This window comes from Pseudonocardia oceanicola (genome assembly GCF_047200735.1).
GTDB lineage: Bacteria > Actinomycetota > Actinomycetes > Mycobacteriales > Pseudonocardiaceae > Pseudonocardia.
Window position 1 is genome coordinate 114,069 of sequence record NZ_JBJZON010000002.1, and the last position, 56,689, is coordinate 170,757.

54 protein-coding genes and 2 pseudogenes (2 of these 56 only partly in view) are annotated in these 56,689 nt (G+C 74.8%); 42 read left to right on the forward strand and 14 right to left on the reverse strand.

Going from position 1 to position 56,689, the window contains the following annotated elements; genetic code table 11:
• From mshA to ACL02T_RS04720, 3 genes are all read left to right on the forward strand, one after another.
• On the forward strand, positions 1-580 hold the final stretch of the coding sequence (gene mshA, locus ACL02T_RS04710; RefSeq protein WP_412829423.1) for a D-inositol-3-phosphate glycosyltransferase. 740 nt of this gene lie to the left of the window's left edge; only the last 580 of its 1,320 coding nucleotides appear in the window; the start codon falls outside the window, past its left edge; it ends in the stop codon at positions 578-580.
• Complete coding sequence (locus ACL02T_RS04715; protein WP_412829749.1) at positions 580-1,095, forward strand: type III secretion system chaperone family protein; 516 nt, start codon at positions 580-582, stop codon at positions 1,093-1,095. Before mshA ends, ACL02T_RS04715 begins: the two co-directional genes overlap by 1 nt.
• A gap of 212 nt (positions 1,096-1,307) precedes the next feature.
• The gene (locus tag ACL02T_RS04720) at positions 1,308-2,069 is read left to right on the forward strand and encodes a GntR family transcriptional regulator (protein ID WP_412829424.1); all 762 of its coding nucleotides are present in this window, start codon (positions 1,308-1,310) and stop codon (positions 2,067-2,069) included.
• A 41-nt stretch (positions 2,070-2,110) separates the two neighbouring features.
• On the opposite strand, the gene ACL02T_RS04725 is transcribed toward ACL02T_RS04720, so the two are convergent.
• Positions 2,111-2,611 carry a VOC family protein gene (locus tag ACL02T_RS04725; RefSeq protein WP_412829425.1) on the reverse strand — a complete coding sequence of 167 codons (501 nt, stop codon included), beginning with the start codon at positions 2,609-2,611 and terminating at the stop codon, positions 2,111-2,113.
• Between the two features lie 83 nt (positions 2,612-2,694).
• Between ACL02T_RS04725 and ACL02T_RS04730 the strand changes: the two genes are divergently transcribed.
• The 4 genes from ACL02T_RS04730 to ACL02T_RS04745 all read left to right on the forward strand — a co-directional run bounded on the left by ACL02T_RS04730 (position 2,695) and on the right by ACL02T_RS04745 (position 5,999).
• On the forward strand, positions 2,695-3,198 hold the full coding sequence (locus ACL02T_RS04730; RefSeq protein ID WP_412829426.1) for a MarR family winged helix-turn-helix transcriptional regulator: 504 nt from the start codon (positions 2,695-2,697) through the stop codon (positions 3,196-3,198).
• A gap of 41 nt (positions 3,199-3,239) precedes the next feature.
• Complete coding sequence (locus tag ACL02T_RS04735; RefSeq protein WP_412829427.1) at positions 3,240-3,974, forward strand: phosphoglyceromutase; 735 nt, start codon at positions 3,240-3,242, stop codon at positions 3,972-3,974.
• A 131-nt stretch (positions 3,975-4,105) separates the two neighbouring features.
• A complete protein-coding gene (locus tag ACL02T_RS04740; RefSeq protein WP_412829428.1) occupies positions 4,106-5,311 on the forward strand; it encodes a sensor histidine kinase in 1,206 nt (401 codons plus the stop codon).
• A gap of 1 nt (position 5,312) precedes the next feature.
• On the forward strand, positions 5,313-5,999 hold the full coding sequence (locus ACL02T_RS04745) for a response regulator (RefSeq protein ID WP_412829429.1): 687 nt from the start codon (positions 5,313-5,315) through the stop codon (positions 5,997-5,999).
• A 92-nt stretch (positions 6,000-6,091) separates the two neighbouring features.
• Here ACL02T_RS04745 and ACL02T_RS04750 read toward each other — a convergent pair.
• Positions 6,092-6,229 (reverse strand): annotated as a pseudogene (locus tag ACL02T_RS04750) (class F sortase); the annotation flags it as partial.
• Between the two features lie 732 nt (positions 6,230-6,961).
• On the opposite strand from ACL02T_RS04750, the gene ACL02T_RS04755 reads away from it, so the two are divergent.
• The 11 genes from ACL02T_RS04755 to ACL02T_RS04805 all read left to right on the forward strand — a co-directional run bounded on the left by ACL02T_RS04755 (position 6,962) and on the right by ACL02T_RS04805 (position 17,754).
• Positions 6,962-8,512 (forward strand): FMN-binding glutamate synthase family protein, encoded by a 1,551-nt coding sequence (locus ACL02T_RS04755; protein WP_412829430.1) that lies wholly within the window; start codon positions 6,962-6,964, stop codon positions 8,510-8,512.
• A gap of 242 nt (positions 8,513-8,754) precedes the next feature.
• On the forward strand, positions 8,755-9,306 hold the full coding sequence (gene gvpO, locus ACL02T_RS04760; RefSeq protein WP_412829431.1) for a gas vesicle protein GvpO: 552 nt from the start codon (positions 8,755-8,757) through the stop codon (positions 9,304-9,306).
• An 81-nt stretch (positions 9,307-9,387) separates the two neighbouring features.
• A complete protein-coding gene (locus tag ACL02T_RS04765; RefSeq protein WP_412829432.1) occupies positions 9,388-10,398 on the forward strand; it encodes a Ppx/GppA family phosphatase in 1,011 nt (336 codons plus the stop codon).
• Positions 10,395-12,062: a Yip1 family protein gene (locus tag ACL02T_RS04770; protein ID WP_412829433.1), complete on the forward strand. Its 1,668-nt coding sequence runs from the start codon at positions 10,395-10,397 to the stop codon at positions 12,060-12,062. Before ACL02T_RS04765 ends, ACL02T_RS04770 begins: the two co-directional genes overlap by 4 nt.
• Positions 12,059-12,910, forward strand: coding sequence for a sugar phosphate isomerase/epimerase family protein (locus tag ACL02T_RS04775; RefSeq protein ID WP_412829434.1), 852 nt, complete (start codon positions 12,059-12,061; stop codon positions 12,908-12,910). The genes ACL02T_RS04770 and ACL02T_RS04775 overlap by 4 nt, the downstream gene beginning before the upstream one ends.
• A 50-nt stretch (positions 12,911-12,960) precedes the next feature.
• On the forward strand, positions 12,961-13,800 hold the full coding sequence (locus ACL02T_RS04780) for a thioesterase family protein (protein ID WP_412829435.1): 840 nt from the start codon (positions 12,961-12,963) through the stop codon (positions 13,798-13,800).
• A 59-nt stretch (positions 13,801-13,859) separates the two neighbouring features.
• Positions 13,860-14,672, forward strand: coding sequence for a pyrroline-5-carboxylate reductase (gene proC / locus ACL02T_RS04785; RefSeq protein WP_412829436.1), 813 nt, complete (start codon positions 13,860-13,862; stop codon positions 14,670-14,672).
• Between the two features lie 169 nt (positions 14,673-14,841).
• A complete protein-coding gene (locus ACL02T_RS04790; RefSeq protein ID WP_037052988.1) occupies positions 14,842-15,075 on the forward strand; it encodes a helix-turn-helix domain-containing protein in 234 nt (77 codons plus the stop codon).
• A 216-nt stretch (positions 15,076-15,291) separates the two neighbouring features.
• The gene (locus tag ACL02T_RS04795) at positions 15,292-15,393 is read left to right on the forward strand and encodes a 30S ribosomal protein bS22 (RefSeq protein ID WP_010241351.1); all 102 of its coding nucleotides are present in this window, start codon (positions 15,292-15,294) and stop codon (positions 15,391-15,393) included.
• Positions 15,394-15,489: 96 nt separating this feature from the next.
• Positions 15,490-16,575 carry an NAD-dependent epimerase/dehydratase family protein gene (locus ACL02T_RS04800; protein WP_412829437.1) on the forward strand — a complete coding sequence of 362 codons (1,086 nt, stop codon included), beginning with the start codon at positions 15,490-15,492 and terminating at the stop codon, positions 16,573-16,575.
• A 78-nt stretch (positions 16,576-16,653) separates the two neighbouring features.
• Positions 16,654-17,754 (forward strand): lysophospholipid acyltransferase family protein, encoded by a 1,101-nt coding sequence (locus ACL02T_RS04805; protein ID WP_412829438.1) that lies wholly within the window; start codon positions 16,654-16,656, stop codon positions 17,752-17,754.
• A 51-nt stretch (positions 17,755-17,805) separates the two neighbouring features.
• On the opposite strand, the gene ACL02T_RS04810 is transcribed toward ACL02T_RS04805, so the two are convergent.
• The 3 genes from ACL02T_RS04810 to ACL02T_RS04820 form a co-directional block, all read right to left on the reverse strand.
• Positions 17,806-18,678 carry an HAD family hydrolase gene (locus ACL02T_RS04810; RefSeq protein ID WP_412829750.1) on the reverse strand — a complete coding sequence of 291 codons (873 nt, stop codon included), beginning with the start codon at positions 18,676-18,678 and terminating at the stop codon, positions 17,806-17,808.
• A gap of 351 nt (positions 18,679-19,029) precedes the next feature.
• Entirely contained in the window at positions 19,030-20,418 is a 1,389-nt protein-coding gene (locus ACL02T_RS04815) for a DUF5667 domain-containing protein (RefSeq protein ID WP_412829439.1), read from the reverse strand.
• A gap of 196 nt (positions 20,419-20,614) precedes the next feature.
• Complete coding sequence (locus ACL02T_RS04820) at positions 20,615-21,319, reverse strand: sigma-70 family RNA polymerase sigma factor (RefSeq protein WP_412829440.1); 705 nt, start codon at positions 21,317-21,319, stop codon at positions 20,615-20,617.
• Between the two features lie 612 nt (positions 21,320-21,931).
• On the opposite strand from ACL02T_RS04820, the gene ACL02T_RS04825 reads away from it, so the two are divergent.
• From ACL02T_RS04825 to ACL02T_RS04860, 8 genes are all read left to right on the forward strand, one after another.
• The gene (locus ACL02T_RS04825) at positions 21,932-23,512 is read left to right on the forward strand and encodes an AMP-binding protein (protein WP_412829441.1); all 1,581 of its coding nucleotides are present in this window, start codon (positions 21,932-21,934) and stop codon (positions 23,510-23,512) included.
• Positions 23,509-23,742: a glutaredoxin family protein gene (locus tag ACL02T_RS04830; RefSeq protein ID WP_412829442.1), complete on the forward strand. Its 234-nt coding sequence runs from the start codon at positions 23,509-23,511 to the stop codon at positions 23,740-23,742. Before ACL02T_RS04825 ends, ACL02T_RS04830 begins: the two co-directional genes overlap by 4 nt.
• A gap of 253 nt (positions 23,743-23,995) precedes the next feature.
• Complete coding sequence (locus ACL02T_RS04835; protein ID WP_412829443.1) at positions 23,996-25,573, forward strand: molybdopterin-dependent oxidoreductase; 1,578 nt, start codon at positions 23,996-23,998, stop codon at positions 25,571-25,573.
• 92 nt (positions 25,574-25,665) lie between these two features.
• Positions 25,666-26,334, forward strand: coding sequence for a fasciclin domain-containing protein (locus ACL02T_RS04840; protein ID WP_412829444.1), 669 nt, complete (start codon positions 25,666-25,668; stop codon positions 26,332-26,334).
• A gap of 323 nt (positions 26,335-26,657) precedes the next feature.
• Positions 26,658-27,494: a redox-sensing transcriptional repressor Rex gene (locus ACL02T_RS04845; protein WP_412829445.1), complete on the forward strand. Its 837-nt coding sequence runs from the start codon at positions 26,658-26,660 to the stop codon at positions 27,492-27,494.
• Positions 27,491-28,900 carry a glutamyl-tRNA reductase gene (locus ACL02T_RS04850; RefSeq protein WP_412829446.1) on the forward strand — a complete coding sequence of 470 codons (1,410 nt, stop codon included), beginning with the start codon at positions 27,491-27,493 and terminating at the stop codon, positions 28,898-28,900. The genes ACL02T_RS04845 and ACL02T_RS04850 overlap by 4 nt, the downstream gene beginning before the upstream one ends.
• Entirely contained in the window at positions 28,897-29,904 is a 1,008-nt protein-coding gene (gene hemC, locus ACL02T_RS04855; protein WP_412829447.1) for a hydroxymethylbilane synthase, read from the forward strand. Before ACL02T_RS04850 ends, hemC begins: the two co-directional genes overlap by 4 nt.
• Positions 29,901-31,442, forward strand: coding sequence for a bifunctional uroporphyrinogen-III C-methyltransferase/uroporphyrinogen-III synthase (locus tag ACL02T_RS04860; RefSeq protein WP_412829448.1), 1,542 nt, complete (start codon positions 29,901-29,903; stop codon positions 31,440-31,442). Before hemC ends, ACL02T_RS04860 begins: the two co-directional genes overlap by 4 nt.
• 675 nt (positions 31,443-32,117) lie before the next feature.
• Here ACL02T_RS04860 and ACL02T_RS04865 read toward each other — a convergent pair.
• Complete coding sequence (locus ACL02T_RS04865; RefSeq protein ID WP_412829449.1) at positions 32,118-33,056, reverse strand: hypothetical protein; 939 nt, start codon at positions 33,054-33,056, stop codon at positions 32,118-32,120.
• A 396-nt stretch (positions 33,057-33,452) separates the two neighbouring features.
• Here ACL02T_RS04865 and hemB point away from each other — a divergent pair, with 396 nt between their 5' ends.
• From hemB to ACL02T_RS04915, 10 genes are all read left to right on the forward strand, one after another.
• The gene (gene hemB / locus ACL02T_RS04870; RefSeq protein ID WP_412829450.1) at positions 33,453-34,427 is read left to right on the forward strand and encodes a porphobilinogen synthase; all 975 of its coding nucleotides are present in this window, start codon (positions 33,453-33,455) and stop codon (positions 34,425-34,427) included.
• 4 nt (positions 34,428-34,431) lie between these two features.
• Positions 34,432-34,722, forward strand: coding sequence for a DUF4282 domain-containing protein (locus ACL02T_RS04875; RefSeq protein WP_412829451.1), 291 nt, complete (start codon positions 34,432-34,434; stop codon positions 34,720-34,722).
• A 17-nt stretch (positions 34,723-34,739) separates the two neighbouring features.
• A complete protein-coding gene (locus ACL02T_RS04880) occupies positions 34,740-35,387 on the forward strand; it encodes a hypothetical protein (protein ID WP_412829452.1) in 648 nt (215 codons plus the stop codon).
• Between the two features lie 65 nt (positions 35,388-35,452).
• Complete coding sequence (hemL, locus tag ACL02T_RS04885) at positions 35,453-36,775, forward strand: glutamate-1-semialdehyde 2,1-aminomutase (protein WP_412829453.1); 1,323 nt, start codon at positions 35,453-35,455, stop codon at positions 36,773-36,775.
• Positions 36,776-36,921: 146 nt separating this feature from the next.
• On the forward strand, positions 36,922-37,527 hold the full coding sequence (locus ACL02T_RS04890) for a histidine phosphatase family protein (RefSeq protein WP_412829751.1): 606 nt from the start codon (positions 36,922-36,924) through the stop codon (positions 37,525-37,527).
• Positions 37,524-38,126 (forward strand): TlpA family protein disulfide reductase, encoded by a 603-nt coding sequence (locus ACL02T_RS04895; RefSeq protein ID WP_412829454.1) that lies wholly within the window; start codon positions 37,524-37,526, stop codon positions 38,124-38,126. Before ACL02T_RS04890 ends, ACL02T_RS04895 begins: the two co-directional genes overlap by 4 nt.
• Before the next feature lie 303 nt (positions 38,127-38,429).
• Positions 38,430-39,206, forward strand: coding sequence for a cytochrome c biogenesis CcdA family protein (locus ACL02T_RS04900; protein WP_412829455.1), 777 nt, complete (start codon positions 38,430-38,432; stop codon positions 39,204-39,206).
• Positions 39,207-39,229: 23 nt separating this feature from the next.
• A complete protein-coding gene (gene resB, locus ACL02T_RS04905) occupies positions 39,230-40,858 on the forward strand; it encodes a cytochrome c biogenesis protein ResB (protein ID WP_412829456.1) in 1,629 nt (542 codons plus the stop codon).
• Entirely contained in the window at positions 40,855-41,871 is a 1,017-nt protein-coding gene (gene ccsB / locus ACL02T_RS04910; protein WP_412829457.1) for a c-type cytochrome biogenesis protein CcsB, read from the forward strand. Before resB ends, ccsB begins: the two co-directional genes overlap by 4 nt.
• Positions 41,872-41,968: 97 nt before the next feature.
• A complete protein-coding gene (locus ACL02T_RS04915) occupies positions 41,969-43,948 on the forward strand; it encodes a nucleotide-binding protein (protein ID WP_412829458.1) in 1,980 nt (659 codons plus the stop codon).
• 81 nt (positions 43,949-44,029) lie between these two features.
• Here the strand turns inward: ACL02T_RS04915 and ACL02T_RS04920 are convergent, their stop codons facing one another.
• Positions 44,030-44,257 (reverse strand): hypothetical protein, encoded by a 228-nt coding sequence (locus tag ACL02T_RS04920; protein WP_412829459.1) that lies wholly within the window; start codon positions 44,255-44,257, stop codon positions 44,030-44,032.
• A 237-nt stretch (positions 44,258-44,494) separates the two neighbouring features.
• Complete coding sequence (locus ACL02T_RS04925; protein ID WP_412829460.1) at positions 44,495-44,716, reverse strand: BldC family transcriptional regulator; 222 nt, start codon at positions 44,714-44,716, stop codon at positions 44,495-44,497.
• Between the two features lie 342 nt (positions 44,717-45,058).
• Here ACL02T_RS04925 and ACL02T_RS04930 point away from each other — a divergent pair, with 342 nt between their 5' ends.
• Positions 45,059-45,610, forward strand: a complete 552-nt coding sequence (locus ACL02T_RS04930) for a DUF4229 domain-containing protein (protein ID WP_412829461.1) — start codon at positions 45,059-45,061, stop codon at positions 45,608-45,610.
• On the opposite strand, the gene ACL02T_RS04935 is transcribed toward ACL02T_RS04930, so the two are convergent.
• From ACL02T_RS04935 to ACL02T_RS04955, 6 genes and pseudogenes are all read right to left on the reverse strand, one after another.
• Complete coding sequence (locus ACL02T_RS04935) at positions 45,566-46,402, reverse strand: 1,4-dihydroxy-2-naphthoate polyprenyltransferase (protein ID WP_412829752.1); 837 nt, start codon at positions 46,400-46,402, stop codon at positions 45,566-45,568. The genes ACL02T_RS04930 and ACL02T_RS04935 overlap by 45 nt on opposite strands.
• Positions 46,312-47,007: a pentapeptide repeat-containing protein gene (locus ACL02T_RS04940; RefSeq protein WP_412829753.1), complete on the reverse strand. Its 696-nt coding sequence runs from the start codon at positions 47,005-47,007 to the stop codon at positions 46,312-46,314. The genes ACL02T_RS04935 and ACL02T_RS04940 overlap by 91 nt, the downstream gene beginning before the upstream one ends.
• 265 nt (positions 47,008-47,272) lie before the next feature.
• A pseudogene (locus ACL02T_RS35140) lies at positions 47,273-48,271 on the reverse strand (DUF8814 domain-containing protein); the annotation flags it as partial.
• A 151-nt stretch (positions 48,272-48,422) separates the two neighbouring features.
• A complete protein-coding gene (gene menE, locus ACL02T_RS04945) occupies positions 48,423-49,556 on the reverse strand; it encodes an o-succinylbenzoate--CoA ligase (protein WP_412829462.1) in 1,134 nt (377 codons plus the stop codon).
• Between the two features lie 91 nt (positions 49,557-49,647).
• A complete protein-coding gene (locus ACL02T_RS04950) occupies positions 49,648-50,568 on the reverse strand; it encodes a 1,4-dihydroxy-2-naphthoyl-CoA synthase (RefSeq protein ID WP_412829463.1) in 921 nt (306 codons plus the stop codon).
• A gap of 3 nt (positions 50,569-50,571) precedes the next feature.
• Complete coding sequence (locus ACL02T_RS04955; RefSeq protein ID WP_412829464.1) at positions 50,572-50,907, reverse strand: ANTAR domain-containing protein; 336 nt, start codon at positions 50,905-50,907, stop codon at positions 50,572-50,574.
• A gap of 286 nt (positions 50,908-51,193) precedes the next feature.
• Between ACL02T_RS04955 and ACL02T_RS04960 the strand changes: the two genes are divergently transcribed.
• From ACL02T_RS04960 to ACL02T_RS04980, 5 genes are all read left to right on the forward strand, one after another.
• Positions 51,194-51,919, forward strand: coding sequence for a GntR family transcriptional regulator (locus tag ACL02T_RS04960; protein WP_412829465.1), 726 nt, complete (start codon positions 51,194-51,196; stop codon positions 51,917-51,919).
• Positions 51,920-52,024: 105 nt separating this feature from the next.
• Positions 52,025-52,837, forward strand: coding sequence for an N-acyl homoserine lactonase family protein (locus ACL02T_RS04965; protein ID WP_412829466.1), 813 nt, complete (start codon positions 52,025-52,027; stop codon positions 52,835-52,837).
• Positions 52,838-52,871: 34 nt separating this feature from the next.
• On the forward strand, positions 52,872-54,161 hold the full coding sequence (locus tag ACL02T_RS04970) for a hydroxyacid-oxoacid transhydrogenase (protein WP_412829467.1): 1,290 nt from the start codon (positions 52,872-52,874) through the stop codon (positions 54,159-54,161).
• A gap of 92 nt (positions 54,162-54,253) precedes the next feature.
• Positions 54,254-54,796: an FmdB family zinc ribbon protein gene (locus ACL02T_RS04975; RefSeq protein ID WP_412829468.1), complete on the forward strand. Its 543-nt coding sequence runs from the start codon at positions 54,254-54,256 to the stop codon at positions 54,794-54,796.
• Positions 54,797-54,830: 34 nt separating this feature from the next.
• On the forward strand, positions 54,831-56,689 hold the 5' portion of the coding sequence (locus ACL02T_RS04980; RefSeq protein WP_412829754.1) for an FAD-binding and (Fe-S)-binding domain-containing protein. It continues 1,021 nt past the right edge of the window; only the first 1,859 of its 2,880 coding nucleotides appear in the window; the start codon lies at positions 54,831-54,833; its stop codon lies beyond the right edge, outside the window.

The window sequence follows — 56,689 nt, forward strand, 5'->3', positions numbered from 1 at the left end:
GAAGGCGCCGGACGTGCTGCTGCGCGCCACCGCCGAGATGCTCCGCCGCGATCCCGGCCTGCGTGCGCGGCTGGTCGTGCTGGTCACCGGCGGGCCCTCCGGCAGCGGGCTGGCCGAGCCGACCTCGCTGCAGGAGCTGGCGGCGCACCTGGGGATCGCGGACGTCGTGCGGTTCCTGCCGCCGCAGGGCGGTCCGGCGCTGGCGCGGGTCTACCGGGCCGCCGACGTCATCGCCGTGCCGAGCCACAACGAGTCGTTCGGGTTGGTGGCGCTGGAGGCGCAGGCCTGCGGGACCCCGGTCGTCGCGGCCGACGTCGGGGGCCTGCCCGTGGCCGTCGCGGACGGGCGGTCGGGGCTGCTGGTCCCGGGGCACGGGGCGGGGCAGTGGGCCTCCGCCCTGGCCGCCGTCGCCCTCGACCCGGGGCGACGCGAACGGCTCGCCCACGCCGCCGTGACGCACGCCCGCGAGTTCTCCTGGGACCGCACCACCGACGCCCTGCTGGCCACCTACGCCGACGCCACCCGGGAGTTCCGGGCCCGGCTGCGGGACAGGATGGTCGCGGGCATCATCGAGGCGTGATGCAGGAGAAGATCGACACCGGCGGGACGCTCGACGCGGAGCACATCGACGCGGCGGTCGGGAAGGCCCTCGGCGAGCTGGAGGTCGGGTACCAGCGGCGCGGGGCGGGGCAGTACCTCGTCACGCTGGAGGGCACGAACCGGCTCAACACGCCGACCTGGCTCGTCGTGCGCGAGCGGACCGTGTTCGTGCAGGCCTTCGTCTGTCGTCAGCCGGACGAGAACCACGAGGGCGTCTACCGCCACATGCTGGCGCGCAACGCCCGCCTCTACGGCGTGCACTACGCGCTCGACCGGGTCGGCGACATCCACCTCGTCGGCCGGATCCCCTTCGTCGCCGTGAGCGCCGACGAGCTCGACCGGGTCCTCGGCCAGGTCCTCGAGGCCGCCGACGGCGACTTCAACACGTTCCTCGAACTGGGCTTCGCGACCTCGATCCGCCGCGAGTACGCCTGGCGCACGGAGCGGGGGGAGTCGCTGGCCAACCTCAAGGCCTTCGAGCACCTCGTCGAGTAGGGCCGCGCCGCAGCCGCTCGCACGAGCCGAGCCGAGGACGTCAACGCCCCGGTCGCGGATCTGGAGGGGCGGGTCGTGGCCCAGCGGGCGAGCGTGGCGCGGGTCCGCGGACGCCGGCGGGCCGGTGTGAGAGGGGGCGCCGTCCGGCCGCCCCACGCCCGGTGCGGGCTACCCTCGGGCGAACGCCGACGGTCGATCCTCAGGAGGTCGCGATGGCCGCGCGCCCCCTGGTGCGCAAGGGTGCCGAGCCGCTGTGGGCACAGCTGCTGGCGGACCTGCGCGCGCGGCTCGAGGCCCACGAGTTCGACCGCTCGTTCCCCGGCGAGCTCGCCCTGGTCGGCGAGTACGGGGTCAGCCGGCACACCGTGCGCGAGGCGTTGCGGCGGCTGCGGGAGGAGGGCGTCGTCGTCGCCGGGCGGGGCCGGGCGCCGCGGCTCGCCGCGCCGGTGGAGATCGAGCAGCAGCTCGGCTCGGTCTACAGCCTCTTCTCCGCCGTCGAGTCCACCGGCCGCGAGCAGCGCAGCGTCGTCCGGACGCTCGACGTCCGCGCCGACGGGGTCGTCGCGGCCCGGCTCGGGCTGGAGGAGTCGACGCCCCTGGTGCACCTCGAGCGGCTGCGGCTCGCCGAGGGCGAGCCGCTCGCCGTCGACCGGGTGTGGCTGCCGGAGCAGGTCGCGGCGCCGCTGCTCGAGGTCGACTTCACGCACACCGGCGTCTACCCCGAGCTCGAGCGGCTCTGCGGTCTGCGGGTCGCGGGCGGGCGCGAGAACATCCGCGCGGTCGTGCCGAGTGCGGGCGAGCGCCGCCTGCTGGGGATCGACGCGGGCGTCGCCGCGCTGGCGATCGAGCGCCTCGGCAGTGCGGGCGGGCGGCCCGTCGAGTGGCGGCACACGCTCGTCCGCGGCGACCGGTTCACGCTGACCGCCCAGTACAGCGCCCGGGACGGCTACCTCGTCGGGTCCTCGACGGGCTGATCCGGGCCGGCCCGGGGGCCGAGGTGGCCCGCTCGCCACCGTCAGCGGACGGAGACGCCGACCCCGCCGCGTGTCCCGGCGCCGTAGCGGGCGATCTCCGCCTCGAGGTCCAGCGGTGCCGTGCGCATCCCGGTGTCCGGCCCGAGCAGGTCCGCGGGGACGAGCCAGCTCACCTCGAACTCCAGCCCGTCCGGGTCCGCGGCGTACAGGGCCTTGGTGCTCCCGTGGTCCGAGGCACCGACGAGTGCGCCGCGCTCGCGCAGCACGCCGCGGATCCGGTCGAGCTCGGCGAGCGTGTCGACCTCCCAGGCCAGGTGGTAGAGGCCGACGCTGCCGCGCCCGGCCGTCGTGTCCCCGGCCGCCTCGCCGATCGCGAACAGGCCGAGGTCGTGGTCGTTCGACGAGTCCTCGGCCTGCAGGAACGCCGCCCGGCCCGGTACCGACGAGACGACCCGGAACCCGAGGGCCTCGGTGTAGAAGGCGACGCTGCGGGCGACGTCGCGGACGTAGAGCACGGCGTGGTTCAGGCGCTGGACGGGCATGGGCCTGCCTTTCTGTGAACTTTCAACGACACCGTAGCCCCTGACAGATGAATGTTCAAGCGATCTGGCGTAGGCTGGTTCGCATGGACGAGACCCGCTGGCTCTCCGCCGCCGAGCTGCGGGCGTGGCTGGCGTTCACCGCGGCCACCACGCTGCTGGACGGCGCGCTCGACCGCCAGCTGCAGCGCGACTCGGGCATGCCGCACGCGTACTACCTCATCCTCGCCATGCTGTCCGACGCGCCGGAGCACACCCTGCGCATGAGCGAGCTGGCCGCCGCCACGCAGAGCAGCCAGAGCCGGCTCAGCCATGCGGTGACCCGGCTGGAACGCACGGGCTGGGTCTGCCGGCGCCCGTGCCCGGAAGACCGGCGCAGCACCTTCTGCACCCTCACCGAGGAGGGCTACGCGGCGCTGCGGGCCGCGGCCCCGGGACACGTCCGGACGGTGCGCGAGAACCTGTTCGACGCCCTGACCCCCGAGCAGGTCGGCCAGCTCGAGGGGATCTGTCGGGCCATGCTCGTCCGGCTCGGCCGTGATCCCGAGGCGGTCCCGATCCCGGGGGTGTGCCCGGAGCGACAGCGCTGACCTCCAGCGCCGACCCGCGCTCGTTTGGCAAGCTGTCGCGCATGCCGACACTCGTGCTGCTGCGCCACGGTCAGAGCGACTGGAACGTGAGGAACCTCTTCACGGGCTGGGTCGACGTCCCGCTCTCGGAGGCCGGCGAGGCCGAGGCCCGCCGCGGCGGGGAGCTGATGAAGGAGACGGGCCTGCTCCCGGACGTCGTGCACACGTCGCTGCTGCGCCGGGCGATCAACACCGCGAACCTCGCACTCGACGTGGCCGACCGGCACTGGATCCCGGTGCGCCGCGACTGGCGGCTCAACGAGCGGCACTACGGCGCCCTGCAGGGCAAGGACAAGAAGCAGATCCGCGAGGAGTTCGGCGACGAGCAGTTCATGACCTGGCGGCGCAGCTACGACACCCCGCCGCCGCCGATCGAGAAGGGCTCGGAGTGGTCGCAGGACGGCGACGTCCGCTACGCCGGCGTCCAGGCGCCGCTGACCGAGTGCCTCGCCGACGTCGTCGAGCGGATGCTGCCGTACTGGGACGAGGCGATCGTGCCCGACCTGCGCGCCGGCAAGGTCGTGCTCGTCGCCGCGCACGGCAACTCGCTGCGGGCGCTGGTGAAGGAGCTCGACGGCATCTCCGACACCGACATCGCCGGGCTCAACATCCCCACCGGCATCCCGCTGCGCTACGAGCTCGACGACGACCTGACGCCCGCGGTGCCCGGCGGTGAGTACCTCGACCCGGCCGCGGCCGAGGAGGCCATCCGGGGCGTCGCGAACCAGGGCCGGTAGGCCGGTCCCTCCCCCGCCGGGTGAACGGGCCGTGAACGGGCGCGGAAAAGTCCTCGTCCGCCACGTCAGGCCGCTCACTCGGGGCCCGTCGAGCTGGCGTCGGCCCTGGTCGGGCTGCCTACGATGCCCTCGTGAACGCAGTGGCGTCCGTCGTCCTGGTCGCCGTCGCCCTCGCCGCCGGGCTGTGGGCCGGTGTCCTGATCGGGCGACGCCGCGCCCGGCCGGCCCGGACCGGTTCGGACGGCCGGCGCGTGCCGACGCTCGGCGAGCTCCTCCAGCGCGTGTTCCGGTCGACCGGGTCCGGGCTGGCCGTGCTCTCCGGTGGCGGCGACGTGGTCCTGCACAACCGGCGGGCCGCCGAGCTCGGCGTGGTCCGGGCCGGCCGGCCCGACCCGCGCGCCTGGGCGGCCTGCCAGAAGGTGCTCGAGGGTTCGACCCAGGTCGAGGTCGACCTCGCCCCGCTGGAGGCCTGGGGCCGCCAGCCCGCCGCCGTCGTCGCCGTGGTGCGGCCGCTCGGCGAGGGGTTCACCCTGGTCGAGGCCGCGGACATGTCGGATGCGGTGCGGCTCGAGGCCACCCGGCGGGACTTCGTGGCCAACGTGAGCCACGAGCTGAAGACGCCGGTGGGCGCGGTCGGGCTGCTGGCCGAGGCGGTCCTCGACTCGGCGGACGACCCCGAGTCCGTGCACCGCTTCGCCGGCAAGATCCTGCGTGAGTCGACCCGGCTCGGTGCACTCGTCACCGAGCTCATCGCCCTGTCCCGGCTGACGGGCGCCGAGGCGCTGCCGGACCTCGAGGCCGTCGACGTCGACGAGGTCGTCGACGAGGCACTCGGCCGCTCCCGGCTCTCCGCCGAGTCGGCGGGTATCGACATCACCGTCGACGAGCCCTCCGGCCTGGAGGTGGCCGGGGACCGGACGCTGCTGGTCACGGCCCTGTCGAACCTGCTCGAGAACGCCATCGCCTACTCGCCGCCCGACGCGTCGGTCTCCGTCTCCCGCCGGCTCGAGGCGGGCTGGGTCGAGATCGCCGTGACCGACCGCGGCATCGGCATCGCACCGGAGCACCAGGTCCGCGTGTTCGAGCGGTTCTTCCGGGTGGACCCGGCCCGCTCCCGCGCGACCGGCGGCACCGGTCTGGGCCTGGCGATCGTCAAGCACGTCCTCGCGAACCACGGTGGCGAGGTGCGGCTGTGGAGCCGCCCCGGCACCGGATCGACCTTCACCATGCGGCTCCCCGCCACCGGTGTCGCCGACACGTCGTCCGACGAGGACGGCGCGGCGGACCGGGCCCCCGACCGAGACCCGGCCGGCGCGACCGGCCGAGCTGGAGGATGAGATGACCAGGGTGTTGATCGTCGAGGACGAGGAGTCCTTCGCCGACCCGCTCGCGTTCCTGCTGCGCAAGGAGGGCTTCACCGCCGCCGTCGCGACGACCGGCCAGGAGGCGCTGGAGGAGTTCGACCGCAACGGCGCCGACATCGTGCTGCTCGACCTCATGCTCCCCGGCATGAGCGGCACGGACGTCTGCAAGGCCCTGCGCTCCCGCTCCGCCGTCCCGGTGATCATGGTGACCGCGCGGGACAGCGAGATCGACAAGGTCGTCGGGCTCGAGCTGGGCGCCGACGACTACGTGACCAAGCCCTACTCCGCCCGCGAGCTGATCGCGCGGGTGCGGGCGGTCCTGCGCCGCGGCGGCGAGGGCTCCGCCGAGGCCGACGGCGCCGGCGTGCTCGAGGCGGGCCCGGTCCGGATGGACGTCGAGCGGCACGTGGTGTCGGTCGACGGCACGGACGTCGCGCTGCCGCTCAAGGAGTTCGACCTCCTCGAGTACCTGCTGCGCAACGCCGGCCGGGTGCTCACCCGGGGCCAGCTCATCGACCGGGTGTGGGGTGCGGACTACGTCGGCGACACCAAGACCCTCGACGTCCACGTGAAGCGCCTGCGCGCCAAGGTGGAGAAGGACCCGAGCGCCCCGCAGCACCTCGTCACGGTGCGGGGGCTGGGGTACAAGTTCGAGAGCTGAGCGGACCTCCGCGGCGTCGCGGCGTCGCGGCGGCAGGACGTGACGGCTCCGGGGTGCATCGCGTCCCGGGACCGCCACGTCCGTTCATCGCGTCATGTCGCACCGATCAGGTTCGCGTAGACGACGATGTTGTCGCGGTAGCTGCGAGCCGCTCGATCGAGCTCTCCGCCGCAGGTGATCAGGCGCAGTTCGGCCCCGGCGACGTCGCCGTACACCTGCTGGGTCGGGAACGCGAGGTCGATCACGCCGCGGGCGTCCACGGCGATCGCCGGGATGCGCAGCCGCGTGGGGTGCGACGCCGCCATGACCGGCTGGTCCGGGTCCACCGAGGCCGCGGCCGGCTTCGGAGCCGAGATCACCGGCCCGCTGCTGGCCGTCGGATCCTCGGTGCCGGCACAGCCCGCGACGAGCGCCAGGAGCACCGCCGCCCACCACGCGAAGCGGATCCCGATCCGGCGGCGCTGGTCGGTGCTCGTGCTCATGCGTCAGTCGAACCGGCGCCGGCTCGCCGCGGCGGCCGTGGTGGCGACCGCGCCCCACCCCGGCGAGGGCGATCAGGACGGGCGCGTCGGCGGCTCGTCGAAGGAGCCGTCGCCGGTGTCCACCCCGCCCGTCGGCAGGTCCGCACCTGACCTCCATCGGTGCTGTCGGTGCTGTCGGTGCTGTCGGTGCTGTCGGTGTTGTCGCCGAGGACGACGGCGAACGCGGTGTTGCGACGGCGCATGGGGTGGGCCTTTCGTACTGACGTCGATTGTCGGCGCGCTTCGGGGGCGCGCGGCCGGAAAGTCGACGCCCTCGGGCGCCTCGTCACGGAATGCGCACAAGTTGCTACTCGGGGACGAACAGGACGGTCCGGTACGCCGTGGGTGGTGGCGGCCTGGTGGCCGGGCGGTCGCTCACCGTGACGCGCCCAGCGGCGCCAGGAGGTGCGGGGCGCCACCCGGGGGAGCAGACTGCGCGTCGTGGGATGGGGGCGATGGGTTCCCTGGGCGGCAGGGCTGGGCGGCATCGCCGCGCACGACCTGCTCCAGCGCCGGCACGCACTGCTGCGGAACTACCCGGTGATCGGCCACGGCCGGTACCTGATCGAGTCGATCGGGCCGGAGCTGCGCCAGTACGTGGTGGCCGGCAACGACGAGGAGCGACCGTTCAGCCGGGACCAGCGCCGCTGGGTGTACGCCTCCGCCAAGCGCGAGAACAACTACTTCGGGTTCGGCACCGACAACGACGTCGAGCACACGCCCGGCTACGTGATCATCAAGCACCGGACGTTCGGCCGGGCCGCGCCCACCCATCCCCGCGGCGGCGACGAGCCGACGTGGCTGCCGTGCGCGAAGGTCCTCGGCGCCGCCCGCGGCCGCCGCGCGGCGTTCCGCCCCGACTCGGTGGTCAACCTCTCCGGGATGAGCTACGGGTCGTTGTCCGGCCGGGCCGTCGAGGCGCTCAACCGGGGGGCGGCGACGGCGGGGTGCCTGCACAACACCGGTGAGGGCAGCATCTCGCCGTACCACCGGTGCGGAGGCGAGCTGATCTGGCAGATCGGCACCGCCTACTTCGGCTGCCGCGACGAGCGGGGCCGGTTCGACCTGCAGCGGCTGAAGGCGGGTGTCGCCGGGGCGCCGGTCCGCGCCCTGGAGATCAAGCTGAGCCAGGGCGCGAAGCCGGGCCTGGGTGGGTTGCTGCCCGCCGCCAAGGTCACGGAGGAGATCGCCGCGACCCGGGGCATCCCGGTCGGCGAGGACTGCGTGAGCCCGTCGCGGCACACCGCGTTCCGCAACGTCGACGAGCTGCTCGACTGGGTCGAGCTGCTGGCGGACGAGACCGGGCTGCCGGTGGGCATCAAGTCCGCGGTCGGCGACATGGAGTTCTGGACCGAGCTCGCCGATCTCATGGTCCGCACCGGGCGTGGGGTGGACTTCGTGACCGTCGACGGCGGCGAAGGTGGCACCGGCGCCTCGCCGCTGGTGTTCACCGACTCGGTCGCGCTGCCGTTCCGGCTCGGGTTCAGCCGCGTGTACCGCGAGTTCGCCCTGCGCGGTCTGCACGAGCAGGTCGTGTTCGTCGGGGCGGGGAAGCTCGGGCTGCCGGACAACGCCGTCGTCGCGTTCGCTCTCGGCGCCGACCTGGTCAACGTCGCGCGCGAGGCCATGCTCGCCGTGGGCTGCATCCAGGCCCAGAAGTGTCACACGGACACCTGTCCCACCGGGGTCGCCACGCAGAACCGCTGGCTCGCGCGCGGCCTCGACCCGGCGCTCAAGTCGGCGCGGCTGGCCAACTACATCCTGACCCTGCGCCGCGACCTGGGGAAGGTCGCCGAGGCGGCGGGCGTCGAGCACCCCGGGCTCGTCCGCACGGACGACATCGAGATCCTGGACGGGCAGACCGTGGCCCGCGGCCTGCGGGACGTGTACGACTACGAGCCCGACTGGGGTCTGCCGTCGCGGCGGGACCAGGACGCGCTCGTCGCGCTGCTGCGGGAGGGCCGGCCGCACACCGATCTCGCACACCGCTGACCCGAGCCGAGCCGGCGCGACGCCGTCGTCCCGCGCAGCCGCTGCCGACGGACGTGGCAGCCCGCCGGAGGCCGATCGTCCCCATTCTCCCCGGTGCACCGTCGTGGGTGGGGGAACGAGCGTGCATCGGGTACCCGTGCGCCCGGATCCCGACGGGCGGCCGGATCCCTGCGGCGCCCGTACGGGACGTCGGCGCGGATGGGTCCCCGTCGGCGGCGCCGTGGAGGACGAGGGTGAGTGTGATGGCCGAGTCGAAGAGCACGACCACGCGGCGCCGGCGGAGCGCCCCGGCACGGTCCGCGGGCGCCGACGTCCGGGCGGGCGACGTCCGGGCCGGTGACGTCCGGGCCGAGGACGCGGGCCCGGAGGAGGTGGGTCCGGAGGACGCGGGTCCGGAGGACGTCGCTGTGGAGGACGTCGCTGTGGAGGACGTCGGTGCGGTGGACGTCGGTGCGGTGGACGCCGTCGCCGGGGAGGGCGGTGCCCGGACGGGCGGCCCGGAGGAGGACGACGGCTCCGCCGGGCACCCGGACGGCACGATCGTCCGGATCGCCCGCCGGGCCGCGGAACAGGTCGGCGTGCTCACCGGCCGGCACCCGGAGACGGTGATCTCGATCGAGCCGCGCGACGGCGACTGGTGCGTCGGGGTCGAGGTCGTCGAGGCGCAGCGCATCCCCGACACGACGGACGTCCTGGCGATCTACGAGGCCCTCGTCCGCCCCGACGGCGACCTGATCTCCTGTCGTCGCGCCCGGCGGTACTCCCGCGATCAGGTCGACCGGCCCTGGCACTGACGTGGGGACGACCGGTGCGGCCCGCCGCGGCCCTGGTCACGCTGCGAGTACGGGGGAGGCACGGGCCGGTAACCTGATCGCGTGCGACTGGGTGTGCTCGATGTCGGCTCCAACACCGTGCACCTGCTGGTGGTGGACGCCCGTCGCGGAGGGCACCCCACCCCCGCCACCTCGCAGAAGGCCGAGTTGCGGCTGGCGGAGCACCTGCTGCCGGACGGCGCACTGAGCGGGATCGGCGTCGACTCGCTGATCGCCGCCGTGCACACCGCGCGCGACTCCGCCACCGACCTGGGGTGCGACGACCTGCTGGCCTTCGCCACCTCCGCGCTGCGCGACGCCACGAACTCCGCCGCCGTCCTGGCGAAGGTGCGCTCCGACACCGGGGTCGCGCTCGAGGTGCTGCCCGGCGAGGACGAGGCGCGCTACACCTTCCTCGCCGTCCGCCGCTGGTACGGCTGGTCGGCGGGGCGGCTGCTGTGCCTCGACATCGGCGGGGGTTCGCTCGAGCTGGCGGCCGGCCGCGACGAGCACCCGGCGGCGGCCGCGTCGCTGCCGCTCGGGGCGGGCCGGCTCACCCGGGAGTGGTTCACCGGGGACCCGCCGTCGCGGCGTGAGATCGAGGCGCTGCGGGAGAAGGTCGACGCCGACCTCGCGCCGGTCGCCCGCGAGCTGCGGAAGCTGGGGGAGCCGGACCTGGCCGTGGGCACCTCCAAGACGTTCCGCTCGCTGGCCCGGCTCACCGGGGCGGCGCCCTCGGGCGCCGGCAACCGGGCGCGGCGGCTGCTGACCCACGCGGGGCTGCGGCAGCTGGGCTCGTTCATCAGCCGGATGTCGTCGGTGGACCTCGCGGAGCTGGAGGGGGTGAGCCCGAGCCGGGCGCACCAGCTCGTCGCCGGGGCGGTCGTCGCGGAGGCCGCGATGCGGGCCCTGAAGGTCACCGAACTCGACATCTGTCCGTGGGCCCTGCGCGAGGGTGTGATCCTCCGGCGGCTCGACACCCTCGACGGGTCGACCAGGGACGACCGCTCGGCGCAGGACGCGCCCCGATCACTTGGACCCTTGACGTCGTACGAGGCACGGTGTAGCGGATGAGTTCCGAGACCGACCAGCCGAGACAGCGCACGGTCGCCGAGCTGCTCGCCGAGAACGGCGGGGCGGCCGGGGCCGGGCGGCGTCGACGGCGCCGCGAGGCCGACGACGCGGGCGCCGAGCAGGTCGGCACTCCGATCGCCGGGGAGGGCCCGGGCGTCCCCGGCCGGCACGGCGGGACGCAGGCCTGGCGCCCCGGACCGGCCCCCGACGCCCCGTCCGACGCGTGGCGCGGACCGCAGCCGCCCGCTCCCGCCTGGGACCGCGGCCGGCAGGGAGGACCCCATGTCGAGCGGGACGCCCTGGCGGAGGACGGCGAGCCCGCGTGGGGCGTCGGCCGGTCGGAGGGCCGCGGCACCGGCGAGGACCGGCCCGCGGGCGGCGGGCCCAGCAGCGCCGCCCTCGGCTTCGGTCCCGGTCGGGGCGGCCGCGACGAGGACCTGCCGCAGAGCGAGGTGGGCCGCGCCGAGGGCCGCCCGAACGGCGGGGCAGCGGGCGCGCCGTACGGCTTCGGCCCCACCGGCTCGGGCCCCCACGGCGCCGGCCAGCCGCGTCCCGGGCAGAACGGCGTCGGGCCGGCCGGCCCGGCCCCGAACGGGCCCGCCCCGAACAGCCCTACTCAGCACGGCCTCGCCCCGAACGGCCCTGCTCAGCACGGCCTCGCCCCGAACGGCCCTGCTCAGCACGGCCTCGCCCCGAACGGCCCTGCTCAGCACGGCCTCGCCCCGAACGGCCCTGCCCCGAACGGCCCCGCGCAGAACGGCGCCCAGAACGGCTTCGGCCAGAACGGCGTCGGCCCGAACAGCCACCGCCCGGACACCCGCGGCCCGAACGGGTTCGTCCCGCCCGGGGCCGGTCGCGGCCCCGGCCGCCCCGACGGGCCCGCGCAGGGCCCCGGTGGCCGGGGCGCGGACACGGCGGGCACCGTCGGCCTGCCCGCGGAGCCCGGGCGCGCCGGCGCCCCGGGGCGACCCGGGCCGTGGGGCCCGGGCGGGCAGGTGCCGAACGGACGGCCCACCCGCCCGGGTGATCCCGGAACCGAGCAGCTCGGCCGTGTCCGGGCGCCGCAGGACGATCCGCTGACCGCCCCGTTCGGCTCGGTGCACGCCGGCCCGCCGGCCGGGCCGGGCGCCCCGCCCACGCGTCGGGACGAGGACGACGCGGATGACGCGGGCCCCCCCACCCAGCTCGGCGCTCCGCCGCTCGGCGACGAGGACGCCGACGGCGGCCCGCCCACCCGGTTCGGCGCGCCCCCGCTGCAGGACGAGGACGACGACCACCGGGACGAGTACGGGGACGAGTACGGGGCCGAGTACGGGGACGACACCTACCGTGCCCCGGCGGGCCTCGGCCCGCGCGCCGCGGACCGGTCCTCCGAGGAGGAGGCGGACGAGGAGGACGAGGGCACGCCGCAGGGCTGGGCCGTGGTCATCGGCCAGTGGATCGCGGGCGCCCTGGTCGGCGCCGCGGTCTGGGTCGGCTTCCGCTACCTCTGGTTCAACCTGCCCGTGGTCGCGCTGGCCGCGGCGGTGATCATCACGGTCGGTCTGGTCCTCGGCGTCCGGGCCCTGCTGCGCAACGACGACCTGCGCACCACCGCCTTCGCGGTGGGCGTCGGTCTGCTGCTGACCGTCTCACCCGCGATTCTGGTACTCCTGGAACGGTGACCTCCCCGCCGGTCGCCCTGTCGACCGCCTCGGTGTACCCGGAGCCCGCCGCGGCGGCCTTCGAGCTGGCCGCGGAACTGGGGTACGACGGCGTCGAGCTGATGGTCTGGACGGACCCGGTGTCGCAGGACGTCGGCGCGGTCCAGCGGCTCGCCGAACGCCACGGGGTGCCGGTGCTGGCCGTGCACGCCCCCTGCCTGGCCGTGACGCAGCGGGTGTGGGGATCGGACCCGGTGACCCGGATCCGCCGCTCGGTCGCGGCGGCGGAGCGCTTCGGGGCCCGAACCGTCGTGCTGCACCCGCCCTTCCGCTGGCAGCGCCGGTACGCGGCGGTCTTCGCCGACGAGGTGGCCCGGGCCGGGGAACGGGCCGACGTGCGGCTCGCCGTGGAGAACATGTTCCCGGTGGCGCGCGGGCGGTTCCGCACCGTGCCCTACGCGCCGGGGTTCGACCCGACCGAGGTCGGCCACCACTTCTACACGCTCGACCTCTCGCACACCGCCGCCTCCGGGTCCGACCCGCTGGCCATGCTGGACCGGATGGGCGACGGGCTGGTGCACCTGCACCTCACGGACGGCTCCGGCGCCCCGCGGGACGAGCACCTGGTGCCCGGCCGCGGCACCCAGCCCTGCGCCGAGGTGTGCGAGCGGCTGGCGACGGAGCGGTTCGCCCGGGAGGGCGTGGTGGTCGTCGAGGTCAGCACGCGGCGCTGCCGGAACCGGGAGCAGCGGACGGCGCTGCTCGCGGAGTCCCTGGTCTATGCGCGCCTGCACCTGGTCGCGTCGTCGCCGGCCGTCCTGCCGGGCCCGCACCGGGCACCCGTGCCGCAGCCCGCCCCGCACGCCTGAGCGGCGCGCGTCACACCGCCGGCGCCGCCGTGGCGTGATACGACCGTCTCATGGCTCCCACCGAGGTGACCGTCGACCGGCCGTTCGCGGCGTCCACCGTCCTGACCGACCAGGGCGGGGGCCGCTTCACCGCGGAGCTCGGCACGATGTTCACCATCGGCGGCAAGGCCCACGGCGGCCTGCTGATGGTGCTGCTCGCCAAGGCCGCCCTCGCGCGGCTGAGCGCCGAACACGGCGGGGACATCGAGCTCGACCCGGTGGTCGTCGGCACGGAGTTCCTCCGGGCGCCGGAGCTGGGCACGGTGGAGCTGGCGACGGACGTGCTGAAGCTGGGCCGGCAGGCCTCGGTCGCCGCGGCCCGGATGACCCAGGGCGGCAGGCTGCTGCTCTCGGCCACGGTCACGGCGGGGACGCTGCCCGACACCGACCCGAGCTGGCTGGCGGGGTCGACGATGCCGCTCGAGCCGCCGGCGGACGCGATCGACGTCGTGCCCGAGGTCCGCACCCCCGGCGAGGGACTGGCCGCCGCGACCGAGGCGCGGTTCGACCCGGCGACGATGGCCTTCCTGCGCGAGGAGACCGCGGACCCGGTGGTCCGCGGCTGGCTGCGCCCACGCGGCGAGGACCCCGACCCGCTGTTCGCGCTGTTCGCCGGCGACGCGTTGCCGCCCACCGTGTTCAACCGGGGCGGTGGCCGCGGCTGGGCGCCGACCGTGCAGCTCACCGCCGCGCTGCGGGCCCGGCCCGCGCCGGGTTGGCTGGCCCTGGAGTCGCGCTCGGTGATGATCGCCGGCGCGTGGTTCGACGAGGACTGCACCGTGCGGGACGCGACGGGGCGGGTGGTCTGCCAGGCCCGTCAGCTCGCCCTCTCCCCGCTGCCGCGCGCGTAGCGCGGAACCACCTCGAACCCTCCCCGACCTGCCCCGATTCCGGCGGTTACCGTCGGTCCATGACACGTATCGCGGTTCTGGGGGCCGGCAAGATCGGGGAGGCGCTCCTGGCGGGGCTGCTCGCGGCGGGCCGGCCCGCGGCGGACCTGGCGTTCACCGAGCGGCACCCGGAGCGGGCCGCCGAGCTGTCCGGGCGCCTCGGGGTGGAGTCGACCGACGTCGCGGGCGCCGCGGCCAAGGCCGACGTCGTGGTGGTCGCGGTCAAGCCCCAGGACATCGCACCGGTGCTCACCGAGCTGAAGGCGGCACTGACCCCGGGAACGCTGGTCGTCTCGCTGTGCGCCGGCCTGCCGACCGCGCTGTTCGAGGGCGGCCTGCCCGAGGGGACGCCGGTCGTGCGGGTCATGCCGAACACCCCGATGGTCGTCGGCGAGGCGATGAGTGCGGTCTCCGGCGGCAGCCACGCCACCCCCGAGCACCTCGCGACCGCCGAGGAGATGCTGGCTGCGGTGGGCCGGGTGGTGCGCGTCCCGGAGGCCCAGCAGGACGCCGTCACGGCGCTGTCCGGCTCCGGGCCGGCCTACTTCTTCTACCTGGTCGAGGCCATGATCGACGCCGGGATACTGCTCGGCCTGCCGCGCGCAGTGGCCGCCGACCTGATCGTCCAGTCCGCGTTCGGCGCGGCCACCATGCTGCGCGAGTCCGAGGATCACCCGGTCCTGCTGCGCGAGGCCGTCACCTCGCCGGCGGGCACCACCATCGCCGCCATCCGCGAGCTGGAGCGGCACGGGGTCCGGGCCGCGTTGATCGACGCGATCGAGGCCGCGCGGGACCGGTCGGTGGAGCTGGGACGCTCGGTGCAGAATCGTTGACCCGAACGAAGGACCGCATCTCACCCTGACGCGCGGCTGAATTCCCTGCCCGAGTGGCATGGTGTGTCGAAGGCGTCACACCGGCACCGCTATCCTCAGGTGGAACACGCCGCACGGGACGAGGAACCGCGCGGGTCCGTGGGACTTCTCCAGGGAAGGCGGTGTCCGAATGGCCACGCAGCAGCCAGGGCATTCAGGGCAGCCCGAACGCATCGACAACATCGCCGCGGTGCAGTTCCTGACCGTGGCGGAGGTCGCCGCCATGATGCGGGTCTCCAAGATGACCGTGTACCGGCTGGTGCACGGCGGGGAGCTCCCCGCGGCCCGGGTGGGTCGTTCGTTCCGCGTCCCGAAGCGAGCCGTCGAGGACTACCTGCGGCACGCGTACTTCGACGCGGGCTGAACCCTCCACCCGCGCCCGGACCCCCGGCGGTGCACGATCCGGGCGGTACGGCCCCGCCCTGCCGGGTCGCCGCGGCGGGTGCCGGGTAGGATCGGCGACCGGTCATCGTCTCGCCGTGTGCACCCGCGTGCGCGCGACCGCCGCGCGGCGGGGACACACCCTCTCGGGCCGGCTCCCGGCCACGAGCGAAGCAGTGAGCACAGGAGGTACCGACGCATGGGCTCGGTCATCAAGAAGCGTCGCAAGCGCATGTCGAAGAAGAAGCACCGCAAGCTGCTCCGCAAGACCCGCGTGCAGCGTCGCAAGCTCGGCAAGTGAGGTGTGACCCCGCCCGCCCCGGCACGGGGCGGGCGGGGTCCACCGGCCCGGGCCGCGCCCGGGATCCCTGGTCGAACGACGAACGAGGTCGGGTCCGTGACGCGCACGGGATCTCCCCGCGACGCCGACCGCAGCAGCGGCGGCACCGCTCCGTCCGTCGTGCTCGTGACAGGTGTCAGCCGCTTCCTCGGCGGCAACCTGGCCGCACGGCTCGCCGCGAACCCCGAGATCGAGCGCGTGCTCGGGGTGGACACCGTTCCGCCGTCCCGGGACATGTTGCGCCGCATGGGTCGTGCGGAGTTCGTCCGCGCGGACATCCGCAACCCGCTCATCGCCAAGGTCATCTCCGGCGCCGGCGTCGACACCGTGGTGCACGCCGCCCTCTCCGCCGGGCCCGGCTCGTCCGGCGGCCGCACGGCGATGAAGGAGATGAACGTCATCGGGACGATGCAGCTCCTCGCCGCCTGCCAGAAGGCGGAGCAGGTGCGGCGCGTCGTCCTCAAGTCCACGACCGCCGTCTACGGGTCCGGCTCGCGCGATCCCGCGCTGTTCGACGAGTCGATGACACCGAAGGACCTGCCCTCCGGCGGCTACGCCAAGGACGCCACCGAGATCGAGGGCTACCTGCGCGGCTTCGGCCGGCGGCGGCCGGACGTCACGACCACGGTGCTGCGCTTCTGCAACTATGTCGGCCCGCGCATCGAGACGGTGCTGACCCGCTACTTCGCGCTGCCGGTCGTCCCGACCGTCCTCGGCTTCGACCCGCGGCTGCAGTTCCTCCACGAGGAGGACGCGTTGGCGGTGCTCGAGCGGGCCGCCGTGGACGAGCACCCCGGTGTCTTCAACGTCGCCGCGGACGGGGTCGTCATGCTCTCCCAGGCCATCCGCCGGGCCGGGCGGGTGCAGGTCGCGGTCCCGGCGCCGCTGGTCGGGCCGGTGGGCCGTGTCCTGCGCGGGGCTCGCATCGTCGACTACTCGCCGGAGCAGATGCGTTTCCTCAACTTCGGCCGCGTGGTCGACACGGCCCGGTTGAAGGAACGCTTCGGCTTCCGGCCGCGGTGGACCACCGTCCAGGCCTTCGACGACTACGTGCGCGGCCGCGCGCTGCGGCCGGTCCTCGGGGCGGAGCGGATCGAGGCGGCGGAGCGGACCGTCCTGCACGCCGCGCGGATGTTGCACTAGCGGGCCGCGGGGCCGGGGAGAAGCATGGTGCGGCGGTCGGAGAAGTCGGACACGGGCACGGGTTCTGAGGGGGTTCGGGTGCCGGAAGCGCGCGTCATCCCGTTGCGGGCGGACAAGACCGGCGGGCGGACCCGCTGGCGGCTCGGCGAGGGCCGGGACCGGGGCGCGAACCGCCCGGGCGGCCGCACCCGCGCGGGTACCGAGGCGACCCGCGAGACCACGCGCACCCGCAGCCGGCCGGCCACCAGCACGCCGCGGCCCCGCCCCCCGCACGACGGGGAGGGGGCCGACGGCCCGGCGGTGCCGCCCGTCGCCGCCGTGCCGGACCCGGAGCCCCCGGCGTGGGAGGCCTCGCTCGAGGACGCGCTGCGCTTCCTGCGCCGGCGCCTCTCCGGCGACTACACGGTCGACGAGTTCGGCTACGACGCCGACCTCGCGGACTCGGTGCTCGCGCCTGCCCTGCGCCCGCTCTACGAGCACTGGTTCCGGGTGGAGGCCCTCGGCCTGCACCACGTCCCGGACGCCGGCGGCGCGCTCGTCGTCGCCAACCACTCGGGGACGCTCCCGCTCGACGCGCTGATGACCATCCAGGCGCTGCACGACGAGCACCCCGCCGGCCGCCGGCTGCGCCTGCTGGGTGCGGACCTCATGTTCAGGCTGCCGGTGGTGGGCGAGCTCGCCCGCAAGAACGGTGCCACGCTGGCCTGCAACGCCGACGCGGAGCGGCTGATGCGCTCCGGCGAGCTCGTCGGGGTGTTCCCCGAGGGGTTCAAGGGCATCGGCAAGCCCTTCAAGGACCGGTACAAGCTGCAGCGTTTCGGCCGTGGCGGGTTCGTCTCCGCGGCCCTGCGCACCGGGGTGCCGATCATCCCGTGCTCGATCGTCGGCGCGGAGGAGATCTACCCGAAGATCGGCGAGATCGCGCCGCTGGCCCGGCTGCTCGGTGCGCCCTACTTCCCGATCACGCCGACCTTCCCGCTGCTGGGCCCGCTGGGTCTCGTGCCGCTGCCGTCGAAGTGGTACATCGAGTTCGGCGAGCCGATCTCGCTCGACGGCTACACCCCGGCCGACGCCGAGGACCCGATGCTGGTGTTCAACCTGACCGACCAGGTGCGCGAGACGATCCAGCACACCCTCTACCGGCTGCTCAGCCAGCGGCGGAACGTCTTCCTGGGCTGAGACCCGACGGGCGGCCCGACGGCCGGGGCGCGCACCGGCAGGGAGCGGACCTCAGCGCCGCCGGTACGCCACGCCTGCGGCGACGGCCCCGGCCACGGCACCGGCGCCGAGCACCGAGGGCACGCCGATCCGGGCGGCCTTGCGCCCGGTGCGGAAGTCGCGGATCTGCCAGCCGCGCTCCTTGGCGACGTCGCGCAGCTCCGCGTCCGGGTTGACGGCGACGGCGGTGCCGACCGCGGACAGCATCGGCACGTCGTTGACCGAGTCCGAGTACGCGGTGCAGCGCCGCAGGTCGAGGCCCTCGGTCGCGGCCAGCGCCCGCACCGCATGGGCCTTCGCCGGGCCGTGCAGGATCTCGCCGACCAGCCGCCCCGAGTAGTGCCCGTCGACGCTCTCGGCGACGGTGCCGAGCGCCCCGGTGAGGCCGAGCCGCCGGGCGATGATCAGCGCCAGCTCGACCGGCGTCGCGGTGACCAGCCACACCCGCTGCCCGGCGTCGAGGTGCATCTGGGCGAGCGCGCGGGTGCCGGCCCAGATCCGGTCCGCCATCAGCTCGTCGTAGATCTCCTCGCCCAGCGCCACGACCTCGTCGACCGGGCGGCCGGCGACGAAGGACAACGCGGTGTCGCGGTGCCCGGCGATGCCGGTCTTGTCCTCGCGGCCGCCGAGCCGGAACTTGAGCTGCTGCCAGGCGAACCCCGCGAGGTCGGAGGTGGTGAAGAACTTGCGCGCGGCGAGCCCGCGGGCGAAGTGGAAGATCGAGGCGCCGACCATCATCGTGTTGTCGACGTCGAAGAACGCGGCCGCCGTGAGGTCCACGTCGGCCGCTGCGGACGGCGGCGCCTCGCCCGCGGCGACGGCGGCGGCCGCCGCGGCCTGCCCCGCGCGTTGCGCGCGGTCGACCGCGGTGGCCTCCTCGATCACGTCCGTCGTCTCGGTGACGCCCGCCGTCTCACCGCGGGCACCGTTCCGAAGCGGGTCGGCGGCACCGTACCGGCCCTCCGCGTCCGCGCCCTGCGGTTCACCGTGCTCCACAACCACCTCGGGTCCTACCACCGGGGACGCCCGGCCCGGAGTGCTCTCCCCGGCCGCCGTCCCGCCACGCCGATCTCCTCCGTCGGCTCCCGGTCGGTCCGTGATCGGCCGGGCACCGCCCGTCCAGCCTACTCAGGGACACCGCTCGGACCGACTCGCAACGGGTCCGGACGCACGGCGGGGGTCGCGCGGTTCGTCACCGCGCGACCCCGTTCCGTGATCGGCCGAACGGCCCTTCGATCAGCCGATGGTGACCGGCCCGAGCCCGGGCAGCAGGGGCGGGACCTGGATCGGGGGCAGCAGACCCCCGCCCCCGCCCGGGGCGTCCGAGGACGTCGACTCCGTGCTGCTGGTCCGCGGCGAGTCGCTCGGCGTCGTGCTCGTCGCCCCGGCCTCGTCGGTCCCGGGCACCAGGCCGGGCACGAGGCCGTTCTCGGCCGCGGTCGGGTCGCCGGACGGCCGCGGGCCGGTGCTGTCCGACGGCGCGGCCGGGCTGGTGCTCGCCGACTGCGGGCTGCCGTTCGGGATCCGCTGGTCGACGGCCCCGCCGGAGCGGCCGGTGGCCTCGGAGGCGACCGGGACGCACGGGCCGGTGGCCGGGATCGGGCCGAGGTCGTCGACGCCGTCGCTCACCTCGGTGCAGCCCGTCCGCGCCTGCAGGGCGGCGGCCCGCTCCGACATGCGCTCCATCAGCCGCGCCGACCGGTCTGCGCCCGGGATGTCGCCGCCGGACGCCCGCAGCGCCTCGAGGGTGCGGGCCTGCTTCTGCGCCCACGCGTCGAGGTCGTCGAGGCCGGTGTCGGTCGGCGGCTGTGCGCCGGACAGCATCATCCGGGACCCCTCGCTGGCCGCGTCGTCGAACGCGGTGAGCGCGGTCTCGTAGGTGTCGGCGGAGGGCGAGCGGCCGGCCTGCCGCAGCTGCTGCACCTCGGTCAGCCGGGTCGCGGCGAGGTCGAGGTGGCGCCGGGCCTTCGCCGCGTCGCCGAAGGTGAAGGCGGTGCCGGTGGACTCGGTGGCGAGCTTGACCGCGTAGAGGCTGTCGCCGGGCAGCGCGTCGCGGCTCATCATCGCGGTGCCGCCGGCGAGGGCGACCAGCGCGAGCGCCGCGGCGCCGCCGACCAGGGCGACCCGCTTGCGCAGGCTCGGCCGCCGCCCGCCGGGACCGCGGGAGCCGCCGGCGCGGCCCGGGTTGTCCGGGTGGTCCGCGGGCAGCACGTGCCGCGGGCCGCGGCGGGTGCGCCGGGACCCGCTCGAGGCCGCGGTGCCGCTCGCCGCCACGGTGCGCTCACCGGCGGAGCCGGAGCGGGTCGCGCCCTCGGGCCCCTCCGGCCGCAGCGCGGCGGTGAGGTCGGCGGTCTCGCCCAGCGCGCCCGCCCGCACCGGCTCGATCCGGGTGGTCCGCTCGGTCTCGGACTCCTCCGGCGCGCCCCACTCCTTCTCCAGCGCGGCGAAGAAGTCCGACCGCATGCGCGCGGCGGTCTCGTCGTCCGGGCCCAGGTCGACACGGCTGCGATCGAGCGCGGCCGCGAGGGCCACCTCGTGCTCCAGGTCGTCCTCCGGCCCGAAGCGGGGGTCGAGGTGTTCCTCGTCCCACCACTCGTCGTCCGAGCCCCATCGTCCCGCGGGCATGTTCGCCGTCCTCACTGCATCCCTGCACTGTTCGTCAGCGTCCGGCCCGATCGGGGCCTCGCGCTCTGCCGACGTTCACCCACACAACGAGACGGGCGGTCGTCGGTTACGGCACAAGGACCGTTCACCGCTTGGTGTGGCTCACTCGTCGCATCCGTAACGACAAGCATGTAGTTCGCGATATAAGCGCCGCCGTTCACCGGAGCCCCTCGGGAAGCAGTTGCGCCAGGCGGCGGACGGCGCGGTGCTGCAGGGCCTTGACCGCGCCCTCGGCCCGGTTCATCCGCTGCGCGGTCTCGGCGACCGACAGCCCCTGCAGGAACCGCATGCGGATGCAGTCCTGCTGGTCCGGGTTGAGCTTCTCGATCGCCTTGAGCAGCTCCGAGTTCGTGGCGTTCTCGATGACCTGCTGCTCCGGCCCGTGCGTGGTGGGCGAGTGCTCGACCATGTCCGCGGTCGTCGACTCCAACCGGTACCGGCTGGACTTGACGTGGTCGAAGATCAGGTTGCGCGCGATCGTGACGAACCAGGCGCCGATGTCGCGGCCCTGGTAGCTCACCGAGCCGATCCGGCGCAGCGCGCGCAGGAACGTCTCCTGGGTGAGGTCCTCGGCCAGCGTGCGGTCGCCGAGCCGGAACAGCACGTACCGGAAGACGACCTCGTGGTAGCGCGCGTACAGCTCCTTGAACGCGTCCTGGTCGCCGGCCTGGCAGGCCTTGACCAGGGTCCAGGAGCCGCTGCCGTCCGACTCGGCGTCCGGCCGGGGCCCGGCCGCCTCGGGCCGGGGCTCGGCCGGCCGGGGCTCGGCCGGGCGGGGCGGCGCCCCCGCCGGGGGACCCGACGGCGGCGGGCCCGCGGGCGGCGGGACGGCAGGGGGTGGGGCGACGGGGGGAGCTGTCACGGGCGCCTGCTGACGTGTCGGCCGGCCGGCCGTGGTCCGGCCGTCGGCCGGGTCGGTCGGGTCGGGCGCGGACGGGGGAGCGGAGGCGGGTGCCGGTCGGGTCGTGCCGGTCGTGGTGCCGACGGACCGGGCCTGACGGGGTACGTCGGACCAGGGGGACGGGGCCCTGTCCGCACAGTTCGGGTGCGGCGGGGTGAACCGCTCCGTGGGGAGCAGCCCGTCGGGACGCATCGAGGAGGTCATGAAGCCCGGTGCACCCGGTGTCGGACAGGGCAGCGCGGGCGGACCCGCGGTGCGCTGGCAACAGGCTGCATGCCACTCCCTTGGGTGAGTTCTCGTGCCGAACCCACGGGTCCGGCGTTGGCAGGTTGTGGGGGCGGACTCTAGGGCAGCCTCCCGGCCCCCGGACGGGTGCCACCGCTCGCCGAATGCCTTATCCGGTGAGTGGACGGTCACGCGCGGTCAACGTGGTCGTGGCGCAGCGTGTTCGGTCGACGCGCCGGGTGGCGGCGTGTCGCCCTGCCGTCGGGCGCACGGGGCTTGCGCTCGGGCGGAGTTCACGGCAAGCGCGGGCGCGGTCGCGGTGCCGCGGCCGTCTGCCAGACTCGCGGCGTGCAGCCTTCCACCAGCCAGAGCCCCGGCACCGGGTCCGACGCGGTCGCGCACCTGGGTGAGCTGGTCCGGCGGGCGGCCCGGCGCGACCCCGGCCAGCCCGCGGTCGTCGACGTCACCGCCGGGCGCACGCTGACCTGGGGGGAGCTCGACGCCGCGGCCGACGCGGAGGCCGCCCGGCTGGTCGCCGCCGGGATCGGCGCCGGCGACCGGGTCGTGCTGGTGCTGCCCAACGGAGCCCGCTTCTGCGTCGCCCTGTTCGGCGTGCTGCGGGCCGGGGCGATCGCGGTGCCGGTCGGTCAGCGGTCGGTGGCCCGCGAGGTCGGCGTGATCCTGGACGACGCCCGGCCGACCGCCGCCGTCGTCGCCGAGGAGGGGGTCGCCGCGGGTGTCGCCCGGGAGGCCGGCCTGCCGGTCCTCGGCCCGCCGCCCGACGGGTCGGGCCCCGCCGCGGGTCCGCTGCCCGAGGCGCCGGGCGGTGAGGCCCTCGCGCTCCTCATCTACACGTCGGGCACCACCGGCCGGCCGCGCGGTGTGCAGCTCTCCCACCGCGCCCTGCTGGCCAACCGCGAGCAGACGGCGGCGCTGCGTCCCGCCCCGGTCACGCCGGCCGATCGCGTCCTGCTGGCGCTGCCGCTCTTCCACAGCTTCGGGCTGGCCGCGGGTCTGCTGCAGGTCTGCTGGGCCGGGGCGACCGCGGTGCTCACCGAGCGGTTCGACGCCGCCGCGACGCCGGGCATCCTGCGCGACCACCGGGTCAGTGCGCTGGCCGGCGTCCCGTCGCTCTACCGTGCCCTGCTCGACGTCCCGGCCGCGGACCTGCGTACCGCGCTCGAGGGCGTGCGGATCTGCACCTCCGGGGGCGCCCCGCTGCCGCCGGCGTGGCTGACCGCGTTCCGCGAGGCCACCGGGATGGAGGTGCTCGAGGGCTACGGGCTCTCCGAGGCCGGCCCGGTCGTCACCTGCAACGTGCCCGGGCACAGCAAACCGGGCTCGGTCGGCAGGCCGCTCCCCGGCGTCGAACTGCGGCTGGTCGACGCCGAGGGCGAGCCGCTCGCCGGGCGCGCGGCCGAGGAGGGCGAGGAGGGCGACGCGGCGGACGTCTTCTCCGACCCGGAGGAGGACACCGGCATGGTCGCGCTGCGCGGCCCCAACCTCTTCTCCGGGTACTGGCCGGACGGGGCGGGCGGCCCGGACGCGGCGGGCTGGTTCCGCACCGCGGACGTCGGCTACCTCGACGCCGACGGCGACCTCCACCTGGTGGACCGCTCGACCGACCTCGTGATCGTCAACGGGTTCAACGTCTACCCGCGCGAGGTCGAGGAGGTCCTCGCCGGGATGGCCGAGGTGGCCGAGGTGGCGGTCGTCGGGGTGCCGGACGACCGGACGGGCGCCGCGGTCAAGGCCGTGATCGTGCCGGCGCCCGGCACGAGCCCGGACGCCGACACCGTCCGGGAGTACTGCGCGACCCGGCTGGCCCGGTTCAAGCGGCCCACCGTGATCGCGTTCGTGGACGAGCTGCCGCGCACGCCGACGGGCAAGATCGCCCGGCGGGTGCTGGCGGGGACGGGGACCACATGACGGTGACCGTGCTGAGCAGGGCCGGCTGCCACCTGTGCGAGGTGGCCGAGGCCGACGTCGCGCGGATCTGCGGCGAGCTCGGCGTCGAGTGGCGCGCCGAGGACGTCGACGCCGACCCGGAGCTGCGCGCCGAGTACGGCGACATGGTCCCGGTGATCCTGATCGACGGGAAGCAGCACGGCTACTACCGGGTCGAGGAGGAGCGGTTCCGCAAGGCTCTGACCCGCTGACCGGGGTACGACTCCACGAGTCGTTCGCGCGCAGGGGTCGCGCGTAGCTCCAGATCGCGTTCGGCGCCGGGGGTCGAGCGCGGTATGGATCCATGACGCATCCGAGGGTGAGGCTCGGGCGCGGTATGGATCCATAACGCGTTCGGGAGGAGAGATCGAGCGCAACATGTTTCCATGACGCGTCCGGGCACCGGGGGCGAGCGCAGGATGGATCCATGATGCGGTCGAACCGGCCGGGTCCCGGGGACGAACCATGGACGTGAGCCGGACCCTCGCCCCACCCTCCGCCCCGATGCTGTCCCGGCCCGTCGCCGCGGTGGTCGCGGTGCTCGCCGTGGGCGCGGCGCTCGGGGTGGGCCAGCTCGTCGCCGGGCTGCTGTCGCCCTCGTCGTCGCCCTACCTCGCGGTCGGCGACGCGGTGGTCCGCGCCGCGCCGCCGCCGGTCGTCGAGTTCGCGAAGTCGGCCTTCGGCACGGCGGACAAACCGGTGCTGCTCGCCGGGGTGGCCGTGGTGCTGCTGCTGATCGCCGTGGCGGCCGGGCTCGCGTCCCGGCGGTCCTCCGTGCCGGCGCAGGTCGTGATCGGCGGGCTGGGGGTGGCGGGGACCGCCGCCGTCGTCCTCGGCCCGACCTTCACACCCGCCGACCTCATCGCGCCGCTGGTCGCGGCCGCGGCCGGCCTGTGGGCGGTCCGCACCCTGCATCGGCTCGCCCTCGCCGCCGCCGCGGCACCGGACGCGCCGGGGGTGCGCGGCCTCCCGCGCCGGACCGTGCTGATCGGGGCCTCGGCCGCGGTCGGGGTCGGCGCGCTGGTGGCCGGCGGGGTCGGCGTGGCCGTCGGGCGCGGGGTCGTCGACTCGCGCACCCGCCTCACCCAGCGGCTCGCCGCGGCGGCCGTGACCCGCGAGGCCCCGCTGCCGGCGGGCGCGGACTTCGCCGCGGAGCTGGGCACCACCCGGTTCGTCACGCCGAACCCGGAGTTCTACCGGATCGACACGGCCCTGCGGGTGCCGCAGCTGCGTGCCGAGGACTGGAGCCTGCGCGTGCACGGCGGCGTCGCGCGGGAGCTGACGCTGACCGTCGACGACCTGCTCGCCCGCCCGCTCGTCGAGCGGACGATCACGATGACCTGCGTGTCCAACGAGGTCGGCGGCGACCTCGTCTCCACGGCCAGGTTCGTCGGCGTGGAGCTGGCGGACGTGATCCGCGAGGCGGGTCCGCTGCCCGGCGCCGACCAGATCCTCTCCACCAGCACGGACGGCTGGACGGCCGGCACGCCGACGGAGGTCGTGCTCGAGCCGGGGCGCGGGGCGCTGCTGGCCCTCGGCATGAACGGGGAGGCGCTGCCCGCCGAGCACGGATTCCCGGTGCGGATGGTCGTGCCCGGGCTGTACGGCTACGTCTCGGCCACCAAGTGGGTCACCGACCTCGAGCTGACCTCCTTCGCCGCGCGGGACGCCTACTGGGTGCAGCGCGGCTGGGGCGAGCGCGGGCCGATCAAGACGGAGTGCCGCATCGACCTGCCCCGCGGCTTCTCGCAGGTCCCGGCCGGGTGGGTCACCGTCGCCGGGACCGCGTGGGCGCAGCCACGCGGCGTCTCCCGGGTGGAGATCAGCGTCGACGGCGGCCCGTGGGCCGAGGCGGAGCTCGCGGCCTCGGCGGGCGGGAACACCTGGCGGATGTGGCGCGGCACGGTCGAGGTGGGTCCGGGCAGCCACACCGTCCGCGCCCGGGCCACGGACGGGCGGGGGAACCTGCAGACCGAGGAGCGCAGCGACGTGCTGCCCGACGGGGCCACGGGGTGGCCCGCGATCATCTTCTCGGCGGCCTGAGCGGTTGTCGAGACCCGATCGTGATCTCGTGGGGCAGGCGCGTCGGCGACGAACGCGTTAGGCATGGGCAGGCCCCGGGAAGGAGAGAAGTCGTGCGAAGTATCCAGCGTCTGGTCACCCTCGGAGCGGCGGCGGCCGCCGTCGTCGTGCTGGGGGCGTGCTCCGCGCCCAGCCAGGAACCGTCCACCGCGACGGACGTGCCACCGGTCCCCACCGTGGCGGCCGCCGGCCCGACGACGCCGGCCGTCCCCGGCACCACCGGCCCCGCCGAGGTCTTCGGGCCGGGCTGCGGCGCGCTGCCCACCGGCGACGACCCGGGCTCGCTCGCGAGCATGTCCGAGGCCCCCGTGGCGGCCGCCGCCGAGACCAACCCGCAGCTCAGCACGCTCACCGAACTGATCGGTCGTGCGAACCTCACCGAAACCCTCAACGCCGCGCCCGAGCTCACCGTCTTCGCCCCGACGAACGAGGCCTTCGCCGCGCTCCCGGCGGAGCAGCGCGCCGCGCTCGAGGCCGACCCGGCCCGGCTCGCCACCGTGCTGCAGTACCACGTGTCGGCCACCCGGGCGGACGCCGAGGAGCTGCGGGCCGCGGGCACCTCGACCGAGCTCGCCGGCGGCGAGGTCCGGATCGGCGGCACCGGTGAGGGGATGACGGTGTCCGACGGCTCGGGCACGACGGCGAACGTCGTGTGCGGGAACATCCCGACCGGCAACGCCACCGTCTTCCTGATCGACGCGGTCCTCACCCCGCAGGCCTGACCCGGCTCCGCGGCACCGCCAGCGGGCCGTCCGTGCCCGGCGCGTGTCGTACGCCACGTGTGGGGTACGCGGTCGCGGTGAACGGCATGTCCCGGGCGACCACCGGTCCCCGCGCCCCGGCCGTGCCTCGGCCGGGGCCGGAGCACGACCGGGACCAAGATCGCAACTTTGTGCACGCCTTCACGAGCGACTACCGTGGACGGGCGTCGCCGCCGAACGATCCGGCCGCCTGAGGGCCGGCCGGCCAGTGCCGGTCGCGCAGGCCGCCGCCGTCCCGGCCGTGGCCCCCATCACGACGAGTACGACGCCCGAGGAGCCGCCGCGTGACGCTGCCGCCGCAGGCCGGCTCCTCGACCCCCGAGACCCCCGGGACCGCCGGGACCCCCGATACCCCCGGGAACCCTGAGACCCCCGGGAACCCCGGCCCGGAGCCGGCCACGGGCCGCGCGGTCCGGGCCATCCCGGAGGCGACGGTCACCCGGCTCGCGGTGTACCTGCGGGTGCTGGGCCAGCTCGCCGAGGGCGGCGCGGAGACGGTCTCCAGTGAGGAGCTCGCCTCCGTCGCCGGCGTCAACTCGGCGAAGCTGCGCAAGGACCTCAGCCACATCGGCAGCTACGGCATCCGCGGCGTCGGCTACGACGTGGCCTCCCTGCAGCACGAGCTGGAGCGGGTGCTCGGGCTGGACCACCCGCAGGCGGTGGCGCTCGTCGGCGTCGGCAACCTCGGGCACGCGCTGGCCGGCTACGGCGGCTTCGGCGGCCGGGGCTTCCCGGTGACCGCGCTGTTCGACGTCGACCCCGACCTCGTCGGTATCAAGATCAACGGGATCGTCGTGAAGCACGTGCGCGACATCCCGTCGGCGTGCCCCGCCGCGGGCGTCACGATCGGCATGATCGCGACCCCGGCCCAGGCCGCGCAGAGCGTCTGCGACCAGCTGGTCGCGGCGGGCGTGCGCTCCATCCTCAACTTCGCCCCCACGGTCCTGCAGGTTCCCGAGGAGGTCGAGGTCCGCAAGGTGGACCTCGCCGTCGAGCTGCAGGTGCTGGCCTTCCACGTCGCGGGACGTGGGAACGCCGCCGCGGCGGGCCTCAGCCCAGACGTCCCGGCCGTCGCCCGGGTCGTGAACGGTCGCAACGGATCGGCGGTGCCGCTCTCATGAGTGTTCTCGTCGTGGGCCTCTCGCACCGGAGTGCGCCCGTCGACGTCCTGGAGAAGGTCGCGGTGTCCGCGGACGACGTGCCCAAGCTCCTCGACGAGATGGTGCGGTGCCCGCACGTGAGCGAGGTGACCCTGCTCTCGACCTGCAATCGGGTCGAGGTCTACGCGGTGGTCGACGCCTTCCACGGCGGGCTCGCGGACGTCTCGGAGGTGCTCGGCCGGCACTCCGGCCTGCCGCTGCAGGACCTCACCGAGCACTTCTTCGTGCACTACGCCGGCTCGGCCGTGCAGCACCTGTTCTCGGTCGCCGCCGGGCTGGACTCGATGGTCGTCGGCGAGTCGCAGATCCTCGGCCAGCTGCGCCAGGCCTACGCGACGGCCGACGAGGCCGGCACCGTCGGCCGCGTCCTGCACGAGCTCGCCCAGCAGGCGCTGCGCGTCGGCAAGCGGGTGCACGCCAGCACGGGCATCGACGCCGCCGGCTCCTCCGTGGTGTCCGAGGCGCTGCGGGACGCGTCGACCGTCCTCGGGTACGCCGACGGCGAGCTGACCGGCGCCCACGCCGTGATCGTCGGGGCCGGGGCGATGGGCGCGCTGGCCGCGGCCCACCTCCGCCGCGCCGGCGCCACCGGGATCACCGTGCTCAACCGCTCCGCCGAGCGGGCCGAGCGGCTCGCGCAGAAGAGCGCCGAGCAGGGCGTCCCGGCCCGCGCCGGGCTGCTCGACGAGCTGCCCGCCGCCGTCGCCGACGCGGACCTGATGATCGCCTGCACCGGCGCGATCGGCACTGTCGTGGAGCGCGCGGCGGTCGAGGCCGGCACGGCCGGCCGCACCCGCCCGCTCGTGGTGTGCGACCTCGGCCTGCCCCGGGACGTCGACCCGGCCGTCGCCGAGATCGAGGGCGTGACCGTCGTCGACCTCATCGCGCTGCAGCGCCGCCTCGTCCGCGAGGACCTGGGCGGGTCGGCCGACGCCGTCACCGCGGCCCGCGACCTGGTGGCCGAGGAGGCCCAGAACTACCTGGCCGCGCAGCGGTCCGCGGAGGTCACGCCGACCGTCACCGCGCTGCGCCGGCGCGCGTCCGAGGTGGTCGACGCCGAGCTGCTGCGGCTGTCGTCGCGGCTGCCCGAGCTGTCCGACGACGTCCGCGACGAGTTCACCCGGACCGTCCGGCGCGTCGTCGACAAGCTCCTGCACACGCCGACGGTGCAGGTCAAGAAGCTGGCCGAGGGTCCGGACGGGGACAGCTACGCCGCCGCGCTGCGGACCCTGTTCGAGCTCGACCCGCAGAAGCCCGCCGCCGTCGCGGGCACGGTCGAGCAGTCGATCAGCGGGCACGACGTCGCCGCGGCCCTCGAGGCGCCGGTGCGCCGGGTGGGCCCCGACGGCGCCGAGGGCGACCGGTGACCGCCGTGTCCGACCGCACCGCTCCCCGCGCCCTCCGCGTCGGCACCCGGCCGAGCCGGCTCGCCGTGGCCCAGTCCGGCCAGATCGCGGAGCTGATCCGCGCCGCCGGGCGGCCCGCCGAGCTCGTCGACGTGCACACCACGGGTGACCGCTCGTCGGCGCCGATCGCCCAGCTGGGTGTGGGGGTGTTCGTGTCGCAGCTGCGCGAGGCGCTCGTCGCCGGCGAGGTCGACGTCGCCGTGCACTCCTACAAGGACCTGCCGACCACGCCGGACCCGCGGCTGACCCTGGCCGCGGTGCCGGCGCGCGAGGACCCGCGCGACGCGCTGGTGGCCCGGCAGGGCCGGGTGCTCGGCGAGCTGTCGGCCGGGTCGCGGATCGGCACCGGCTCGCCCCGGCGTGCCGTGCAGCTGCACGCGCTCGGGCTGGGGCTGGAGGTCGTCGCGATCCGGGGCAACGTGGACACCCGGATCGGCAAGGTGACCTCGGGCGAGCTCGACGGCGTCGTCGTCGCCGCCGCGGGGCTGCGCCGGCTCGGTCGGGTGGGGGAGGCGAGCGAGCTGCTCGACCCCCTGCAGATGCTGCCCGCGCCCGCCCAGGGTGCACTGGCCATCGAGTGCCGGGCCGGGGACGAGGAACTGGCCCGGTTCCTCGCCGAGACCCTCGACGACGCGGGCGTGCGCGCGGCGGTCACCGCCGAGCGCGCGGTGCTCGCCGCCCTGGAGGCCGGGTGCAGCGCGCCGGTGGCCGCGCACGCCGACGTCGTCGAGGACCTCGACGCCGACGGCCGGATCGTGGAGCGGCTGTCGCTGCGCGCGGTCGTCGGGATCGGGGAGGTGGGCGAGGGCGCACTGCTGCGCGCGTCCGCCACGGGCGACATGGAGAACGCCGAGAAGCTCGGGGCGGCCCTCGCGCACGAGCTGCTCGACATGGGCGCCGACGACCTGCCGCGGCCGGCAGCGCACGGCGCCCCGGGAACCGCTGGATCGGGAGCTGGAGAATGACTCGCACACCGCCGACCGCCGGTCGGATCGCCTTCGTGGGCAGCGGCCCGGGCGATCCGGGCCTGCTGACCGTGCGCGCGAAGGAGGTGCTCGCCTCCGCGCCACTGGTCGTCAACGACCCGGACGTGCCCGAGGAGGTCCTCGCACTGGTCGCCGAGGGCGCCGAGGTCCGGCCGGCGGTCGGCCAGCCGGCCGACGTCGCGGGCGACCTCCTCACCGAGGCCCGCGCGGGCCGGCCGGTCGTGCGCCTCGTCGCGGGCGACCCGCTGACCCTGGACGCCGTGGTGGCCGAGGCGCGTGCCGTGGCCGCGGAGGGCGTGGCGTTCGACATCGTGCCCGGGGTGACCGCCGGCACCGCCGTCCCCGCCTACGCCGGTGTGCCGCTCGGCTCCGCGCACGTCGAGGCCGACGTCCGCGCCGGGCTCGACTGGGCCGCCCTCGCCGGCGCGCCCGGCACCCTCGTGCTGCAGGCCGCCGCCGCGCACCTCGCCGAGGTCGCGTCCGCCCTGACCGCGCAGGGCCGGCCGGCCGAGACCCCGGTCGCCGTCACCGCGCACGGCACGGAGTCCGCGCAGAAGACCGTCACGACGACGATCGGCGCGATGGTGTCCGACGCCGCCGACCTCGAGGGCCAGCTGGTCCTCACCATCGGCGCCGAGGTGGCCTCGCGGGCGGAGCTGTCCTGGTGGGAGTCCCGGGCGCTCTACGGCTGGCGGGTGCTCGTGCCGCGCACCAAGGACCAGGCGGGCGTGATGAGCGACCGGCTGCGGATGCACGGGGCCATCCCCGAGGAGGTCCCGACCATCGCCGTCGAGCCGCCGCGCTCGCCCACGCAGATGGAGCGCGCGGTCAAGGGCCTGGTCGACGGCCGCTACGCCTGGGTCGTGTTCACCTCGACCAACGCGGTGCGCGCGATCTGGGAGAAGTTCGCGGAGTTCGGCCTGGACGCCCGCGCCTTCTCCGGCGTGAAGATCGCCTGTGTCGGTACCGCGACCGCCGAGAAGGTGCGCGAGTTCGGCATCGTGCCCGAGCTGGTGCCGGACGTGAACGAGGCGCAGAGCTCCACCTCCGAGGGCCTGCTCGAGCTGTTCCCGCCGCACGACGACGTCCTCGACCCGGTCGATCGCGTCCTGCTGCCGCGGGCCGACATCGCCACCGAGACCCTCGCCGCCGGGCTGACCGAGCGCGGCTGGGAGATCGACGACGTCACCGCCTACCGGACCGTGCGCGCCGCCCCGCCGCCCGCGCCGATCCGCGAGGCCATCAAGACCGGCGGGTTCGACGCGGTGTGCTTCACCTCGTCGTCGACCGTCCGGAACCTGGTGGGCATCGCGGGCAAGCCGCACGCGCGGACGCTGGTCGCCTGCATCGGCCCGGCCACCGCGGAGACCGCCCGGGAGTTCGGCCTGCGTGTCGACGTCCAGCCGGAGGAGGCCCGGGTGCCCACCCTGGTCGACGCCCTGGCCGCGCACGCCGCCAAGCTCCGCGCCGAGGGTGCGCTGCCGCCGCCGAAGAAGGTCAAGGCACGCCGGCGCTGATCGGCCGACGCAGAGGGCCGCACCCGGGTCGGGTGCGGCCCTCGTGTGTTCTCGCGCCGCTCGCCCACAGGGTCGGCCTCGCACACACGTTCCGCGATGGGTGCGAGGGGCGGACGGTGTGCGCGGGGCGCAGGACCCGCGGCCGGACGGTCGGGTTCGACGACGGCGGCGGGTCCCTGCGCCCGGCACGAGCCGTGGCCGGACGGTTGTCGGGTTCGACGACGGCGGCGGGTCCTGCGCCCGGCACGAGCTGTGGCCGGACGGTTGTCGGGTTCGACGACGGCGGTGGCGGTTCGGTGCCTGCCACCGCGGGCCCCACCGCGTGATCGTCGCCGGGGCCGGTCGCGGTGACCTGTGGAACCGCGCCGATCGGCTTCGGGCGGGGAGTGCGACGGTGGCGCTGCGTCGGGGCCGCTGTCGTGACGCCCGGTCGATCATCACGCCGACCTCCCGCACTGACATGATCATTCCGAGTGCGACGGCAGCGCTGCAGCGGCGATGCTCGCGTGACTCTCGGAACGATCGTCGCGGGACGAGAGGTGCCGGAGCGTCGTCTCGACAGCGCCCCCGTGCCCCTCGGAACGATCTTGTGCGTGGCGGTCGGTGGAGGGACGGGGTGCGGTCGCCCCGGACGCGGCTCGGGGGCGGGTGGTGGTCCGGCCCGCGAGCCGCACGTCAGGAGCCGACGGTCGCGGGCCTGCGGAAGCGGTCCCACCAGCGGCGACGCTCCACGGCGGCCGCGCGGTCGGCCTCGGCCAGGCGCTGCGCGGTGAGGACCGGGATGGCTTCGGTGGGAGCGTCGTCGACCGGCGGGGCGGCGGTGGGGCCGTCGGTGGCCTCGACCGGGACCTCGGGGGTGGTCCGGACGGAGGCTGCTGCGAGGGCCTCGGCGGCGACGTCGGCGGAGGCTGCTGCGGGTGCCTCGGCGGATGCGGTGGGCTCCTCGGGGGCCGCGGCGGTTGCGGCGGGTGCCTCGGGAGCCTGGTGGAAGTCCGGCGGGTAGGCGGCCCACCGCTCCTCCTGCGAGATCCCGGCGACGGGCTCCCACGGCCCGACGGCACGGGCGCGGCCCAGGTAGGCCGACGCGGCGGCCACTGCGGCGCGGACGCAGTCGCCCCGCGGGGCCACCCCGAGCGAGCGGTGGCCGGCGCCCCACGGCGCGAGCCCGGCGTGCTCGGCGACGGTGACCGTGACGACCTCCCAGGCGTAGTCCCGCTCCTGGGCGGCGACGAGGTCGCGCAGCTCGTCGGGGCCCCAGACGGTGCTGCCCTCGTCGACACCGGCGGTGACCACCAGCACGAACACGCGCTCCGGACGCTCGTGCTCCGGCATCCCGGCCAGCGACCGGCCGAGTCCGCCGACCAGGGAACCGAGCGAGTCGCGGACGGCCTCGGTGCGCCGGCCCCGCAGCTTCGGCACGGCGGCCGGGATGCCGCCGCGCAGCTTGCGGGCGCGCCGGCCGGTGGTGGTCAGGTAGACCTCGACCTCGCCGGGCAGCGCGGCCTGGTGCGCGAGGAGGTCGGCGGTCGCGGCACGCACGTCGTCGCGGAGCGGGCCGAGCGAGCTGGATCGATCGAGAAGGAGGGCGATGACGCTGCGTCCCGGTGTGGTCACGCGCGCAGGATGCCGTATCGGCTGACACGCTCCGTCACCGACCCCGCCCTCGTGGGACGGCCCGTCGGTGCGCTGCACCGCCCGGCGCCGCCCCCGCTCGACCTGCCACAACAGCCGATCTTCGCCTACCGGCGCTCCTCTGCGGGCAGCCCCGGTCCCGACCCCACCGCACAGGAGCGCCGTTCGCGCGGGAGGTCCGCACAAAAGTGCCGTTCGTGCGGTAGGTCCGCACAAAAGTGCCGTTGGTGCAGGAGCGCGGCACGGGAGCACGGTGCGGGCAGGACTGCACGAGAGTGCCGTTCGTGCGGTAGGTCCGCACGAGAGTGCCGTTGGTGCAGATCCCCTGCCCACCGGGTCCGGCCGCGGTCCCACCCCGCCCGGTCGTACGCTGGCCGCATGGCCTATCCCGCCCAGCGTCCCCGCCGGCTGCGTTCCACCCCGGCGCTGCGCAGGCTGGTGGCCGAGACCGAGCTGCGGCCCCGGCACCTGGTCCTGCCGATGTTCGTCAAGGAGGGCGCCGCGGAGCCGGTGCCGATCTCGTCGATGCCCGGGGTGGTCCAGCACACCCGCGACACGCTGCGGAAGGCCGCGGTCGAGGCGGTGGACCGCGGGGTCGGCGGGATCATGCTGTTCGGCGTCCCCGAGCGGCACGACGCCGCGGGCTCCGGGGCGACCGACCCCGCGGGGGTCCTCAACGTCGCGCTGCGGGACCTGCGCGCCGAGCTGGGCGACTCGACCGTGCTCATGTCCGACCTCTGCCTGGACGAGTTCACCGACCACGGGCACTGCGGGGTGCTCGACGGGCAGGGCTGCGTCGACAACGACGCCACGCTCGAGGTCTACGCGCGGATGGGCGTGGTGCAGGCCGAGTCCGGGGCGCACCTGGTGTCGCCCAGCGGGATGATGGACGGTCAGGTCGGTGTGATCCGCGAGGCGCTCGACGGGGCGGGCTTTACCGACACCGGCATCCTCGCCTACACCGCCAAGTACGCCAGCGCCTTCTACGGCCCGTTCCGCGAGGCCGTCGAGAGCCAGCTGAAGGGCGACCGCAAGACTTACCAGCAGGACGGCGCGAACCTCCGGGAGGCGCTGCGCGAGCTCGCGCTGGACCTCGACGAGGGCGCGGACATGGTGATGGTCAAGCCGGCGCTGCCGTACCTCGACGTGCTGCGGACCGTCGCCGACACCGCCGACGTCCCGGTGGCCGCGTACCAGGTGTCGGGCGAGTACGCGATGATCGAGGCCGCCGCGGCGCAGGGATGGCTGGAGCGCGAGCGGACCATCGTGGAGACGCTGACCTCGCTGCGCCGCGCGGGCGCGGACGTGGTGCTGACCTACTGGGCGGCCGAGGTCGCGGGTCTGCTGGACTGATCGCATGCGGACCGACCAGGAGCCCGGCGTCCTCGGCGCCCTCACCGACCTGAACTTCGAGCGGTTCGCGACGCCGTCGGTGGTCAGGTTCGTCTACGTCGTGGGCATCGTGGTGACCACGCTGTGCTACGTGGTGGGCGTAGTCGGGTTCTTCCTGCGGGGCTTCGGGCTCGGGGTCGCGGCGCTCGTCGCCGGCGGTGTGGTCGCCGTGTTCGTGCTGCTCCTGCTACGGGTGGTGCTGGAGTTCCTGACGGCGGTGGTCCGCCTGTCGGAGGACGTCCGCCGTCGGGGCTGACCGGTACCGTGGTGGCCGTGAGCACCGGCGATCAGGGTGAGGGACCCCGCTACTACCCCGGCGGACCCTCGGCGGGCCAGTATGCGCAGTACCCGCAGAACCCGTACCCCCAGGGTGCCCCGCAGGGCGCGCCGACCGGCCCCCGGGCCGGCGATCCGCAGTCCGGGCAGTACGCCTACAGCCCGTACTCGTCGGGGTCCGCGTCGTCCGGCGCCGAGCCGCAGGCGGTCCGCCGCCCGGCCACGATGATCGGTGCGCTGGTCCTGCTGGTGCTGAGCGCCCTGCCGTTCCTGGTGTTCGGTGTCCTCGGGCTGTTCGTGCCGATCTCGCAGGAGATGTTCCCGCCGGAGCTCGGGCTCGACGCCCTGCTCACCCAGTACAACGTCTCCTTCGACCAGTTCCTGCAGGCCGTGCGGCTGCTGCTCGCCCTGGCCGCGGTGCTCGCGCTGGTCTACATCGGCATGGCCGTCGCCGCGTTCGCCGGCAAGTCGTGGGGACGGATCACCGTCACCGCGCTCACCGTCCTGTTCTGCGGGTTCCTGCTGCTCAACCTGGGTGGCCCGGGGTCGTCGCTGATCGTGCTCGTGCCGGTGGTGCTCGCCGTCGCCGGCGTGGTGCTGATGTTCGTGCGCCCGTCCGCGGCCTGGTTCGCGGCCCGGCGCTGACGCCGCGGCGCACGCCACGCCGACCCCACGGGCCGGACCGCGGCGCGGATGTGAGACTGGATGCCGTGAGTGCCCCCTTCACCCCGATCACGCCCGAGGTCTCCGCGGGCCTGTTCGCCCGCGCCGCCGAGGTGATCCCGGGCGGCGTCAACTCGCCGGTCCGGGCGTTCACCTCGGTCGGCGGCACGCCGCGCTTCATGGTCTCGGCGCAGGGCCCCTGGCTGACCGACGCCGACGGGCTGCGCTACGTCGACCTGGTCTCCTCGTGGGGCCCGATGATCCTCGGGCACGCGCACCCCGCCGTCGTCGACGCCGTGCGGACCGCCGCCGGGTCCGGCCTCTCCTTCGGCGCCCCGACCCCGACGGAGATCGAGCTGGCCGAGGCGATCATCGACCGGGTCGCGCCGGTGGAGCAGGTGCGGCTGGTGAACTCGGGCACCGAGGCCGTGATGAGTGCGATCCGGCTGGCCCGCGGCATCACCGGCCGGACGGTCGTCGTCAAGTTCGCGGGCTGCTACCACGGTCACGTCGACGCCCTCCTCGCCCAGGCGGGCTCGGGTGTCGCGACCCTGGGCCTGCCGACCAGCCCGGGCGTCACGGGGGCGCAGGCCGGCGACACCGTCGTCCTGCCGTACAACGACCTGGACGCGGTCCGGCAGGTCTTCGCCGAGCGCGGCACCGAGATCGCCTGCGTGATCACCGAGGCCGCGGCGGGCAACATGGGCGCGGTCGCGCCGCGCCCGGGCTTCAACCAGGGGCTGCGCGACATCACCCGCGAGCACGGCGCCCTGCTGGTGGTCGACGAGGTGATGACCGGGTTCCGCGTCTCGCCCGCCGGCTGGTTCGGGCTGGAGGGCGTGGCCGGCGACCTCTACACCTTCGGCAAGGTCATGTCCGGCGGGCTGCCGGCCGCGGCCTTCGGCGGGCCCGCCGCGCACATGGCCCACCTCGCTCCGGCCGGGCCGGTCTACCAGGCGGGCACGCTGTCGGGGAACCCCGTCGCGGTCGCCGCCGGGCTCGCCACCCTGCGGCAGGCCGACAAGGCCGTCTACGACGCGCTCGACGCCAACGCCGAGCGCCTCGTCGGCATGATCGGCGGGGCACTCCGTGAGGCCGGAGTGCCGCACCGGGTCCAGACGGCCGGGAACATGTTCTCGATCTTCTTCACCGAGGAGGAGGTCGTGGACTACGACACGGCGAAGGCCGCGCAGACCTGGCGCTTCCCGCCCTTCTTCCACGCCCTGCTGGAGCGCGGGGTCTACGCGCCGCCCAGCAACTTCGAGGCCTGGTTCGTCTCGGCCGCGCTCGACGACGACGCCTTCGCCGTGATCGAGAAGGCGCTGCCCGACGCGGCGCGCGCGGCGGCCGCGGCGGTGCAGCTGGCGTGAACGCCCCCGTCGATCCCGCGCACGTCGATCCCGCGCACGTCGATCCCGCGCACGTCGATCCCGGCGACCCGGTCCCCGCCGATCCCTTTCCCGGTGGGGACCGCACCTCGCCCGACCCGACCGGCCCCCGGACCGTCGTCCACCTACTGCGGCACGGGACGGTGCACAACCCCGACGGCGTCCTCTACGGACGCATGCCCGGTTTCCGGCTCTCCGACGACGGCCGGGCCCAGGCCGAGCTCGTCGCCGAGAAGCTGGCCGACTCCGACATCGCCGCGGTCCTCGCGTCGCCGCTGCAGCGCGCCCAGGAGACCGCGACGCCGATCGCCAAGTCGCACGGCCTGGACATCGTGTCCGAGGACGGGCTGATCGAGTCCGGCAACCTGTTCGAGGGCAAGCGGTTCGGCGTCGGCGACGGCGCGCTGCGCCGGCCCGAGAACTGGCGGCTGATGCGCGACCCCTTCACCCCCTCGTGGGGCGAGCCGTACCTGAAGATCGCGCACCGGATGTTCGGCGCGGTGCACCGCGCGCGGGTGCTGGCGGAGGGGCACGAGGCCGTGTGCGTGTCCCACCAGCTGCCGATCTGGACCCTGCGGCGCTACCTGCTGGGCCAGCGGCTCTGGCACGACCCGCGCTCGCGGAAGTGCGCGCTGGCCTCGCTGACCAGCGTCGAGTTCACCGGCACCACCGTGACCGGGCTCCGCTACCGCGAGCCGGCCGGCTCCAGCGACCCGACGGCGACGGGCGCATGAGACGGATCCTGCCGCTGCTGCTGGGGCTGCTCGTGCTGGCGGGCTGCTCCACGAGCAAGGACGCCGTGGCGAGCGGCCAGCAGGAGTTCACGTTCGTGGCGCCGAACGGGCAGACGACGATCTTCTACGACCCGCCGGAGTCCCGCGGCGCCGTCCCGGAGCTCGCGGGCGAGTCGCTGCTGCACGAGGGGCGGACGATCGGCCTGAAGGACTTCCCGGGCCAGGTCGTGGTGCTCAACATCTGGGGCTCGTGGTGCGGCCCGTGCCGGGCCGAGGCGCCGGACCTGGAGTTCGTGGCCCAGCAGACGAAGGACGCCGGGGTCGCGGTGCTCGGCATCGACGTGCGGGACGACCGGGACGCCGCCCGCGACTTCGTCCGCGACCGCGGACTGACCTACGACTCGATCTTCGACCAGCCCGGCCGGGTGCTCGCCGCGCTGTCCGGCTACCCCCGCAACGTGGTGCCGTCGACGATCGTGCTCGACCGGCAGCACCGGGTCGCCGCGGTCTACCTCACGCAGATCCGCCCGTCGGACCTGCTCGCCACGGTCACTCGCGTCGCCGCCGAGGAGCCGGCCCCGCCGACCACCGGGCAGTGAATGCACCATGGCTCCACAACGCGTCCCCGGGCGCGGCTGGAACGCGCTATGGCTCCATGACGCGCTTCCGAGCGCGGCCTGGGCGCAGTATAGCTCCGTAATGCGCTCTCGGGCGCGGTCTGAGCGCAGTATGGCTCCATCACGCGTTCCGGGACGCGGCTGAGAGCACCATGGATCCACAACGTGCTCGAGTGGCCGGTGTGGGCGCGGGCGTGCCGCCCGGACGCACGGGTGAGCGGTTCCACTACGACTTGTAGAACCCACCGCGCACCGGGGCTCGGCCTGCGCATACCCTGTCCGGTGATGGATGCGTCGACCACCCTCGCGGTCAGCGGCCCCCTGCTCGTCGCAGCAGTGGTCGCCGTGCTCGCCGGAGCGGTCAGTTTCGCGTCCCCCTGCGTGGTCCCGCTGGTCCCCGGCTACCTCGCCTACCTGGCCGGGCTCGTCGGCGCGGACGCCCCGCCCGTCACCCGCGAGCAGGTGCGCGAGCGCCGCGAGGGCCGCTTCCGGGTGGCCGGCGCCGCGGCCCTGTTCGTCGCCGGGTTCACGGTCGTGTTCGGGGCGATCCTGGTCGGCGTCGTCTGGCTGGCCGACGTCCTCGTGCGCAACGAGGCCGTGCTGCAGCGGATCGGCGGGATCGTGATGATCGTGATGGGGCTGGCGTTCGTCGGCCTCATCCCCGTCCTGCAGAACGAGCGCCGGGTCCACTGGGTCCCCAGGCTCGGGCTCTGGGGGGCGCCGCTGCTGGGCGCGGTGTTCGGCCTCGGCTGGGTGCCCTGCATCGGTCCGACGCTGGCGGGCGTGGTGGCCGTGGCCGCCGGCACCGGCGGCGGGTCGCTGCGCGGGGTCGTGCTCACGCTGGCCTACTGCGCCGGGCTCGGCCTGCCGTTCGTCGTCATCGCGCTGGGCGCCTCCCGCGCGGTCTCCGCGCTCGGCTGGCTGCGCCGGCACACCCGGCCGATCCAGATCGCCGGCGGCGTCCTGATGGTCGCCGTGGGCGCACTGCTGGTGAGCGGGCTGTGGGGGAGCATGCTCGCGCAGCTGCAGGTCGCCGTCGCCGGGTTCACCCCGGCATTGTGAGCCGCCGCCGTGTGTGACAGCCGATGAGCAGCCCGCCCACCGCGCCTCCCGTCTCGCCGGAGGCCCCGCCCCGGCCGCCCCGACGCCCGGGCGGCGTGCGCGCCGTCCTCGCCGTGCTGCGCAACGCCTGGCGCGGCCTCACCAGCATGCGCACCGCCCTGGTGCTGCTGTTCCTGCTGGCCCTGGCCTCGCTGCCGGGTGCGCTGCTGCCGCAGCGGTCGCTCAACCAGCAGCTCGTGGACCAGTACTTCGCCGACTACCCGCGGCTCGCCCCGCTGCTGGACAAGATCGGCGCCTTCGAGATCTTCGCGACGCCGTGGTTCGCCGCGATCTACCTGCTGCTGATGATCTCGCTCATCGGCTGCCTGACCCCGCGGTCGCTGGAGTACCTGCGCGCGATGCGGCAGAAGCCCGTCGCCACCCCGCGGAACCTGGCGCGCATGCCGCACCACGCCGAGGGCGTCGTCGACGGCACCCCCGAGGAGGTCCTCGAGCGGGTCCGCCGGCGGTTGACGGGGTGGCGCCGCGCCGAGCAGGACACCGACGGCGCCCGCAGCGTCTCGGCCGAGCGCGGCTTCCTGCGCGAGACCGGCAACCTCGTGTTCCACATGAGCCTGGTCGGGCTGCTCATCGGCATCGCGGTCGGGAAGCTCTTCGGCTACGAGGGCCAGATCGTCGTGCTCGCCGACGGCAGCCAGTTCTGCAACACGTCGATCCTGGGCTACGACTCCTTCCGACCCGGCCTGCGCGTCGACGGGACCCGGCTCGACCCGTTCTGCTTCCGGGTGGACTCCTTCGCCGCGGACTACCTGCCGAACGGCCAGCCCGAGCAGTACACCGCCGAGCTGGCCTACCAGACCGCCGACGAGGTCCGCGCCGGCGACACGGCGACGTGGCGGCCGTACACCCTGTCGGTGAACCACCCGCTGCGCCTCGACGGCGAGCGCGTCTACCTCCTCAACCACGGGTACGCCCCGCGGTTCACGGTGACCTGGCCGGACGGGCAGCAGCGCACCGGCGAGATCCAGTGGCAGCCCGTGGACACCACGACCTACCTGTCCCAGGGTGCGACGAAGTTCGAGCGCCCCGGTATCGCCGACGAGGCCGAGCGGCAGCGCAGCTCGATCGCGATCACCGGCCTCTTCGCCCCGACGAGCTCGGGCGGCAACGTCGTCACCTCGACGTTCCCCGACCTGCTCGCGCCGGAGGTGGCGATCGACGTCATGCGCGGCGATCTCGGCCTCGACGACGGGCGCGGACAGTCGATCTTCTCGGTCGACCAGTCGAAGGTCGACTCCGGCGAGCTGGTCCGGGTCGCGCGCGAGAACATGGTCCCGGGCCAGGAGATCACGCTCGACGACGGCACCCGGATCCGGTTCGACGACGTCACCCAGTGGGCGGCGCTGCAGGTCAGCCACGACCCCGGCCAGGTGACGGTGCTCGTGTTCGCGATCCTGGTCCTGCTCGGTCTCGGGCTCTCGCTGTCGGTGAAACGACGGCGGTTCTGGGTGCGGGTGACGCCCGAGGGCGAGGGCCGCACCCGCGTCGAGCTGGGCGGGCTCGCCCGGACCGACCGCGCGGGCTACGGCGAGGAGTTCGACCGGCTGCGCGCCGACCTTCTGGAAACCCCGACGAACGGTGGAGACCGATGACCGTCGATCCGGTGCTCTCGCAGTACAGCGACATGCTCTTCCAGGGCACCGTCGTCGTGTACCTGCTGGCCATGGCGTTCTACGCGATCGAGTACGTGTCGGCCCGCTCGCCCGCCGCGGCACCGGCCGCGGAGGTGCCCGTCGCCGTCGCCGCGGTCCCCACGTCCGGGTCCGGCACCGCGGACCTGGGCCTCGTCAGCGACGAGAACGCCGACGTCCCGGCACCCGCGGCCGCCGCGCCCGCGAAGCCCGGCCGCCCGCGGGGCGAGCGGTTCGGCCGGATGGCCGTGTCGCTCTCCGTGCTCGGGGTGCTGCTGCACCTCGGCTCGATCGTGCTGCGCGGGATCGCCGCGGAGCGCTGGCCGCTCGGCAACATGTACGAGTTCACCTCCGCGGTCTGCCTCGCGGCGGTGGTGGCGTGGTTGATCGTGCTGCAGCGGGTCGCCCGCAGGAACCGGGGCGTGCGCCGGCTCGGGGTGTTCGTGCTGGCCCCGGTGCTGACGCTGATGGTGCTGGCGGGCACGGTGCTCTACGCCCAGGCCGCGCCGGTGGTCCCCGCCCTGCAGTCGTACTGGCTGGTCATCCACGTGACCACGGTCACTCTCGCGACGGGGCTGTTCATCGTCCCCGGTGTCGCGAGCATCCTCTACCTGATGAAGCGGTCCGGGAAGCCGGCGCGGTTCGCGGCGAAGCTCCCCGCGGCGGACACCCTCGACCGGCTCGCGTACCGGACCACGGTCGTCGGGTTCCCGATGTACACCTTCGCGGTGATCGCCGGCGCGATCTGGGCCGAGGCGGCGTGGGGTCGGTTCTGGGGCTGGGACCCCAAGGAGACCGTCGCGTTCGTCGCCTGGGTGATCTACGCGGCCTACCTGCACGCCCGCGCCACCGCGGGCTGGCGGCACGTCGGCGCGGCATGGATCAACATCCTCGGCCTGTCCGCGGTCATCTTCAACCTGTTCTTCATCAACATGGTGGTGGCGGGCCTGCACTCCTACGCGGGACTGGGCTGACCATGAGCCCTGTCGGCCGGTCCGGCGGCCGCCCGTCCGAGCGAGCCGCACGGCATCACCTCGACCCACGCGGTTCGCGCGACTACCGTCGGCAACCGTGAGTCAGACCGGGCCCGACGAGTACCCCGACGGTTCCGTGGGCCGCTACGTCCGCGAGAGGTGGGCGCAGAACGCCCGACGGTCGCGGCGGCAGGCCTCCGACGCGCCCGACGAGGACCGGCGCGCGCAGTCGGGTCAGGACCGGGGGAGGACGCAGGAGCAGGCACAGGGCGGGGCGCACGCGCAGTACCCCGGTCTCGGTGCCCGGCGGGACGAGACGTGGGGCGTGGTGCCCGACGACGCCGGCTGGGGTTCGGACCTGCTCGAGAGCGAACTCGACGACGTCGACCCGTATCCGGCCCCGGGCGGGGACGAGGGACGGCGCACGGTATCCGAACGGCACCCGGGCCGGCCACCCGAGCCCCGACGCGCCGAACCGCCGGCGCAGCGCACCGCGCCGCCCCGTGCTGCGCCTCCTCACAGTGCGCCTCCTCACAGTGCGCCTCCTCACAGTGCGCCTCCGAACGGTGCGGCTCCGCACGGCCCGTCGCCGAACGGTGCACCGGCCCAGGACCGGGCCACGAACGGCACCCCCGCTCCCGGCCGAGTCCCCCAGGGCACGGCCCCGAGCGGTGCGGATCCGCACGACGCGACTCCGACCGGCACGGACCCGCACGGCACGGACCCGCACGGCACGGACCCGCACGGCACGGACCCGCACGGCACGGCCCCGCACGGCACGGACCCGAACGGCGCCGGTCCGGACTTCGCGGCCCCGAACGGCGCGCCCTCCGACCACGCGGCCCCGAACGGGCACGCCCCGCACGAGGTGGGTCCGACCGGGGCACACCGGGCCGCCGAGGCTCCCGCGGCCGAGACGGGGGACCGGCAGGCCGAACCCGCGGACCCGCCGCCCGCCCCGCCGCAGTGGCGCACCGCCGCACAGCGCCCCCCGCGAGAGCGCCGGGTGGTGGCGGAGGAGGGCCGCACACCCCCGCGCGGGGTGCCGCTCGGCCCACCCACCGGTCCGAACCGACCGATCCGGGACGTCGGGCGCTGGACCGACCCCGGCGCCGTCGCCGCCCGGGAGGCGCAGCAGGCGCGCGCCGACTCCGACGCGGACCTCGCCGACCTGTCCACCGCACGGCTGCTCAAGCCGAGCAGGCGGCGGCCACCGCGCACCGGCTGGCGGCGCTTGCTCTACCTGCTGACCGGGCGCCTGATCAACCCGGGGGAGAGCCCGCAGGACATCCGCGAGCGGGAGCTGACGACCCGGGTGAACCAGGCCCTGCTCGGCTGCCACAAGATCGCGACGCTGAGCCTCAAGGGCGGCGTCGGCAAGACGACGATCACCGCGACCCTGGGGGCGACGTTCGCCTCGCTGCGGGGCGACCGGGTCGTGGCGGTCGACGCCAACCCGGACCGCGGCACGCTGAGCCAGAAGATCCCGCTGGAGACGAGTGCGACGGTGCGGCACCTGCTGCGCGACGCCCAGCGGGTCCGCCGCTACAGCGACGTCCGGGCCTACACGTCGCAGGGTCCGTCGCGGCTGGAGGTGCTGGCGAGCGAGCAGGACCCGGCCGTCTCCGAGGCTTTCAGCGAGGACGACTACCGCCGTACGGTCACGCTGCTGGAGCACTTCTACAACATCGTGCTCACCGACTGCGGCACCGGTCTGATGCACTCGGCGATGTACGGCGTGCTCGGCGTGGCCGATCAGCTGATCATCGTCTCGTCCGGCTCGATCGACGGCGCCCGCAGCGCGTCGGCGACCATGGACTGGCTGGAGGCGCACGACCACGGGGACCTGGTGCGCAACGCGGTCGCGGTGATCAACAACGTGCACCGGCAGGCCGGCGCGGTGGACCTCGAGCGGGTGGCGCAGCACTTCGCGGGGCGGTGCCGCGCGGTGGTGCAGATCCCGTTCGACCCGCACCTGGAGGAGGGCGCCGAGGTGGACCTGGACCGCCTGTCGCCGCCGACGCGGACGGCGCTGCTGGAGCTGGCGGCCTCGGTGGCCGACGGCTTCCCGAGCTGAGCGGGCGCCCCCGGCATCGGCCGGTCCGCCGGCCCATGACCGTGCACCCCCGGCCCGTCCCGGGGCCCGGTTCCCCGGGTCTCAGTCCTTGACGGGGGGCGGCGGGTCGTCGCCGCGGCGCATCGACTCGTCCAGGCTGCGCAGGAAGTCGGGATCGTCGTCGGGCCCGGTCGGCCCGGGCCGCCGGGGCGGGCCCGCGGGACGGGACGCGCCGGTGCCCCGCGGGACGTCCGCGCGGTCACCACTCATCGCCCGCCACAGCAGCAGCGCGATGACGGCCGCGACGGCGAACGCGATGAGGTACAGCATCACCAACCACCTCCGGTACCGAGCGTACCTGTGGGCGGGGCGATGCCCGGGTGAAGCCACCCGGGGAGGGGGTGGAGCGGACGGGTGGCCGTGTGCCCGGTGAGCTGGTCGTGCGCCCGGTGAGCGCGGATCCGGGTGGGCGGGAGGCCGGCCCGGATCCGCGGACCCGGAGGGGTCACCGACGTCCGGCCGGGGGTCGGTCGCCCGGTGCCGCCGAGGGGTCGACGCCGGGTCGGCTCAGGCGCGCTGGGCGCCGATCGTGGCCTCGCTGGTGAGGTCCGCGAGCATCCCGCGCACCTCGGACTCCCGGAAGCGGCGGTGGCCGCCAGGGGTCCGGATCGAGCCGATCCGGCCGGCCGAGGCCCAACGGGTCACGGTCTTGGGATCGACACGGAACAGGGCGGCCACCTCACCGGGGGTGAGCAGTCGCTCGTTCGAGTTCTGGGTCGGAGCAGACATCCGAAGCCTCCGCATCGTCGATTACCGGGCCATCGTGACACCGGGGACCCCGGGTACTCGAACGGTTGGGCGGAGGTAAAGGGCTCTTAAAGGGCAAAACGGGCAGACGGGCGCGACCCGGTCGGTGTCGCGGCGGCCGTCCGAGAGGGGCCTGAGCGGCGGATGTGGAGGACCTGAGCTGCGGTTCCGCGCCCGGCCGAGGACTCCGCCGGGCCCCACGGTGCCACTGCCGGCGTGACGCAAGCGTATGGGCGGGCCGCCACCCGGCCCGTCGGTCGGTCCGGGGCGGCGAACGGCAAAGCCGCCCACGGCCACCGTCCGCGCGGTCGTACCCTCGACGTCATGGCGACAGGCCCCGGCACCGACAGCGACCGCGACACCGACTTCGAGCTCTCGGCCGCGCCGGGCAGCCGGCAGGCTCCCGGCCTGGCGGCGACGGTCGTCGTCTACACGGTCGCCCGACTCGGTCTCGTCGCCGTCATCGCGGCCCTGCTGGCCCTGGTGGGCGTGCCGCTGCTGCTGGCGATCCTGCTCGCCCTGGTGGTGGCGCTGCCGCTGTCGCTGGTCGTGTTCCGTGGGCTGCGGGCCCGGCTGGACCTGGCGCTGGCCGAGTCCGGCCGGCGGCGCAGCGCCCAGCGGGACGCGCTGCGGGCGCGCCTGCGCGGCGACGACCCCGCCGACGACCGCGCCGGCGCCTCGGCCGACCGCCCTACGCTCGACCCCGCTGACGGCCACGTCCACGGCCCGGCCGACGGCCGCGCCCACGAACCGGCCGACGACCCCGCCCACCGCCCCCTTCAGGACCCGGCCGGCAGCGCCCCTTCCGGGTCCGGACCGGACGCGCCCGCCTCAGACGGCCAGGCCGAGGGCGAGACCGACCGCGGTCCCCGCTGACCAGGCCAGCAACAGCAGACCGGTGTCCCGCAACACCCGGATGAGCTTGCGCCCCTCGGCGCCGGCCAGCACGCGGCGGACCGGCCCGATCGCGAGCGGCAGGGCGAGCAGCGCGACGAGCACCGGCCAGCTGCGGACCGCCATGGCGATCGTCAGCAGGAACGGCAGCAGCACCAGCGCCGCGTACAGCCGGCGGGTCTCGTGGTCGCCGAGCGCGACGGCGAGGGTCCGCTTGCCCACCACCTCGTCGCCGGCGATGTCGCGCAGGTTGTTCGCGACCAGCACCGCGCAGCACAGCAGCCCGACGCCGACCGCGCCCACGATCGCGGGCGCCCCGGGTGGCCCGCTCTGGGTCACGACGGTGCCGAGCACGCCGACCAGCCCGAAGAAGACGAACACGGCGATCTCGCCGAGGCCCGCGTAACCGTAGGGCTTCTTGCCGCCGGTGTAGAACCAGGCGCCCGCGATGCACACCGCACCGACGGCGATCAACCACCAGGTCCGGCTCAGCGAGACCAGGGTCAGCCCGGCGAGCGCCGCGATCGAGAAGCAGACCAGCGCGGCGGTGCGCACCGCGACGGGGCTCGCGAGCCTCGAGCCGACGAGCCGCAGCGGCCCGACGCGCTCGTCGTCCGTCCCGCGGATGCCGTCCGAGTAGTCGTTGGCGAAGTTCACCCCGATCACCAGGGCGACCGAGACGATCAGCGCGAGGACCGCGCGGCCGATCTCGACGGTGCCGGAGCCGATCGCGGCCCCGGTGCCCACCAGGACGGGGGAGACGGCGGTCGGCAGGGTCCGCGGCCGAGCACCCTCGACCCACTGCGCCAGCGTGGCCACGCGTCGAATCTAGTCGGCGCGGACGGTCGCCGTTCGGGGCGTCTCGACCGACGGCCCCATCGGTGTGGCGGCGACGATCGTGGACGCGGCCGGTGTCGGGCCGGCGGGCGTGGAGCCGGTGGGGACGGAAGCACCGGGCGTGGTGCCGGCCGGTGTCGGCGGGGCGGGGGTGCCGCCGTCAGGTGTCGACGCGATGGGGGTGGGGTCGGGTGCCGCCGTGGCCGCCGGCACCGGGCCCGCGGTGGCGGGTGTGGTCGACCGGGCGCGGGGGTCGCCGTCGACGGTCGACGCGCCCGCCCGCACCGCGGCGGCACCCCCGACCTCGGCACTCGCGTCCAGCGCCACCGGGGCCGGTGCCCCGGCCGCTGTCGCAGCTCCGCTCGCCGCAGCTTCGTCCGTCGCAGCTCCGCTCGCCGCAGCTTCGTCCGTCGCAGCTCCGCTCGCCGCAGTTCCGTCCGTGGCAGCTCCGTCCGCCGTGCCAGCGTCCGCCGCAGTTCGGTCGTCCGCCGTGCCGTCGTCCGCCGGGCCGCCCCCGGTCCCAGGTCCGGCGGGCACCACACCGGCGTCCAGGTCGTCGCACGCGGGCACGTCCCGCACCTCCGGCAGCACGGCGGCGCTGAGGAACTGCCGGTCGCCGATCCGCAACCAGGCGTCGAGGCCGGCGCCCGTCGCGCACTGCACCGGCACGTCCGCGGTGTCGGCGGCGACGCCGACGATCTCCGCGTCGTCCGACGGCTCGGCCCGCACCTGCGCGGTCCCGTCCGCGGAGCCCGACTCGACCTTCGACAGCCGCACCGAGCCCGTCCACAGGTAGTCGACCCGGACCTGCGAGTTGTCCTTCAGCCCGAGCGCGTCCCAGAACGTCCCGTCGGCGAGGTCGATGCCGGCCGGGTTCACGAGCTTCCGGCCGAACTGGTCGTTGCCGCCGTTGTAGCCGTCGCGGAAGGCGGCCTGCGCCTGCGGCACGCCCTGCGGCAGGTCCTTCCACTCCTGGCGCTGCGCCGGCGGGTTCCAGTAGTCGTCGCGGGTGTTCCACGGCCCGACGTCCCACACCGGGGCGAACGCGCACTTCCCGTCGGGCGCGCACACCCGGACCGAGTAGTCGCTGCTGCCCCGCGGGGACAGGGCCCGGCGCGAGGGCAGCGCGACGAAGTGGTCCCGCTCGGTGATCGTGTGGCCGTTCGCGGTCGTGCCGCCCACGAGCCCCTCACGGGTGGCGAAGACGTCGGCGCTGAACGGGGCGTTCTCGGTCAGCTCGGGCCCGCCCCCGGTGGCGGTCGTGGGCGCGGCCGTGAGGGTCACGCCGCGCACGGTCGGCGCGGCGCCCCCGGGGGAGCCGGTGAGCACGAGCCGGCCCTGCACCTCCGAGGTCGGAGCCGGCAGTGCGACGCTCCCGGAGTCCGCGCCCGAGGCCGTCGCCGGGATCCATTCGGTCCAGCCCCCCGAGGCCCTGCGTCCACGGACGTCGACCGACGCCGTGGTACCGGGTGGGAGGTCGCCGACGACCAGCGCGTCCACCCGCGAGGTCGGCCGCTCGAGCCGCCGCGGGTCGAGGGTGAGCAGCCCGGTGGGCACCGCGTCGGCGGGCGCGGCCTCCTCGGTCATCCCGCCCTGCTCGAGCGGGGCGGCGAAGGCCGTCGCCGGGTCGAGCCGCACGCCGTCGCCACCCTCGACGACCCCCGCGGCCTCACCGGAGGCCAGGTCCGCCCGCCACGTCGTGGACCCCCCGCCCCCGCCCCCGCTCGCGCCCGCCGGTGCGACCCCGCCGGCCGCGAGTGCCGTCGCCGCGGCCACCACCAGGCCCGCGCGCCACCTCATCCGCATCCGTGCTCCCCGTCCCCCGCGTGGTTCCTGTGACGGCAGGTGAAGAAGTGCCGTGTGGGAAGGAAGCAGATCGGATGAAGGCGTGACCGTCAATCAACGGAGAGTGAGCACCACGATGGGGTGTCACCTTCCGTCACCACTTCGGGCGATCTCACCCCGGATCGGGTGTGGAGAGCAGGGCGACGACCGCCGCGCGGTCCGGCTTGCCCACGCCCCGCAGTGGAAGCTCCGGCAGCAGCCGCACCCGCCGGGGGACCGCGGCGCGGCCCACCGCCTCGCGCACGGCCCGGCGGAGCCCCTCGACGTCCGGCACGACGCCCGACGGGACGACGGCGGCCACCACGGCCTGCCCCCATTCGGGGTCCGGGACGCCGACCACGCACACCGCCCCCACGCCGGGCTGCGCCGCGAGCACCCGTTCCACCGCGGCCGGGGCGACCTTCTCACCGCCGGTCACGATCACGTCGTCGGCGCGACCCAGGACGGCGAGCCGGTCGCCGTCCCAGCGCCCGAGGTCGCCGGTCACGAAGAGGTCGTCGACGAAGGAGGCCGCCGTCAGTTCCGGGTCGCCGAGGTACCCCTCCGCGAGCATCGGCCCGCCCAGGGAGAGCCGCCCGTCGGCACCGAGGGCGACCCGGACGCCCGCGAGCGGCACGCCGTCGTAGACGCACCCCCCGCACGTCTCGCTCATCCCGTAGGTCGTGACGACCCGGATGCCGGCCTCCTCGGCCCGGTCGCGCAGCGCGGGGGCCAGCGCCGCCCCGCCGACCAGCACCGCGTCGTAGCCCGCGAGGGCGTACATCCCGGCGCCGCCCTCGTCGAGGACCCGGCCGAGCTGGGTGGGGACGAGGCTGGTGCAGCGGCGGGTGCCGTGCGGCAGCCGGCCGGTGGCCCGGGCGAAGCCGGCGGGCCGGAAGCCTTCCCGCAGGTCCTGGACGACGGGCGCGGCGCCGGCGAGCAGGGCGCGCAGCACGACCTGTACCCCGGCGACGTGCTCGGCGGGCAGCGCGAGCACCCAGCGGGCGGGGCCGCCGAGGCGGGCCTCGGTGGCGCGGGCCGAGGCGGTGAGGGCCGCGGCGCTGAGCATCACGTGCTTGGGCGTGCCCGTGGACCCGGAGGTGGAGATGACGACCGCGACCTCGTCGGGCACCTCGGGGGCCGGCGGCGTGGTCGCCCCCGGCACCACGGCGGCGCCGGTCCCGTCGAGCGCGGCGTCGAGGGCGTGGACGAGGGCGTCGAACGACTCCGGGGAGCCGTCGAGGGGGAGCGCGTGCAGCGGCCGCATGACCCCCAGGATCCCACCGGCACGCCCCCGGGTACCTGGCCCCGACCCTCGTGAGGGCGATGGTCGCCAGAGCGACCATCGCCCTCACCGGTCAGTAGTGCCAGGGGTACGGCGACCAGTCCGGGTCGCGCTTCTGCAGGAAGGCGTCCCGGCCTTCGACGGCCTCGTCGGTCATGTAGGCCAGGCGGGTGGCCTCGCCGGCGAAGAGCTGCTGGCCGACCAGGCCGTCGTCGATGAGGTTGAAGCTGTACTTGAGCATGCGTTGGGCCTGGGGGGACTTGCCGAGGATCTCCCGGCCCCACTGCAGGGCCTCGGCCTCGAGCGAGGCGTGGGGGTAGACGGCGTTGACCGCGCCCATGTGGTGCATCTGCTCGGCGGTGTAGGTGCGGCCGAGGAAGAAGATCTCCCGGGCGAACTTCTGCCCGACGTGGCGGGTCAGGTAGGCGCTGCCGTAGCCGCCGTCGAAGGAGCCGACGTCGGCGTCCGTCTGCTTGAACCGGGCGTGCTCGGCCGAGGCGAGGGTCAGGTCGGCGACCGAGTGCAGCGAGTGCCCGCCGCCGGCCGCCCACCCGGTGACGACGGCGATGACCGGCTTGGGCATGAACCGGATCAGCCGCTGGCACTCGAGGATGTGCAGCCGCCCGGCCCGCCCGGCATCCACCGTGTCCGCGGTGTCCCCGGACGCGTACTGGTAGCCGGTGCGGCCGCGGATGCGCTGGTCGCCGCCGGAGCAGAACGCCCACCCGCCGTCGCGCGGGGAGGGCCCGTTGCCCGTCAGCAGCACGCAGCCGACGTCGGCGCTGGTCCGGGCGTGCTCCAGCGCCGTGTGGAGCTCGTCGACGGTGTGCGGGCGGAAGGCGTTGCGGACCTCGGGGCGGTCGAACGCGATCCGCACCACCCCGCAGTCCACCGCCCGGTGGTAGGTGATGTCGGTGAAGGAGAACCCCGGCACGGCCGCCCAGGCGGACGGGTCGAAGGTCTCGGACACGAAGTCGGATGCCGCGCTGGTCACGCGTCAGGAATCTACCGCCCCGCGCCCGGCCGCCCGCAGCCTGCGCACCTCGGTGTCGAGCGCGGCCGTGATGTCCGGCGGGAGCGGCTCGTCCGCGGGCAGCGCCGCCACGATCTCCGTGGCGACCTCGCGCAGCTTGCGGTTGCAGCTCTGGGAGACCGCGATGAGCACCCGGAAGGCCTGCTCGTCGTCGCAGCGCTGCATCATCATGATCATGCCTTTGGCCTGTTCGATGGCGGGGCGGCTGCGGAGGGCGGTCTCGAGCTGCTCGACGCGTTCGAGCAGCGCGGACTGGCGAGAGGCCTCGTCCGGGCGTGACGGATCGAGGTCGTCGGGCATGTCCACCTGTCCAGCGGGTCTCGGTCTACCGGGAACCGCGGGCCTCGCTGCTGGACCTGCGCCGGAAGACGTTATCAAGTGGGCGACGGCGGGGCGGTGCGGACACCCCGGTGCGGACACCCCGGTGCGGACGCCCCGGCACGGCCGCGCCGTCGGGGCGACGCGCCGGGTGGCACCGGAGGGCCGCCGGGCGCCGGACGAGCCGGTGGCGCGGCTCGGGGTCGGCGGCCGAATTGACCGGTGACGTGTCGCATGCCACTCTCGCCCCGGTGCAAGGTGGCACCGGATGAAGCAGCTCCCCGAGACCGCGAGCGTCAACGCGCAGGTCCTCGCCTCGCTGCGCGCCGCGGTGATCAGCGGCGAACTCGCGCCCGGCAGCCTGCACTCGGTGCAGAACCTCGCCACGCAGCTCGGCGTCTCGCGCACGCCCGTTCGCGAGGCGTTGATCAAGCTGGCGCAGCAGGGCATGGTGCGCTTCGAACGCAACCGCGGCGTCCGCATCCTGCTGACCTCCCTGCACGACCTGGAGGAGGTCTTCGCGCTGCGACTGCTCCTGGAGCCGCCGGCGGTGCGGCGCGCGGTGACCCGGCTCGACGGGAACCACAAGCGCGAGCTGCGCCGGATGTTCGCGCACATGGAGAAGGCCGCGCGGGTGGACGACGAGTTCACGATGTTCGAGCACGACCGGCGCTTCCACCGGGTGCTGCTCGAGGCCTCGGGCAACGCGCGGCTGGCCGCGTTCGTCGACGGGCTGCGCGACATGGTGCTGCGTCGAGGCGTGTCGACCGCGCGCGCCTCCCGCAGCCTCGACGACATCGTGGCCGAGCACCGCACGATCCTCGACCTGATCGAGGCGGGCGACGCCGAGGGGGCGGCGAAGGCGATGCGCGAGCACGTGCGGCACACCGCCGAGCTGCTCATCGCCCAGGAGGCCGGGGTGGACCTGGGTCCGGGCCCGGCCGCCGTCGACATCGACCTGGACTGGACGGGTCCGGCCCCCGACCGGCACTGACCGATCGGGACATCGCCATGCGTTGACGAGTGGCATGCCACATGCCACGGTGCGAGGTAGCCGCGCCTGTGACGCGCGCGACCCTCCAGCGCCGAAGGGACCACGATGGCCACCGCGAACAAGCTGAGCGTCATCCCGTGCGGGGCGATGCACACCGACCTCACGTTCCTGCTGCTCAAGCCCGGGGTGAGCATCATGCCCCGCGGGCAGAAGGACGCCCGGATCAACTGGGTCGAAGCGCCCACGCACTGCGTGCTCGTCGAGACCGACGAGGGCAAGCTGCTGTGGGACACCAGCTGTCCCAGTGACTGGGAGACCCGGTGGAAGCCCACCGGACTGCAGGAGTTCTTCCCCTACGACCAGGTCGCCGACGACGAGTACCTCGACGCGCAGCTCAACAAGATGGGCGTGGGGCTCGACGAGATCGACTACGTGGTGCTCTCGCACCTGCACTTCGACCACGCCGGCAACGCGCAGATGTTCAAGAACACCAATGCGAAGCTGATCTGCTCGGACAGGGAGAAGGAGTTCGCGCTGAACTTCGAGGGGGACTTCAACGGGGCCCACCTCAAGGCCGACTACGAGGGCCTGGACTGGGAGACCGTGTCCGGCGACACCGAGATCCTGCCGGGCGTGAAGCTGATCCAGGCCCCGGGGCACACCGTCGGCTGCATGTCGATGCAGGTCGACCTGCCCGACTCGGGAACGATGATCTTCACCTCGGACGCGGTCTACATGGGCGAGAGCTACGGCCCGCCCGCGGCCCCGGCGGCGATCGTCAACAACCTCGAGCAGTGGTTCCAGTCCGTCGAGAAGCTCCGCGGGATCCAGGAGGAGACCAACGCGACGATGGTCTTCGGGCACGACGCCCAGCAGATCCACGAGCTCCGCACGGCACCGGAGGGCTCGTACACGTGAGCGCCGACGTACTTCTTCCCGCTGAGGCGGCATCATGACAGCGCCCGAACCGACCGAGGAGACCATCTTCACCTGGGGTGCACCGCCGCTGAAGTTCGGCGCCGGGGCGCTCGACGAGATCGGCTTCGAGCTGAGCCAGTACGGCGTCCGTCGGGTGCTGATCGTCACGGACCCGGGGGTCAACGCCCTCGGCGCGCCGCAGCGGCTGGCGGACAACCTCAAGCGCTACGACATCGAGTCCGAGGTCTTCGACGGCGTGCACGTCGAGCCGACGGACGACTCGATGAACAAGGCGACCGAGTACGCCCGGGCGCAGGGGCCGTGGGACGGGTTCGTGGCCGTCGGCGGCGGGTCGGCGATCGACACCGCCAAGGCGATCAACCTGCTGACCAGTCACCCCGGCGAGCTGATGGACTACATCAACAAGCCGATCGGCAGCGCCAAGGTCCCGCCGGGGCAGCTCAAGCCGCTGATCGCCGTGCCGACGACGGCGGGCACCGGCTCGGAGTCCACCGCCATGTGCGTGCTGGACATCCTGTCGATGAAGGTCAAGACCGGGATCAGTCACTGGCGGCTGCGCCCGACCCTGGCCGTGATCGACCCACTGCTCACCCTGTCGCTCCCGCCCGAGGTCACGGCGTCGGCGGGGATGGACATCGTCTGCCACGCGCTGGAGAGCTACACGGCGCGGTACTACACGACCTTCGACCGCAAGAAGCCCGATGAGCGGGTCACCTACTGCGGCTCGAACCCCGTGTCGGACCTGTGGTGCGAGAAGGCGATGAACCTGATCGCGCAGTCCTTCCGCACGGCCGTGCACCGCGGTTCGGAGGACCTCGAGGCGCGGTCGAACATGATGATGGCGGCGACCTTCGCCGGCATGGGCTTCGGCAACTCCGGCGTGCACATCCCGCACGCCAACGCCTACCCGATCGCCGGCATGGTCAAGGACTACGTGCCCGCCGGCTACCCGCCGGACGAGCCGATGGTCCCGCACGGCCAGTCGGTGTCGCTCACCGCGCCGGAGGCCTTCCGGTTCTCCTTCGACAGCGCGCCCGAGCGGCACCTGCGGGCCGCCGAGCTGATGGACCCGCGGGCCGACAGGGTGAACGACCCCAAGGAGCAGCTGCCGTCCGTGCTCGTGCGGCTGATGCAGGACATCGGCATCCCGAACGGGATCGGGGGGGTCGGCTACACCGAGTCGGACGTCCCCGACCTCGTGCCCGGCACGATGAAGCAGCAGCGCCTGCTCGCGACGTGCCCGCGGACCCCCAGCGAGGACGACATCGCCGACATCCTCACGAAGTCCATCGAGAACTGGTGAACACGCACCACCCCCGTCCTGCGGGCGGCGCTCTCGCTCACTCCTGGTGAGCGAGAGCGCCGTTCGTCACCCGACTCCGAAGGATCGTTCGAGTGCCGATCTACGTCTTCCGGTGCGAGTGCGGCGTGCGCTTCGAGCACCTGGCGTCCATGTCCGACACCACCACGCCGGGCTGCCCGGTCTGCGGCGGCGCGACCCGCAAGGTCCCCGCCGGTTTCTCGCTCGGCGGCCAGGCGAGCCCGGGCCTGAGCAAGGACGAGATGCCCCAGACCTGGCGCGGCGTCTACGACGGCAACTCCGAGTACATCGACCGGATGCGACGGACGTGGGACGCGCGGCAGAAGCTCGAGGAGCGCTACCCCGAGATCGCCGGCGACCAGCGGCCGATCCTGGCCCACGAGGGCAGGTACCACGACGCGCCGCTGCGGGCCGGGGACATCCAGCTGTCCGGCACGGCGCCGATGCCCGGCCAGGGCGCGGGGCACGGCCACGGTAACGCGCACGGCCACGGGCACGGCCACGGGCACGGACACGGGCACGGACACGGGCACGGCCACGCGGAGAAGCCCGCCACCCCGGCGACGAGCGAGCGCGCCCCCGCCCCGAGCCCCACCCCGCCCGGCGGGTCAGACTGAACCCGTGAGTGCGTACGTCCCGACCGACCCCGCCGTGTCCGACGCGGGAACCGAGACCGACGCGGCGGCCGCGCTGGCCGCCGACCTCCGCCGGGTCGTCGGCGGGGAGGTCCGGTTCGACCCCGCGCACCGCGCGATGTGGTCGGCCGACGCCTCGAACTACCGCAAGATCCCGATCGGCGTCGTGTCGCCACGGGACGAGGCCGACGTCGCGGCGGCGCTGGCCGTGTGCCGCGAACATCAGGTCCCCGTGCTGCCCCGCGGCGCAGGCACCTCGATCGCCGGCCAGGCCGTCAACACCGCGGTGGTGCTGGACTTCACCCGGCACATGAACAGGATCCTGGAGCTCGACCCGGAGGCCCGCACCGCGCGGGTCCAGCCCGGCGTGATCTGCGACCACCTCCGGGACGCCGCGGCCCCGCACGGGCTGACGTTCGGCCCGGACCCGTCGACGCACAACCGCTGCACGATCGGCGGGATGATCGGCAACAACGCCTGCGGGTCGCACTCGGTGGCCTGGGGCAAGACCGTCGACAACACGGTGGGCCTGGAGGTCCTGACCTACCGCGGCGAGCGGCTCGACACCGCGGCGCCGGAGGGCGAGATACCGGCGAGGCTGCGCGCGCTGGCCGACCGGGTCGGCGACCGCGTGCGCGAGTCCTTCCCCGACCTCACCCGCCGGGTCTCCGGCTACAACCTCGACCAGCTGCTGCCGGAGAACGGGTTCGACCTGGCCAAGGCGCTGGTCGGCGCCGAGGGCACGCTCGCCACCACCGTCGCCGCGACCATGAGGCTGGTCGAGTCGCCGCCCGCGCGCGCCCTGGCCGTCCTCGGCTTCCCGGACGCGTACGTCGCCGCGGACAACGTCATGGTCGTCCGCGAGCACGCCCCGCTCACGATCGAGGGCATGGACGCCGGGCTGATCGCCGCCCTGCGCGCCCAGAACCCGGTCGAGACGGGGTGGAAGGCGCTGCCGCCCGGCGGCGGCTGGCTGTACGTCGAGACCGGCGGGGAGACCCGGCGCGAGGCCGAGGACAAGGCGCGCGCCGTCGCGAAGGCGATGGGGCCGTACGGACTGACCGAGGCCGTCGTCGAGTCCGACCCGAAGCGGATGAAGGCGCTGTGGCGGATCCGCGAGGACGGCGCGGGGATCCTCACCCGCAGCCCGGACGGCGGGGAGGCGTGGCCCGGCTGGGAGGACGCCGCCGTCCCGCCGGAGAAGTTCGGCTCCTACCTGCGCCAGTTCGACCGGGTGCTGGAGCGGCACGGGCGCCGGGGCGTCTACTACGGCCACTTCGGGGACGGCTGCCTGCACGTCCGGATCGACTTCGACCTGCTCACCGAGCCGGGGATCGCGAACTTCCGCGCCTTCATGGAGGACGCGGCCGACGCCGTCGTCGCGCACGGCGGCTCGTTGTCCGGCGAGCACGGGGACGGGCGCGCCCGCTCCGAGCTCCTGCCGCGGATGTACCCGCCCGAGATCATCGCGGCGTTCGAGGAGTTCAAGGGGATCGTCGACCCCGACGACCGGATGAACCCCGGCTGCATCGTGCGCTCCGCGCGGATGGACTCCGACCTGCGGATCTTCGTCGGGATGCCGACCATGTCGGACGACCCCCAGCTCGCCTTCACCCACGACCGCGGATCCTTCACCCGGGCGACCCGGCGCTGCCTGGGCGTGGGCAAGTGCGTCACGGCGCACGGCGGGGTGATGTGCCCCAGCTACCGGGCGACCGGCGACGAGAAGCACTCCACGCGCGGCCGCGCCCGGCTGCTGTTCGAGATGGCCAACGGCGAGGTGATCACGGGCGGCTGGCAGGACGACGACGTGGCCGACGCCCTCGACCTCTGCCTCTCCTGCAAGGGCTGCAAGACCGACTGCCCGGTCGGCGT

Coding starts and splice junctions, on each gene's coding strand:
- ACL02T_RS04715 (WP_412829749.1), top strand. CDS start 580: ATGCAGGAGAAGATCGACACCGGCGGGACGCTCGACGCGGAGCACATC.
- ACL02T_RS04720 (WP_412829424.1), top strand. CDS start 1,308: ATGGCCGCGCGCCCCCTGGTGCGCAAGGGTGCCGAGCCGCTGTGGGCA.
- ACL02T_RS04725 (WP_412829425.1), bottom strand. CDS start 2,611: ATGCCCGTCCAGCGCCTGAACCACGCCGTGCTCTACGTCCGCGACGTC.
- ACL02T_RS04730 (WP_412829426.1), top strand. CDS start 2,695: ATGGACGAGACCCGCTGGCTCTCCGCCGCCGAGCTGCGGGCGTGGCTG.
- ACL02T_RS04735 (WP_412829427.1), top strand. CDS start 3,240: ATGCCGACACTCGTGCTGCTGCGCCACGGTCAGAGCGACTGGAACGTG.
- ACL02T_RS04745 (WP_412829429.1), top strand. CDS start 5,313: ATGACCAGGGTGTTGATCGTCGAGGACGAGGAGTCCTTCGCCGACCCG.
- gvpO (WP_412829431.1), top strand. CDS start 8,755: ATGGCCGAGTCGAAGAGCACGACCACGCGGCGCCGGCGGAGCGCCCCG.
- ACL02T_RS04770 (WP_412829433.1), top strand. CDS start 10,395: ATGAGTTCCGAGACCGACCAGCCGAGACAGCGCACGGTCGCCGAGCTG.
- ACL02T_RS04780 (WP_412829435.1), top strand. CDS start 12,961: ATGGCTCCCACCGAGGTGACCGTCGACCGGCCGTTCGCGGCGTCCACC.
- proC (WP_412829436.1), top strand. CDS start 13,860: ATGACACGTATCGCGGTTCTGGGGGCCGGCAAGATCGGGGAGGCGCTC.
- ACL02T_RS04790 (WP_037052988.1), top strand. CDS start 14,842: ATGGCCACGCAGCAGCCAGGGCATTCAGGGCAGCCCGAACGCATCGAC.
- ACL02T_RS04795 (WP_010241351.1), top strand. CDS start 15,292: ATGGGCTCGGTCATCAAGAAGCGTCGCAAGCGCATGTCGAAGAAGAAG.
- ACL02T_RS04815 (WP_412829439.1), bottom strand. CDS start 20,418: ATGCCCGCGGGACGATGGGGCTCGGACGACGAGTGGTGGGACGAGGAA.
- ACL02T_RS04830 (WP_412829442.1), top strand. CDS start 23,509: ATGACGGTGACCGTGCTGAGCAGGGCCGGCTGCCACCTGTGCGAGGTG.
- ACL02T_RS04835 (WP_412829443.1), top strand. CDS start 23,996: ATGGACGTGAGCCGGACCCTCGCCCCACCCTCCGCCCCGATGCTGTCC.
- ACL02T_RS04850 (WP_412829446.1), top strand. CDS start 27,491: ATGAGTGTTCTCGTCGTGGGCCTCTCGCACCGGAGTGCGCCCGTCGAC.
- ACL02T_RS04860 (WP_412829448.1), top strand. CDS start 29,901: ATGACTCGCACACCGCCGACCGCCGGTCGGATCGCCTTCGTGGGCAGC.
- hemB (WP_412829450.1), top strand. CDS start 33,453: ATGGCCTATCCCGCCCAGCGTCCCCGCCGGCTGCGTTCCACCCCGGCG.
- ACL02T_RS04875 (WP_412829451.1), top strand. CDS start 34,432: ATGCGGACCGACCAGGAGCCCGGCGTCCTCGGCGCCCTCACCGACCTG.
- ACL02T_RS04895 (WP_412829454.1), top strand. CDS start 37,524: ATGAGACGGATCCTGCCGCTGCTGCTGGGGCTGCTCGTGCTGGCGGGC.
- ACL02T_RS04900 (WP_412829455.1), top strand. CDS start 38,430: ATGGATGCGTCGACCACCCTCGCGGTCAGCGGCCCCCTGCTCGTCGCA.
- resB (WP_412829456.1), top strand. CDS start 39,230: ATGAGCAGCCCGCCCACCGCGCCTCCCGTCTCGCCGGAGGCCCCGCCC.
- ccsB (WP_412829457.1), top strand. CDS start 40,855: ATGACCGTCGATCCGGTGCTCTCGCAGTACAGCGACATGCTCTTCCAG.
- ACL02T_RS04920 (WP_412829459.1), bottom strand. CDS start 44,257: ATGCTGTACCTCATCGCGTTCGCCGTCGCGGCCGTCATCGCGCTGCTG.
- ACL02T_RS04925 (WP_412829460.1), bottom strand. CDS start 44,716: ATGTCTGCTCCGACCCAGAACTCGAACGAGCGACTGCTCACCCCCGGT.
- ACL02T_RS04930 (WP_412829461.1), top strand. CDS start 45,059: ATGGCGACAGGCCCCGGCACCGACAGCGACCGCGACACCGACTTCGAG.
- menE (WP_412829462.1), bottom strand. CDS start 49,556: ATGCGGCCGCTGCACGCGCTCCCCCTCGACGGCTCCCCGGAGTCGTTC.
- ACL02T_RS04955 (WP_412829464.1), bottom strand. CDS start 50,907: ATGCCCGACGACCTCGATCCGTCACGCCCGGACGAGGCCTCTCGCCAG.
- ACL02T_RS04960 (WP_412829465.1), top strand. CDS start 51,194: ATGAAGCAGCTCCCCGAGACCGCGAGCGTCAACGCGCAGGTCCTCGCC.
- ACL02T_RS04965 (WP_412829466.1), top strand. CDS start 52,025: ATGGCCACCGCGAACAAGCTGAGCGTCATCCCGTGCGGGGCGATGCAC.
- ACL02T_RS04970 (WP_412829467.1), top strand. CDS start 52,872: ATGACAGCGCCCGAACCGACCGAGGAGACCATCTTCACCTGGGGTGCA.